The sequence below is a fragment of the Paraburkholderia sp. RAU2J genome, assembly GCF_003634845.1.
Taxonomy (GTDB): Bacteria; Pseudomonadota; Gammaproteobacteria; order Burkholderiales; family Burkholderiaceae; genus Paraburkholderia; species Paraburkholderia fynbosensis.
On record NZ_RBXG01000003.1, the window covers coordinates 1 to 57,671 of the forward strand.

Below are 57,671 nucleotides of genomic sequence, written 5' to 3' on the forward strand. Positions count from 1 at the left end.
TCGACATGGCGCGCGGTGATCGTGCCGTCGAACGGTGCGGTGATCTTCTCGTACGACACAGCTCGGCGAGATGCGCGACATTGGCCTGCGCCGACGCCAGCATCGCGCGACGCGCTTCCATGTCGCTGACTTTCGTATCCGCATCCTGTTGCGCGACCGATTGGGTTTTCAGCATCTCCTGCCAGCGTTGCGCTGTCGTTTTCGCGAAGTCGAAGTTGGCTGGGCGGTGGCTTCGTCGGCGCGGGCCTGGCGCAGTTGGGCGTCCAGATCGGGCGCGTCGATCGTGGCGAGCGTCTGACCGCTTTTCACCTGGGCGCCGATGTCGGTGTTCCAGTGCGCCAGATACCCGCTCGTGCGCGCATAGATCGATGCTTCGGCGAACGGTGTCACCGGCGCCTGGCAGCAGCAATTCGTTGACGGCCGGTGCGGGGCGCGGCGTGACCACGGACACGCTGAGCACGCTTTGCGCTTGCGTCTGTTGTGTCAGCGCGGCGCTTGCGTGTAGACGCGGCAGGATGCCCACGATCAGTAACGCTGCGGCGAGGCCAGCCAATGCGAACGGCCACACGCGGCGACGCGGCTTCGGGGCTTGTGGTCATGTCGGCTGAGCGTTCGGTTCCGGCGGCGGTGGGGTGCGAGTATTCGTTGCCGCTCGCGCGCTGAGCGGACGGAGCCGCTTGAACGGTCTCAGTGGCATGCGCGTATCGGTGGCTCGAGCAGCTTCTGCGCTCGATCAACCTCAACAGCCGGTTCAGACCTGTCGCCGAGGTCCGGCGGAAGTGATGGATTGTTCATGAGCTAGTTCTCGTCGGAGTCAAGTGGTGCGGGCGGGAACGCGGGATTCTTCCGCGGCGGTGCGAGCCGCGCGTCGTTTATCGAGCCACGCATGCACCATCCCGTAGACGACCGGAACAAACAGCAAGGTGGACACCGTGCCAAGCGCAAGGCGCCGATCACCGCGCGGCCAAGCGGCGCGTTCTGTTCGCCACCGTCGCGAGGCCGAGCGCCATCGGCAGCATGCCGATCAGCATGGCGAGCGCGGTCATCAGCACCGGACGGAAACGGCTGAAGCCTGCCTCGAGCGCGGCCTGCAGCGGCGGCTTGCCACCGTGATGGAATTCGCGCGCGGTGTTGATCACGAGGATGCTGTTAGCCGTGGCAATGCCGATACACAGAATGGTGCCGGTCAGTGCCGGCACGCTCACGGTCGTGCCTGTGCTGAACAGCATCCACGCGATGCCCGCGAGCGAACCCGGCAAGCCGCTGATGATGATGAACGGATCGAGCCACGACTGAAAATTGACGACCATCAGCAGATAGACGAGGGCGATCGCGAACACGAGACCGCTTGCGAGGCCACTGAACGAGTCGTGCATCGCCTGCACCTGGCCGCGCACCACAATCGAGGCGCCCGGCGGTAATTGCGGCCGGATCTGATCGACGAGGCGGTTCACATCGGTCGCCACACCGCCGAGATCACGACCTTGCGCCGATGCAAAAAATATCGAGCACCGGCTGCACGTTGTAGTGCGAGACGACAGCTTGCTGGGTGGCGCGTGTCAGCGTGCTCATCGCGCCGAGCAGGTTCTGCGGAGCGGGCCCGTTGCCGCTTACCGCAGCGGATGCCGCCACCGTGCCACGGTTCTGCGCGACTGGAATATTGGCCAGCGCCTGCAGTGAATTGATGTCGTACTGCGGCATCATCGCCATCAGCGGATAGCTGACACCGTTGTGCGGATCGAGCCAGAAATTCGGCGTGGTCTGCGAGCTGCCTGAGAGCGCGATCAGCAGGTTCTGCGACACGTCACGTTGCAACAGGCCGGCCTGAATTGCTCGCGTACGGTCGACATTGACGTTGATCGCGGGTTCGTCGCCCGGTTGCTGGATGCGTGCATCGACGAGGCCGCGTACACCGCGCAGTTGAGCAAGCAAACGGTTCGCCACGACGCGATTGGCATCGAGCTTGTTGCCGACGATCTGGATATCGATTGGCGCAGGCAAGCCAAAGTTGAGAATCTGACTGACGATATCGGCGGGCAGGAAGGCGAACGTAACGCCGGGGAAATCCTTGAAGAGCGTGGTGCGCAGCGTCGCCACATAGGCAGCGGTGGGCTTGTGTCCGGCTGCGAGTGTGATCATCACGTCGGCGTCTTCGGGGCCGATCGGGTCGGAGGAATCGTAGGTCAGGTTGATACCGCTCACCGGCACGCCGATATTGTCGAGCATGGCCGCGAGTTCCGGCTTCGGGATCACGCTGCGCATACGGGCCTCGACTTCATCGGTGATGCGCGCGGTGTCTTCGATACGCGTGCCAGTTGGCGCACGCAGGTGCAGGCGGATTTCCCCTGTATCGACAGCGGGGAAGAAATCGCGGCCGGAGAATGGCACCAGGACGAGCGAGCCGATACACAGCAGCAGAAAGATCGCAATGAAACGGCGCGGGCTAGCGATAGCCGACGCAAGCACGCCGCGATAGCGTTCGCGCAACTTCTCGAAGCGATGTTCGAAGGCTGCCTGGAAGCGGATCAGGCGCGCAATCGGTCCGTTGCCCGTGACAGGCGCGTTACTGCGCGCACGCATCAGATACATCGCGAGGGTCGGCACCAGCGTACGCGAGAAGAAATACGATGCGATCATCGCGAACACCACCGCCTCGGCGAGCGGCACGAACAGATAGCGCGCCACGCCGGAGAGTAGAAACATCGGCACGAACACGATGCAGATGGACAGTGTCGAGACGAACGTCGGTACCGCGATTTCGCCCGAGCCGTTCAGAATCGCGTCGTGCAGTGGCTCGCCGTTCTCCAGATGGTGCGTAATGTTCTCGATCGCGACGGTGGCGTCGTCGACGAGAATACCCACCGCTAGAGCGAGCCCGCCAAGCGTCATGATGTTGATGGTCTGGCCGAGCGCGGAAAGTGCGATCAGTGAGGTCAGCACCGCGAGCGGAATCGACACTACGATGATCAACGTTGCGCGCCAGCTGCCGAGAAACAGCAGGATCATCACCGCGGTCAGGGCCGCGGCGATCACGGCCTCGCGCGCCACACCCACTACGGCAGACTTCACGAACACCGATTGATCGGACAGCGCGGTGATATGCAGCGCGCTCGGCAAACCCGCCGCGATATGCGGCAGCATCGTCTTGACCTGCTGGATGATGGTCAAGGTGGACGTGCTGCCGGATTTTTCGATGGTGAGGAGCGCCGCGCGTTTGCCGTCGCTGCGCACGATGTTGGTTTGCGGCGCATAGCCGTCGCGCACATGGGCAACGTCGCGCACATACACCACGCCGCCGGCTACCGTCTTGATCGGCAGGTCGTTCAGCGCGGCCACCGTGTCAGTGCTGCCATTCATCTGCACGTTGTATTCCTTCGTGCCGATTTTGGCGGTGCCGCCCGGAAGAATCAGGTTCTGCGCGTTGACGGCGTTGACCACGTCGAGTGGTGACAGGCCTTTTGCCTGCAGCGCGCGCGGATCGATATCGACCATGATCTGCCGCACCTTGCCGCCGAACGGCAGCGGCACCGACGCACCTTGCACCGTCGCCAGTTGCGTGCGGATCTGGCTGTTGCCGAGATCATAGAGCTGCTGTTCGGACAGCGTGTCGCTGGAGAGCCCAAGTTGCAGGATTGGCACCGTCGACGCGTTGTACGTGATGATGTTCGGCGGCAACGTGCCGGGCGGCAGCACGCGCAGGATCGAAGCCGAATTGGAGGCCGCCTCGGCAATCGCGCGATTGATGTCAGCGCCCGGGTGAAAAAAGATCTTCACTACCGAGACGCCGTTCAGCGATTGCGACTCGATATGCTCGATATCGTCGACGTCGGAGGTCAGCGCGCGCTCGTAGTTCGACGTGATGCGGTTAGCCATGTCCTGTGCGGAAAAGCCGTTATACGTCCAGACGATGCTGACCACCGGGATGTCGATGTTCGGAAAGATATCGGTGGGTGTACGCAGTATCGCGAGCGGGCCGACGATAAAAATCAACACCGCAAGAACCACGAATGTATATGGGCGGCGCAGCGCGAGCTTGACGATCCACATGACGGTTTCCTGAAAAGAGGCAGAGGGAAGCGCACGGTTTGTTTCAACGCCTGGCGGCGCGGGACGCGGGCTTCTTCGTGAGTCAGGAGTGTGTGGGGGTGGCGCTTACCGGCGGTGGTCGGATAGATTACCGTTCTGTTATCTGGAGTTTGGGTTTTCTGTTCTGATTCAGGCGCGGTGCGTAGATAACAAAACGGTAATCCGAAGGTCAGTGCTCCGACAGCTGAAATGACAAGAATGGGAAGCGTGGTTCAGGCCACTCATTTCTTGCACATATTCGGAGAGACATCATGAAACGTTTTACCGCTTTGGCTGTTGCTGTTGCCGCGCTTGGTTTGTCGATTGGGTCGACTGCTTTTGCTCAGTCTAATTCGCCAGGGTTGACGCGGGCTGAAGTGCTGGCCCAGTTGCAGCAGGCCCAGGCTGAAGGGCTCGTGCCGGCGCCTAAGGATGACTATCCGCCTAGTGAGGCGACGATTGCCCGGAATCGGGAGATTTATGCTATTCAGCATCCGGGGGAAGCAGCGGCTGTGAAGACGGCCGGAGCGGGTGGTGTGGGTGCTGCGGCGGCTTCCAATTGAGGCTGGGTGTAGTGATCAAGTTATTTCGGACAGGCTGATAGGTTCTTTTACTGTCGGTTTTGCCTCGTAGGCAACGGGCGACAGATAGCCCAAAGTCGAATGCAAGCGTACTGCGTTGTAAAAACCGACGATGTACTGGTTGATGTCGCGCCGTGCTTCATCGTGGTTGGCGTACTGACGCTGCCACACGCGCTCCATTTTCAGGTTCAGGAAGAACCGCTCCATTACCGAATTGTCCCAGCAATTTCCTTTGCGGCTCATACTGCAAACCACGTGATGCTGCTTGAGCAAGGCCTGGTATTCATCGCTCGCGTACTGGCTGCCCCGGTCCGAATGCAGGAGCAGGCCTGACGCTGGCCGACGCTGCTGCAGCGCCATGGTCAGTGCCGAAATGACCAGTGCGGCCGGCATGGTCGGCGCCATGGACCAGCCGACCACCTTGCGTGAGTACAGGTCCAGTACGACCGCCAGATACAGCCAGCCTTGCGCCGTGCGGATATACGTGATGTCCGAAACCCACGCGCGGTTGGGCTCGGCGACCTCAAATTTCCGGTCGAGCACGTTCTCCGCGACAGGTAGCGTATGCCTGCTGTCGGTCGTCGAGACGAACTTGCGCTTCCAGCTCGTGCGCAGGCCCGCTTCGCGCATCAGCGTCCGCACCCGGTAGCGACCAATATGCAGCCCATGCTCCCGCAGCGCATGCATCACACGGCGGCTGCCATAGCTCGCGCCACTGGCGACGAATGCTGCCTTGACGTGGGTCCGCTCCTGCAGACTCTTTGCACTCGGCTTAGCGCGCTGGTGCGCATAGTAGCCAGAGCGACTCACCTCCAACACCCGGCAGGCGTGACTGACCGATACGGCCTCCTGTTGCAAGTGAGTTACCACGCGGTAACTCACTTCAGTTCCCGGGCAAAGAAGGCCGACGCTTTTTTTAGCAGCGCATTGTCCTCGCGCAATTGCCGGTTCTCCGCTTCAAGTTGCCGGATGCGCTGCTGTTCCGCCGTCAACGGCTTGCCCTCGCCGGGGCCGCCCGCACGCTCTGCGTCGTACTGGGCCACCCAGCGCCGCACGGCTGTCTCAACAAGGTCCATCGACCGGCAGACTTCGCTGACCGATAACCCCTGGTCCCGTACCATCCGTACCACTTCCAGCTTGAAGCTGGTGTCAAATTGTCGGCGCCTTCTTGTCATCCTGCTCTTTTTCCTCGTCGATTCCGGATTGTCCCCCTATCGACCTGTCCGAGGAAATTAGACCACTACAGTCCGCATACCAGTTGTGGCGCCGAATAAATGTGTGAGTCTTCTTCCAAGCCTGAGCAAGAACGACCTCATCTTGAAGAACCTTCGCTTGCGGGTGCAACTTGTCGTACCGCGAATGCACAACTATCATGTCAAACCTTTAAATGACGCCCTGTCGAAGTTTATACATCTTGTCAACAGATTGATAATCCGCTGACCTCTACGGGCCATGGCCGCCAAGAGTGCCTGCACCGCTTCAAGCTGGGAGCGCACGTCCTTGCGGACGAAAGCAGGTGATCAAAGCGAATTAGGAGTTTTGAGGAGTGGGGGAACTAGGGCCCGCGATATTGGACTTCTCGATTAGTCGCAAGCAAGCATGGATCGTAGCGAGATAGTAATAGAACATCCAGCTTAGCCAAATCGAGGAATCGTAGTCGGTCTTCTGATCCCTGCGATGATGACGGATGCCAAAATTGTTTGCCAGCTGGAACAGATCTGCTTCGTCCTTCGAACTCAATACCGATTTAGCCTCGGCCCTGAGAAATTCAAGCACATCCGCCAAATCACGAATGGCATCCTTTCTTTCAGAAAGCGCGCGACGCCGATACTTTAACTTAGCGGCCTCCACTCGATCTCGAACATTTGCAGCATCGGCATGCGGGACGTCGGCAGAGAGGATCGGCGCGAACTCATCATCGGCCAAGGTCAATATCTCCCCGGCGTTGGAAAGCTCAAACCCAGGGCCATAGTCCGCTAATATCTCGTTCATCTCCTGGCGGAAGATATCGCGCCCGGCTTGCGGATCGAATTTGGAGTAGTGCCAGCCGCAATCGTTGAATTGGTGGTAGCTTCCGTCGATCCCTTTGGATGCGTGATCGTACAGAAATTCGATCATATCGAATAGATCATCCTCCGCGTATGCATCTAGTTTCTCCCAAATCGGCCACAGCCCTAGGGTACGCAGCTTCCGAAAAACGAACAAGTTGTTGTCACCACCTGCTTTGCCATTTACATCTCCAGCGTCGATACATGAGTAGCCAAACCATTCCTGAAAAAAGCCATCTCCCCACAGTCGGTCGAAAGCCGCTCGAAAAAACCGTTTGAAATCTGCCAAACTGAAACCATCACCAGCCGGCCGCTTGCCGCTCCTTACGGAATAGTAATTCCGGCGGGGAGGATTCAGATCGCGCTCGCTCATTCGCATGTCCTTCAACAGTAACGAAAGACTCCATGATAGGCCTTTCCAGACTTAATTTTATCCACATAACCGGTATCTTCATTCATGCCTTAACTGTACGAAATACGTCCATTATTCGTTGCTGACAACTCAACACGCGCCAACGTCCGCCAGAGATACGATCAACGGGCCAGTGCAGTATCGGAGCTGATTGTAGGAAAATTGCAGACCTTACTTCAGTGCGTAAGGCGCGATCCAACAAGGGACTGAAACAATTGAAGGATGTCAAGCTTTGTGCGGCCGCTGCTAATAATGGACAAGAAGGCGTTAAATTTCATCGAGACTTTCTCTCCGCTCCTCGGATTTAGCAGCACGAAGTCCTCCCACTCGGCTTCATGCCCCTCAATGGACGCCGCGTAGCTCAAGAGCCAATAGATGGCTACTTGGCGATAGTCCGCCGACGAGAAGCGCTTAACGCTGCACTTCACCTCTACAAGCGTACCCCCGAGGGCGAAGTCTCCGTAGCCATTGGCAATCCACTCGAGGCCCGGAATTCGCGGCCGGATGACGATCGCACGCCCGCTCACGAGGCTCATCTCTGTCATCGAGTTAGCGAGATTCCTGCCAACTGTTTCGGCCAAGGCCTGATCCCATTGGGTCAGATGGTCAGGCAGCTTCGCATCAAAGTACGCACGCTGCCGCTGGAGCGTTTCAGCGAAGCAAGTTTGCCAATCGATGCTCGCTTCGCCCTTAGAGGGTGTTAGGCACTTTTTGTCGGACCTGGTATCCTGGTGGGATGAAAAAACGCACGCCTTACCCAACGGATGTATCGGATGAAGAGTGGTACTTCGCCGCTCCGTACCTGACCTTGATGAACAAGGACGCACCGCAGCGCCGCTACGAACTGCGCGAGATGTTCAACGCGCTGCGCTGGATCGTACGCGCGGGTGCACCGTGGCGTTTGTTGCCCAATGACTTTCCACCTTGGGAACTGGTCTACCAGCAGACGCAACGCTGGATTCAGGCCGGCTGTTTCGAGGCCATGGTGAATGACCTGCGTTCGATCATCCGGATCGCCCAGAAGCGTCGTGGTCAACCCAGCGCGGTCATTCTCGATGGGCGGACCCTGCAGTCGACCTGCGAGAGTGGACCTCGCGCCGGTTACGACGGCTACAAACGCAAACGTGGCAGCAAGGTCCACATGGCGGTTGATACCTTGGGGCAATTGCTTGCTGTGCGTGTTACGCCGGCCAACGAACAGGAACGTGCGCAGGTCGGAGAACTGGCGCGTCAGGTTCAGCAGGCCACGGGCCAGACGGTGAAGGTGGCGTTCGCCGATCAGGGATATACCGGCGAAGAGCCTGCGCAGGCAGCACTCGACGAAGGGATCGAGCTTCAGGTAATCAAGCTGTCGGAGGCGAAAAAGGGCTTCGTGCTGTTGCCGCGCCGCTGGGTGGTCGAGCGCAGCTTCGGCTGGCTCAACCGCTTCCGCCGGCTGGCCAGAGACTACGAGCGATTGCCCGAAACCTTGGCTGGTTTGCACTTCGTCGTATTCTCCGTGCTTATGCTTGTCCACTTTGCAGCCCTTAACAAAAGTGCCTAACACCCTCTAAGCAGCCTCTCTCCCACCGTGTAGCCGAGTTCGAAGAGCATGGCGCGCTGTAGCGTCGACAGAAGCAAGAGTTTCGGTTGCAGTGGCTGGACCTGGACTATGAGCGCCGAATTGTTTAAGTGCGCGACGATGCTCGGCGTCAACTGTGGAAACACCTCATCAAATATACCCGGGATTTCACGGGCCACGGTTCGTGGATCAAACTGCATCGCTTATCCCTTTGGCCCAGTTCATGAATACAGTCGAGAACCGTGGCTCGGCGCCGCGTGGCATCTGGCTCAGCTTCATCTTGTCCTTAGCTTCGTCGAAAGGGAGCTCTACCCCAAGCGCCCATGATTGGTTAGCAGCCCGCTTTACCTGCTGTCGAGCCTTGTCTCCCTCATCGGCGAATTCGAAGGATGCGAGCCAATAGAGTCGCCGGCATCCGGGACTCATTTGTTGCCAGCGATTGCGCAGGGAGTTGAACGCGACAGCATCGCGCCAGCCACGCCAACAATCAATGCAAGCGCGTCGTACGGTGTCCAATTGCGTAGTATCGAAGAGCTGGCGCACGAGCTGGACTCGAGCCGGCGTACTTTGGAAACGCAAGCAGCGCAGGTAATGGAGCAAACTAGTGTCGGCTTGCAGAAGATGCGCCGAGTGGATAGGGACATCATCAAGCAAACGGTCGAGCTGTTCGTGGGCGGAGGAGAATTTCGCGTCGCTTCGTAGGTTAGCAACACCCCGCATAATAGTGGAGAACGAAGAGCGGAAGGCGTGGAGATTCCGCTGCTTCAGCAGCGTCGCCGCGATTTCGAGTGCGACGGCCGGCTCATGAAGCCGTATTGTCCGACCGATCTGGGTCACCAAGAAGGAGTCCGGCAACGCTTTCTCCAATTCACGGTTCAAAAGCTGGCGTACATGAAGTGTCTCGACGGTCTCCACGAGCGACTCGTAATCCTTCTCAGCGTTGTCGGAGTATGGGTCAAACTTGAGGTCAATGCTTCGTAGTTTCGCGGCCTCGATATCGTCGTTTCCAAGTTGCGACGAGACGTACTCTCTATAGTGCCTCGAGGACAAGAATACGGTCTTTGACTTGTTCAAACTCAGGCCGTAATCCATCAACCCTTGCGCAAGAACGCCAAGCGCCCGGTATGCCCCAGCAGTGTTCTCCGCAATCAGCACATAGTCGTCAACATAGCGGCTCCAGTGCACTCCGCGAGCTGTAAGGGCGGCATCCACCTGATTCAGGAAGAGTTCTGCGAGGATCCGAGCTCCTTGGCCGCCGACCGGCAGACCGAACGAGCGCCCTGCGAAGAGCTTGCTGAGAAGTGCGTTGACTTGCTTCGAAACTGGCGCGGCGTCGCCGACGAGACCATTGATCAGGTTCTCGATGTAATGGTGAGAGACGTGCTCGTAGAAGCTCGAAATGTCCGCTTGAACGACGACAGCCTGATCACCTGCTGCGTTCGCCTGAATAGCGGTAGTCTCCTTGAAGGCTCGCCATAATCGGTTCTCGTCGAAGAGCTGCTCACCACCTGTCGGTAGGAAGCGGTAGGAATGAACGTTGGGGGACCTCTGCGGTTCAAGCGCCTCGGCGATGGCGATGGCCAGTCCGTTCAGGTAGATATTCCAAAACAGGTGAATCTTTGTCACAACCCGGAACCCGGCCGGCCCGGAGGGGGCCAAAAGCCTCTCACTGTGGACGTTTAGCTCCGCAATTCGCTCGTGATTGTCTTTTGACGACTGACTGTCCCTAAGTTCCGAGTAGAAGCCGTAAGCGATAGAAGCGAGCGCTTTAGCCTCGTCGCCACAGAATCGAACGTCGATGTCAAATGGCAGCGTGTCGTTATCGCCGTGCTTCCCAACTTCACGAGCAGCACGTTCGAAGTGACGTAGTTCCGGTTTGGGCAAAAAGGACCTCCCTTTCAACTATTTCGTCTGGTGTGATTGCGTATATCCAGCCTCGCTCAGAATGATACGACACGAGGCTGATCATCGAGCGCCGCCGGCCTGTGCAACGATTGCTCCACAACAGCGAACCCGACATTTGCGGGCGCGATGCATCGAACGACAGGAAAGGAAACCTGAAGCTGCCTCGCAAGTGGCGTTGCCTGAACGTCGGCAATGGCCGAATTGTGCGGGTAGTTCGTCCGTCGGGTTCCGGGGGCTGCAGGCGTTCCAACAACAGGCCTCTCTGCTCACCGAGCGGCAGGTCGTCGCCACACCCGGAAATTGGAGGGCAAACTTTCGACTCACACGGGCGAGTCAGCAATGGCTTTGCGCTGCCGACGCTAAGTTGACTGGCGCAGGACAGCACGTCTTGCAGGGTAAAACCGGAACTTGCTCGACGCAGTGCGCTACTTTTGTGCAATGAATCTGACGCAGATCCGGTGGATGTCGCAAACGATCGGCGACCGGTAGTCGAGCCTCCATCCGTCTGCGAAGAGCGGTGTCAGCGACCGCTCCGTTCTTCGCCACCGTGCGTGTGAACGCACTTCCCGTCGGGAGCATCGCTCGTGCTGACCGTTGCGCCGCCACGACCCCGCCGACGCAGTCTGCTACAGAGGCCCGTTTTCGCATCCTGAGCACAGCGCACAGCGGTGCGAGCCGGAACACTATTGCGCCGCGGTCAGTTTCAGTCCGGGCCTCAATGCCGGCGACGGTTCCTGCAGGCCTTTGCGCTCGTCGGAGACCTGCTCGATGCCTTTACTGGCCACCTCCTCCAGAAAGGTCAGCCGGGCCCGATAGTAATTAACGCGTAGCTGTGCATCGAGCACATGCTGCTCGGCCTGGAACAGTTCCATGCGCAGGTCATTAAGTGCACGTTCCGCCTGTTTCTCGGGAGTGGGCGCGTGATGTGAAGCCCAGTTTGCAAGCCATCGCAGCATGGTGAAGCCCTCCTGTCGTCGGGTGCCCGGCCACGACAAAGGCTATCAAAGTCTGGAACGGCTGTCTGTCAAAAAACGCCAGCGCGTCACATGTTGCATAAACGGCACAGCGACGCCTGAGTGCGACGGAGGTGTGATAGCACCAGTTGGCGCATGCGCCGCACCCTCCCCGCGGGAATGTCAGGCGATCCGCACTGCCTGCACAATGCACGCGTGCCAGTGTTGGACCCCTTTACCGCAGGTGATGGCGGGACCCGACCTACTGGCTGCGGACCGGTCGTCATCCTGCACTGACCGGGGTATAAGCAAGCTTCATCGGCCGTTTTGCATGCCTTGCGCATTCCGATCGCGATGCCATCCGCCCGAGGGTGACCGCGTTACCGGGATATCGCGACTGCAGCCACAACCTCACCACGTCATTGCGCATCCAGCTCCCCACAAAACTGGCAGTCAGCGCGAGCAAGAACAGGTCATCGTAATACCCTGCCGCCAGCTCCTGCGCGACAAGTTGCACCCTGATGAGCCCACGCTCCATGTCCGCCAGACGTCTCACACCGTCGCGATCAGACTGCCGTCCCCGTGGATCATCCACCCGAAGGCCAGCGGGCGTCGCCGCCAGTAGCGCGCGCGCAAAATCGCCGCTGCAGTTGTTTTGCCGCACCATCACGCTGGCCACAGCGACCTGGCGGGATGGCACCATCCGAGCCAGCGCGGTATGGGTCCGTTCAGGTTGAGGTCGCATGCCCGTATCTCCGGGCCGCTGAAGTAACCCCGATCAGCAACAACCTTCAGCTTCGGCTTGCCCATCGCGTCCTTCGCAGACACCGCCATTCTGCTGAGTTGGCCGTGATCGTTTTCCAACGTTCGTCACTTCGTGCTCGACGATCAGGTGATGCTTCGTGTCTACGGCGGCCTGAACGTTGTAGCCCACTATGCCGGAGCCTCTTCCACTTGTTGCCATGGATCGTGCGTCGGGATCCGTCATCGACAGCTGTTTGCCCGGTTGTTTTTCCAACCGCTTCCTGATCTGTGCGAGCTCACGCATCTGCTGGCGCAGGCGGGCGATCTTCTCGTACAGGCGAACGGTCTTCACATCAAAACCTGTTGGACTGGTCCGGTCTGCGGTTTCAATCAGGTCGAGATAGCGCTGCACGCTTTCCTCAATCTGCTGCTGACGCTTGTCGATCTTGCTTGCCGTGTAGTTCCTGTCGCGGCTGTTTGACGCCTTGAACTTGCTACCGTCGATAGCCACCATGTCACTGGATAGCAGCTTCAGCCCCCGGCATAACTGGACGAAGCGCCGGCATACGTTGCGAATGGCTGGGCCATTGTCGCGGCGGAAGTCTGCGATCGTCTTGAAGTCCGGCGCCAGACGTCCTGTCAGCCACATCATCTCGACATTGCGCTGGCATTCGCGCTCAAGACGCCGACTGGACGGTACCCGGTTCAGATACCCATAGATATAGAGCTTGAGCATCACTCCAGGGTGGTAGGACGGGCGACCCGTGAGGGCGGGCGTAGCACCGTCGAAGCCGAGTTCCGCAAGGTTCAGTTCGTCGACGAACACGTCGATGATCCTGACAGGATTGTCCTGCCCGATGTAGTCATCGACGCATTCAGGAAGTAGTGCGACATGCTTGCGGTCATCGCCTTCAACGAATCGCTTCATGAGTCACCCGGTCTGAATGCGTTGATTCAGTCTAGGCGATCAGTGCGTTTTCACACAGGCTCGGCCATCACCCGTCCTTCGTTCGCACGCCAATGGCCTGTGACCCCAAGGGCGGAACCTTACTCGAACCAAGTTCCTGTTGGTACGCAAGAGTGAGGACGTAAACTCTCTGCTCTGGAAGTAAATGGGCTGTTTCCAGGTCCATTCCGATGAACATCAGTAGCCGCAACTGCTCCAACCTATAGATGAGCTCGGACATAAGCGTTTCGGAGAAGATTGTGGCCAACTCCTGCGTTGAACATGCACCTTTCTCCTCGATCACTGACAGGATTGCCCGTTGACGATGGGACAACCGGTTTCTGAGTTCCAATATCGGGATGCCACATTCCGACGGGACGCGATGTACCTTCGGTTGAACGCCCTTCAACAATGCCCGAATCTTGTTGCTTGCCGGTCCGAGAGCAGCACCGAGGTTTTCGTCGGTGCGCATTGCATCAAAGATAGCGAAGTTGACGCCAAGGAGATCCGACGGCAGCCGTGAATCTTCGCCCTTGGGTGCGACGATGAAGCTTCGGTAGAGGCCTAGACGGCCAACGAACAGTCCGAACTCAAAAACCACGTTGTCCCGCACTGCCGCCTGATCGACCCCTCGGCTCCGGATGACGTCATCCGGCGAGAACACAAAGATACCGACGTCGGCAAGATCTAGTTCTTTTAGTAAAGAATCGAGGGTGAATTGGCTTGGATGGAACACATCTTGTGTCCAAACAGTGATCTCGCCGTCGTTTGCGAGGTTGTCCTGAAGTGCATAGGCATACTGCAGACCTTCTCTGGAAGAGCCGATGAACACGTGGGGCTTCATTTGAGCCTCCCTAACTTGATCATAGCGCGGAGTCGAGACACGAACCCAACGCATTCAGTATCTACGGTATGGCGGTGTTTGCAAGGTGAATTGACTATCGACAGTCAGACCTCAAGCGGCTACGTTTAGGACCGTGCCTCTGCATTTTTCGGCTGAACTTCTATTCCTTGGTAGTCGTCGATGATGACGCGAGCGCTTTCCGTTCGTTGTACATTGCCGGCAGTATTTGTGAGTCTTCAAACAGAGGGTGGATGTCGTTTGAGGAAAGTCGCGACGGAGTCGCTTCTAGCTGGCTTGATCTGCGGGGTGTGACGCAACTTTATCGAGTTCCTGTTGCACGGTGATCGAGCCGGCCGTTGGGCGCACGAACCGGTGCCGCACTGCTTGCGAACGCTGGCCAAAGGCATGCCCCTGCGCCAGGAAAGCCAACGAGACGCACAGCAGTGAGCGCCGGCCGATGCCTTTGGTTATTTACCGGACCTCACCTGATTTCCTAAACCTTAAATATTCGTTGTGGTACCGCCGTTGTTAGCAACGGCGTCTGGGGTCAATAGTTACGCCATTGACTTGTGTGAGGGCTGGACGGCAGTCGGGGGGCTGACTCCGCCGGTTTGTGGACTACTCCGATTGTGACAAGAAGATCGATCGCAATGGCAATGCACGCACCAAAAAAGCGCAACGTCTTTCTGTTGTCCTTTTTCTCTAAGCCAGCACCACAGACGCCCCTCTGCGGTGTCACTGCATCCCACACAGCAAATTGCGGATTTCGTCGAATCCACATTCGCATAGCCAGCCCCAGAAGCGATCACGCGATTCTTCAAATATGGATAAGACGACCGTTGATAGCAAAACTGAAGGGCGGGTGCTGTCATAGGGTTTCGGACGCCGACCGCAAATGCCGGGTTCCGACCAGACTGGAGTGAACCGCCAACGAGCATTCGATTGTCTGTCCACAACTAACGACAATTGGCTATCGATGATTGCCGCCGCAAACCCCATTCATTACGTGGAAATGTTGCTTTGTGTGTGCTATAACTCCTACGACAAAACCGACTCTCGATCGTCTCGCACATTGGTTCCCCAGTAGCTCAAGCGGCGCAAGAATTCTTGCTAGGAAAGCCGTACCACGTTGCACCGAGAGCAAGAGTTCGATCGCAGCAAACCGCTGGGCGTGCCTGGTTCATCGATGCTCGATCGTGCTGAGGCACGGATCGTATTTCGAACGAGGTACTCGCAAGCCCGTACCCATCGATTGGTTCCATCAGTGACCGCGGCGCCGACGATTCTCATCCTTGCCGGGGCATGTATGGACGTTGTCCTTCTCACACCCATCAGATTGCTCGCCGATGCGTTGCTCTTGTGCCTCCAGAACCTGAATGACGTCACGATCGTCGCGCAGATCGATGGCATATCCGTGTTGCGTGAAGTGCTGATCGACCGCCGCGCAGATATCGTATTGATCGACATTACACAAGGCGTGGACTTCGGCGAAGTCCGATCGGTAGCGACGGAATGGCCCGAACTCGTTCTGGTTGCGCTCGGACTCGAAGAACAGCGCCAGGAAGTCATTCGGTGCGGCAGGGCGGGATTTTCCGGATACGTACCGCGCCACGCCACCATCGGAAACTTGCACCAGGCCATGATGGATGCGGTCGCCGGGCGCCTCGCGTGTCCTGGCGAAATCTCGGCCGGGCTGATGAAGGCGTTGTTCCGTATGTTGCCGGCAACTGATGAATTTGGCGAGAACGCAGCGCTAACAATTCGCGAAAGCGACGTGCTGAAGCTGATCGGAGACGGACTATCCAACAAGGAAATCGCTCGCGAATTGCAGTTGAGCGTGGCCACGGTGAAGCACCATGTTCACGGCATATTTTCCAAGTTGAATCTCACACGGCGCGCCGATGCGATGCGCCGGGTTCGAGACGCGCCGTGGATTGCGTCATCGCGCGTGCGCCCGCCTTCTGCTTCGTTTGGTGGCGAGCGCGCGGGGGAGCACATACGGCTCGCTCGCCTGATCCGTTCACAAGAGGCCTTCGACGCTGGCCCTGATCGACGTCACGATAACAAGGCGTCATCGAATGTTCCGTAGGGCGCGCCCGCCGTAACAAGCCGCGATGGCGACGAAGGTGCGGCGGCACACGACTCGCCGACCTTCTGTAGCGAATGAGGTCATCTCAAGTCATCTCGAAAGGATCAACGCCATGGACGTCAACTACACGCAGACTCAGAGCACGGTTCCTTCGCCCGCTGTTGTCGCCAGCGCAGCCGCCGCTGCGGTCGTACCCCCGGCAGCCGCGGTACCTGACGTGCCCGTCGTACCTGTCGCGCCGAAGCCGGCGGATGAGCTTCAGGCAAAGCAGGCCCGGCTCAGGGAGACTCAGGACCAGATCGCCGCGCTGAATAAGACAGCCCACGCGCTGCAGGCCGATGTGACACAGATGGAAGCCAAGGCCAAGGAAGTGGCCGATACGGCAGCAGCCTATGACGCAACCCTGCAGCCCTTGAAGAAGCGTCTGGACGCCGTGAAAACCACATTGGTCCAGAAGCTGACTGCCGCACTGGCGGTCATAAAGGACGATCAGGCGCGCATCGACGGCGTCGTCGCCGACTTCGACAAGAGTCTCGCTGCGAAGGCCAAGGACGCCGTCGACGCCACAGCCGCGTCGGTCAAGGCGGCTGCCGACACGAAGGCGGCGCAATCCGCGTTGCAGGCGGCCCAGGTGGCCTACACAGAAGTGAAGGGGTGGGCAAATCAGCTGACCGCGAGCGTGACCGCGGCCGAGAATCTCGTCGCCAGGACGATCATTGCCGAAACACAGGGCGACTACATCGCGCTGTACGTTCTCGTGAGGGAGGCGCAAGCCTTGCTTCCGAAGGATCCGCCGCCGTCGACCGCGGATCACGGCGACGCGGTGCAGAAGGCACAGGACGCGGTCGTTGCCGCTCAGCAGACCGTCGACAAGGCCACGGCAAACGCGGCCCAGGCGGCGGAGAATGCTGCAAGTACGCAGAAGGCAGCTGATGCGGCGAAGGCGTCGCGAATGATAGATTTGCTGGCGGCGGTGGCGAAGGCACCGGCGGCGGAGGGGAAGTCGTAGGCGAAAGCTTGGCGCCATTGCCGTGCGAAGCTATGTGCGCGACAGCAGTGGCGACTGCATGAATGGCGCAGATTGTTGGCAAATGGAGCCCGATGTCGAGCGTCTCCGATCGTGCTTTTTACTTGAATTTGAATATGTCTCGAGCGCGCTCGGGGGCTGGCCCCACGACCGTCTCCCGCCGCGCTTGACCAAGAGTCATGCTTAAGCGCTTTCGGACGTCGAACACATCCTGAGCGATGATCTCATCTCGCCCATCCGCGTTGGTTCGACCAACGGTAATTCGAATTGCGTAAGGAATCGTCCTAAAGGCGCTCTTCGTCGGTGAGACCTGCGCCGGTGGAAGCACTGTTGGGTCGTCGATCAGTGAGCGCAGAGGATTGCCATCATCGTATTCCGCCCTTACATCGACATAGATCGATTCACCGGCCTTTAGTCGGCTTGCGACCCGGGATTCGAATGAGCCAAACCAACTGCGATTGACACGTTCCTCCATCGGTACGAGATTGTAGGCTGCGCCATCACCACCGTACCGGTCGCCGATCAGATGGCCTGCGTCGAATCGCTCAGGGATTGTGATTCCTAGAGTCTGTAGAACGTCCAGCTGCCGATTGACAAGTCCTGACACTGCGTGCTGGGCCGCTTCATTTCGATTTCCTCCGCCAATCGAAAGCCAACCTTCTGCCCGCCGTGCACGGGTTCCGTCCGGATAGTAGCGAATACCGGTCTTTCCTCCAGTCTTCACCGTTATGGGTCCCGTGTCTTTGGTCGGATTGATCGCTCCATGGACATGAACGACTTCCTCTCCCTGACCCTGACGCTCTACTACGACCTCAAGCGCAGTCATCTTGTATTTTGATTTGATGGCGGCGAAAGATGCCTTTAGTTTTTCTGCTGGCAGCTTACTTCGAGCAACAGATTCTGCCTCGCGCAGAGCAAGGTCCAGGTCACGCGTCTTTTCCTCATCTGTGCGGCTGTCGTCCTTCTTCCCAAACACCTTCGCAAACAACTTCTTCGCCGTCTTCACAATCCAGTCGATGACAAAATCTAGCGCCTTGTCGATAGGCGCGCGGACCTTGGTGTTCAGCAGGTTCATGACCTTGTCTGCGACCTTGCCCAAGCCGATGAAACCGGCAAGGAAGCTGATGGCAAGAGTGAGCAGACCGGCGAGGGTGCTCTCGACCTTCTTGGCGGCGTTGCCGAGTGCGCCACTAGCGATCTCCATGATCGAATCGAGGAAGGCCTTTGCGACCTGAATGATCTTGGCCAGCTTGTCGATGAAGACAACGATAGTGTCATAGATGCTGACGATGGCCTGGATAAAGGCGCCGCCGGGGATCAGCAGGCTGACGACCTTCATCACTGCCTTTTTGACGATGGTCTCGACGATGAAGTCGGTGATAGCACCGATCACCATGTCCTTCAGGCTACCGAGCTGCTCTTTGATCTTGTCCCACGCTGCCGCTGGCCCTTCGGTGACAAGCGTGACGACGATGTCGAAGCCGGTTTCCATCGTTTTGACCGCGGGCTCGCCCACAACCTTGACGAGCTTCTGGCGGATGTTCTGCCACGTCAGCCCGAGGACGCTCAGGACAAATTTCAGTATCTCCTTGAGCTCGAGTTTCTGCGGGATATAGACGCCCGGCAGCGAGCCGGTGAGCCATTCGATGATGCTGGTCTTCAGGTGCTGGCCGATGTTGTCGGCGAAGTTCTGGAACCCAAGCTTTCCGGCCTTCACGAGGTTGCCCACGAACGGTATCGGATTTTTCAGGATGGTCTTGAGGGCGCCGGCGGCCTTTTTGAGGTAGGGAATGGCGCTAGGGGCCACGACTTCGAAGATGATCTGCAAAAGCGTCCAGACAGCATTGCCGGCCCATGTAATGAATTGAGCGGCAAAGCCGCCGAAGACCGCGGCCACCTTGGCGAAGGCGCCGGTGATGATAACGAGGTCTGCGATCTCCAGCGACTTCAAGGTGTTGAGAAAGAGCGTGGGAATCTGGGTCACGAAGGCCATCAATTCGCCCAAGGTGGTCTGGAACCAGGTCCAGGCGCGGGGGATCGCGTTGGCTTTTTTCACGTTGTCCCACACGTCCTCCTGGTCGATCAGCTTCATGAAGCCACCGATCAGGGTCTCGGCGTTGCGCGGCACCGGCTCGCCGGTGATCGGGTTCTTGCCGAGGACTGCGGTCAAAAGCGGCCAGCCGCGCGTGCCTTCCGCGAGTTTGGCAAGCGGCATCAGGATCGCGTCCTTTATGAATTTCAGGATGCCGAGGCCGAGACTCTTTGCGAACGCGATGATGCGCTCGATCGGGTCGCTGACAATGGCCTTGGCCCGTTGCCAGACGCCGCCAAGATCGAAGATGTCGCTCCAGCTGAGCGATCCGATGAAGGTGTCGATGGCCTTGCGGATCGAGGCGCCCACGAGTCCGAGCGTGCGCAACTGTTCGTCGATCCATCCGCCCACCGTGTCGAAGACCCCGTAGTTCTGCAGCGCCTGTGTAATGAGGGCTCCACCCGGAATGAACTCGATTATCGCGCGCAGGATGTTGGCCGCGCTGCGCTCCACGCGGCTCATGTTGATCGGGTTCACGCCCAGGACGATCGTGAACATTCGAAATCCCGGGATCAAGTTGGCTTTGTCGGCGAAGTAGTCGAGCGCGTCGCTCGTTCCGAGCCGCTGCACCTGCGGCTCAGTCGTCTGGACGACGCGCGCTTCGCTGCGGTGGATCTCCGGTCCCTGAGTGGCTGCGCCCTGCTGGATGGTGTGTGTGAGTTCGTGCGCTATGAGTTCGCGGCCATCGGCCGTGTCGGGGTTGAATTGGCCGCGCGCGAAATAGACGTCGCGCCCGACGGTGAAGGCCTGAGCATTGAGCTTTGCACTGAGGATGGCGGCGTGGCTGTCGGTATGGATGCGGACCGCGCCGAAGTTGGCGCGAAAGCGAGTTTCCATGAAGCCGCGCACCCGTTCCGGCAAGGGCATGCCGGTCGATCCGCCGCGGGCCAGTTGCGCGTCGACGCCGGCGGGAGCGTCGCCAGCGCCGACGGCCAGGCGCTGCGCCTCCGGTGGCGCCGAGGTCTCGATGCGGCGATACGTCATGGCTGAAGACGACGCGAGGGGCGGCGCGGCCGCCAACGGATCCGGCATGCGCGCGATCATCTTTCCGGTGGCGCTCGCCTCGAGTTCGGCAGGATCACTCGGCGACGAGACGCGCAGCCGCGTCTGGATGGCGGTGGGCGCGGAGGTCTGGATGGCCGGTCCGGCGTTCGTCGAACGGGCGACGAGCACCTGGGTGCCGAGATTTCCGACGCGCCGCTGTAGTAGTTGCGCGGTGGTCGTCGCCGCCCCGTTCGCCGTGGCTCGCGCGGGGGCGGCCTTGCGGCGCTCCACGACGGCTCGGCGCGTGACCAGACGTTCGGCTGTCATCATTCGGAGACCGGCACGGGTGAAAGGGCGTTGCTCGGCTCAAATTTGAGTGAGCGGGTCGCGAATCAGCGCGGGGCGAACAAAACGTCGCACGTCGTAGTCGATCATCACTTCACTCGCCTTGTTGTCATTGCCCTTGTAGTAGCGTAGCCGGGCCAGCAGAACGCAATCGCAATCGCAATCGCAATCGCAGGCGCATTCTCCTTCGTAGTGTTCGCTATAGCACGGATCATCCGGCGCGGCCAGGAAGCCTTGGCGTTGTCCCTCGCGCTCATATTCGACAGGCGCGCGGGAGAGCTGCGTCTCGGGCTCGCCTTCCCGGAGGACCTTGCGTTCGCAGCCGCACACGCATTTGGGCCGTTCCGCGAGAAGCTGGATTTCATAGCCTTCGCGAATGCGGGTTGCGGTGCTGGCCGTATCGCCCTCGGTATCGGAACACAGGACGTCGCGTGGGGCGCAGCTGCGCTCCTTGTAACAGATCGAGATCCAGACTTCGGGCGGAATCGGCAGGCCGCAAGTGGGATCGACCTCAATGGTCTGCGGCTGGCGCAGCTCGATAATATCGCCGTCGCAATCGAGCGCGAGCCCCTGTCCGACGACGATCTTCAATTTACCGCATTCGACTGTGGCGGTGATCTTGAACCCGCACATCACGCCGCATCCGAAGAGTGTTCGATATAAGAGGCGCGACATGTCGCGGACGTAATCGACGATCTGCGTCAGATCGTCATCCTGTAGCAGAAGCCCTGCACTGAAACTCGGACGAATCAGGGAGGCCGTTCCGGAAACGGTCGCAGGCAGTTTTGTGATCGGCGCGGACATGATGGAACTCCTCTCGGGATGCCTTCAGGACGGATTTGCTGTGACTGGATTCATCGGGCGTGATGGCTGCGGGGCTCGACCCGGAATGTGGTCAGGTTCGTCCCCCCGGGCGATCCATTGCCGCTCGGCGCCGGGTGTCGGCCGATGGCTTCGCCGTCCAGGGCCTCCCCGCGACAGTCGAGGATGAAGTCGCAGCGAATTTCGATCTCGACGCGCGTATGCGGATGCCTGAACACGGTAGTGCTGTCCCAAACCTGATCGTCGACCCAGCGCGAATCGAACATCAGCGTGACGGCGCGCGTGGTTCCCTCGGGATCGTCGTCGTGCCGCGCATGCAGTTCGAGCTCGGGAATCCGGACCCGGCGAGCATGCAGCATTCCCGCCAGTTCGTCGGGTGAGAAGATCGTGAAGACGATGCAGTCGGGGGTGAGGGTGTCGCAGAGTACGGGACCGCTGAATTCGATTGTGAAATGGGACCGCAAGTGACGCGGACGCTCCTCGTCGCTTTCATATTCGTGGCGCGGCGGACGAGGGAACTTGTCGCGGAATTCCGTCCAGGGCACGGGTTCGGCGCGCCGGTGCCAGCCTCCCCAGCTCAAATGCTCGATGCAGGTGAGATCGCACCCGCGGATGAGGTCGTAGAGCGCATCGTTGGTCTTGATCCAGCGCCGCGGTTCGCACGCGTCGTCGATGCAGCGGAGTACCGGACAGCCGCAACGGTCGAAGCGGATCGTCACGCAGGCGAGGGCGACCGCGTCGCCGAGCGCCACCATCAGATCCCCGCAATGCGCGAGGGCAGCGTATTCGGTCTGGATGGTGTGCCCGGTCTGCCACTCGCAAAGGCAAGCCGACCGGTCGCGATGCTGCGCCGCGTGATGGTCGGGCGCGTGGTGAGATTCGCCGAGGTGGCAGTGGCATTCGCGGCAGCGCGGCTCGCCGGGAGGGCAGGGGTCCTCTCCGCAGATCGGCTCGAGACCGAAGACCACGGTTTCGCAGACGTGGTTCCATTCCGATTCTCCGCATCCGCAGTCGCCGTTGACGCGTACTTTGTCGATCGGCCGCTCCGCGTAGCGGATCGTCAGGAGACACCTGAATTCGGTTTCGGTGGGTTTCTCGCGAGCGGTTTCGGAGGCCTCCCGCAGGCCATTGTCGAGAATCAGGAGATCGCATTCACGCACTGCGCCGCCATCGACGCGCAGCAACTCGCGGCCAGCCCGGTCGAGCGCAAGGCCCTGACCGCATACAAGCTGCGGCGGATCGTCCGGCTTGAGGCCCGGCTGAAGCGAAAGCTCGAAGCCGCAAGCGATGCCCCAGCCCACGATGCCGCGACTGAGCAGACGGCGTCGTTCGATCAGGTAACGCTGCTCGAGCGCCATGTCGCCCGCGGTCATGGCCTTGCGCCTGTAGTACAGGTTGCGCTTTCCGTAACGACACGATTCATCGACGCAATCGGTCTCTGGGCGGGGAGTCGTGTGCTGGTCCATGGTCGTTTCCCTTCGCACGATGCTTCAATGGAGGCGGAAGCCTGACAGAATTCCGGCCTCGCTCAGTCGGGTGGCGTGGCGGCCGGCGAGGATCAGACTGCCGAGAACTGCGTCGCGGCCGAGCTGACCCGGACCTGGGCCGGTCAAATGGACGGACATCTCGTCCGTCCCTGCGGCCGAGGCGGGCGATACGGGTGGTACGGGCAGCCAGCGGATCACGATGCGCAGGCCGGCCGGGATCATGGCCTTGATCAAGGTCGGCAGGATTGGCTGGAGCGCCTGCCGCTCCGCCGGTGTGGCGTCGATGTCAATGCGCAGCACACCCAGGAAGCGGCCCGTCGGATCGGGATCGCCGGGACAGGGCAGGCGAGCGGCACCGAGAATGGCGCGCCGGGACAGGGCGGTCGCATCGGCAGGCAGGCCTGTCAGGATCGCGGGCAAGGTGGCGCCCTGGACTCTCGGTCCAACCAGCCTTGCGAGGCGCATGTCAGCATTTGCATCAAGGACGCGGATTCGGGCCGTTGGCAGCAATGCACTGAGGAGCGCGACGAGACCGGCCCGCGTGCCGCGCGCGCCCAGGAGCGTCGCCGCGTTGGTGACGATGCGGCGCTTGACGGCTTCCGGCAACACGTCGTCCCAAGGAAGGTTCATCCATTGGGCCACGAAGTCCAGCCAGACACCTTGCGCGTAGCGGGGGTGTATGCGCCGTCCGAGCGTCGAGATGATCTGGTCGAGGTCCTGCGTCGAGGTCTCGAGGACGCCGAGCAATTTGCGAAAGAAGCCGGTTGGGTCACCGACAGGCCGCGTTCCGCCGGGGTCGACGATGGTCTGTTGCTGGCGCGTGGCGTCGCCTCGGAAGATGGCCGGGACGTATCGCTGCAGCGAGATGTTGGGATACAGGACGCGCAATTCTGCAAGCTCCGGCAGGGCAGCGTCAGGCGCGCCGTGCAGTTCGAACAGGAGCCAGATCCAAGGGGCGCCGACGCCGAATAGCGGGAAGCCGTAGTGCTGCGGCTTCGTTGGGTTCTCGGTCGCCGAGGCGCTGTCGGCCGCGACGAGCGGATAGACGATGCTCGCGTCTGCGTCGACGCCAGGTAGCGCCACAACGGCATCGATGCGCGCGCCGGGCGTCAGGGCTTGATTGGCCGTAATGGCGCCCACTTGCGCCACGGCACGCGGATCGGCCGTGTGCAAGATGGTTACCGTCACGGCGGTACCGTTCGGGAGCGTGGCGAGCAGGTCCGCACGCAACCATCCGCGCAAGACGTCAGTCGGCGGAGAGTACAGAACCGGTGTCAGATAGCGCCCCGAGGGCGTTTGCCCACCGCTGAACGACACCGGTTCGAACACCAGAATGCCGCCGGCCGTCGCCACGGTGATGGACGCGGCGCGCAACACGATATCGACGAAGGCTGTGTTCCTGTCGGGCCCGACCGGGGCAGCGCTGGACACCGACGCCAGCAAGGCGCCGAATGCGTCGAACAGAGCCCAGGTGCCCGCGGCAACCTTGGCTCCGTTGGCCGCGACGCTTCCGATGACGGCGACGCGGTCACGCCCGTCGCCAGCGATGTGTTCGGCTGTAAAGCCCGGCAGCGCATCGTCCAGCTTTACCGTGCCGATAAGGCTTGCCTTTTCATCGTCGAGATAGGCCAGGGTGCGGGTCGCCGCGATCAACAACACGACGCGATGGGCATTGCCGAGGTAGGCGAGGCCAAGCGATCCAGCAGCGGTGGCGGGAAGCGCGAGCGGCGCGTCGATGCGCCCGTCGGCGTGCACGTGAACCAGCGCATCGGCGTTCGTAGCGCGGCCGAGCAGCACCCACAAGCCGTCGTGCCCATCGCCGGCCGCATCGCGCACGAGGCCGTTTGTGAAGGACACCGGCGCTGCGCCGTCGAACGTCCCGGCGTCGAAGCGAGAGATCGTGGCTCGATTCGCCGAGACGACCCACAACCAGCGGCGGCCGGCGATCACGCGGGTGGCGTCGCGCACGACCTGGGGCGCCTCGATCCGGCACGGTCGATCCTCGCAATCGTCGATCCATTCGATCCAGCCGTCGCCGGTCAGCCAGGTGAGCGTGATGCCGTGAAACCAGAGCAGGCAGACACCGTGTGGATCGGAAATCTCGCGCGTCACCGGACCGTAGTGCGGCGAAGGCTGCAAGCGGCCATCGACAGTGTCCATACGGTCGAGGACCCCCTTTTCCCACTGCGCAGACTCGGCGAAGCGGTAGGTTCGGATGTCGCGGAATGTGCTCATGACGGGTACTCCGTCGTCGAGCGCACCACGACGATTTCACATTGATCGATGAGAAGCTGTGGTAGCCAGTGGGCTGGCAGTGGCGACGGCTGTGCCCAGGGCGAACGGTTTGCGCCGTAGAGCGCGCAGGAACGAACGCGCGCCACGCCGGGCAGCGCGCGTAGTCGGGCTTGGATGTCGCGCGTGTCGACGGCCCTGCTCAAGGGCCACACGGGGGCGCCGGAAGCATTCGTCACAATCCGGAATCGCGCTGCCAGAAGGGCAGTCGCCGCGCTCGCAAGCGGTGCCGGGTCGTAGTCGCGCCGTGCCTCGATCATTGCGACGACGGCCAGGGGCGTGTAGACGGGCGCGATCACGCGCAGACGTTCCCCGAGCAGGATGCGTGGCAGAAGTTGCCGCTGAATTTCCCCCAGCCATGCAGGGCTCTCAGGTACCACGCCGGCCGATTCCGCGGCACCATGGCGATCGCGCAGGACCACCAGCGTACGGACCACTTGGAGGTCGGCCGGAGGGGTCGGGTTGGCGCCCGGTCCCAGCGCTTCGGCGCGAACCACGTCGAGGTTGGCCACTCCCAGGGCAGCGTCGATGGCGTCGGCGGATGTGACCACGGCATGGGCTTCGCGGCAGCGTTGGCGCGCGAGGCGCTGCAACTCGCTCGAACCGACCGCGTCCACGCCGCCCGCCGTGGGATCCAGATTCTTGCCGTAAATCCCGGCGATGTCGGGCACGCTCCAGGTCAGGCCCGGGGGTGCGTTCCCGGTTGCGCCCGACGAGACCGAATAGTGGATGGTCAGCGGGAGCCACGGGGGCGGTAGTCGCCCGTTGATGCCGTTGCCAAAGCGCAAGCTGCTGTTAGTGGCATCGAAGGCAAACACTTTGTCGTTCGGGCCGCACTCCGAAAGATCGTCCGCGAGACTCCATGGCTCATCCCCCTGCGGTGTAGTGAAAGTCACTGTCGGCGCCGGCGCCTGGGTCGAGAACATGAGTCCGGGCGCGTTTAGGGGCAGTGTCAGGTCGGGGGCGCCGCTGAGGCCGGAGGGGAATGACAGCGTCTTGTCTTCGATCTGCTCGATGGGCAACACGTTGGGCAGAATGGCCGAGATGCGCGGCGCGCCGGGAAAGCCGCCGTCGCGACACTCGAATATGATCGTATAGCTGGTGCCCAGTGTTTCTGGCACGGCACCGGTATCGAGGAGGATGGCACCGGTACGCTGGAATCCGTCGGTGCTGTCGTCGACCACTGTCAACGGATAGCGCACCACGCTGTCGACGAGCCACGCATCGAAGCGCTGCCTTGCCGCCGCGGCTGGCGGCCCATCGGCAACCGGGCCGGCGCCCGCGCTACGGCCCACACCGGCAGGCACGCGCACTCCGAATGCAAGGCAGGCATCGGACGTCGCACCCGCGTCGGGCGCGTGCAGCGCGCCGCTGAAATCGAGAATCAGGCGGTCTCCGGTTGAAGCCCTTACGCCGAATGGCAGAAAGCCTGCGCCGGACCGGCCATTGATGAGGGTGCGCTCGGCAGTCGTTCCGTCGTGCAGTTGCGTCGTGACCGAGACCAGGCGTGCCGCGGTGCATTCGATGCTGTGCGTCAGCCGGAAAACCGGCAGGGGTTGCCCGGCGGTGACCGCGGCATGTGCGCTCAAGATCGCCCCAGCGCCCCAAGGTGCGGCTCCGGGCGGGTTTGGCCACACCAATCCCGTTGCTCCGGCGGGGCCGCGCGGCACGAGACCGAGCAGGGCGGCGTATGCCTCGCGCTCGTCGTGCCGCATTCGTGCCAGCGAATAGATCTGCGCGTCGGCAGTCCATGCTAGCAACTCGATGAGCATGATCCCCGGATCGTGCAGATTGTGATCGGTCCACGATGGTGCGAGCCGCGGCAGTAGCGCGCGCCCCAGCGCCACCAGCTGATCGAAGTCGGTCTTGACGAGATCGGGCAGCAGTTGGTTCACGTCAGCACCGTCATCGACTGGAGTTGAATGTCGACGCCGCCGGCCTCGAGCAGCGGTAGCCCGTCGGCGGGAACCTTCAGCGCGGTGACCGCGTCTTCGCGACCCGTGAGCGTGAACGACACTGCGATCACTTCATCGAAAGGAATCGGTGGCTGGGCCGCGATCAGACACGCGCCCACGTCGTCTTCGCTGGGCCCGACGCCGATCGGCCAGCCGTTCTGATCGAAGCCGCCCGTGGCGGGATCGAATAGATCTTTGACTGCTGCTTGTGCCCGGTCCGCAACGGTACCGGCGATGTCGAGCGTGGCCACGCGCAACAGGATGCTCACCCGAAAGCGCACCAGCGCGGGGCCGCTGACCTGCACGGCAGCGCGACGCGCGAACGCTGGACTAGCACGTTCGAGAAGGTAGTCGGTGACGGCCCGGCGCAAGGCGTTGCCTGGCAGAGGCGGGTCGGCGCGCGTCGCGATGATCACCCGCGCGCCAAGCGGACCGGAGAGGGCCAGCGCCTGTGCCACGTCGGCCGACGCATAACGCGCGAGATCCTGCAGGTCGCGTAGCGTGACCGCGCGATCGCGATGCCGCAGCCTGGCCGGCGCGAATTGGCGAACGCGGTCGGCCGACTCGGGATCGCTGCCGCCTTCGGCCTGATCGGCGGCGATGGCGCTCTCCACACCGTCGATCGGCGTCACCAGATTCAGCATCGTGAAGGGCGCAATGACGTTAGCGGTGGCGCCGCTCACACGCCGGTAGCTAAAGGCCACTATCGAGTCCGTCCCGACCGGTGGAACCAGACCGTGCTGGCCGTCGCCGAAACGGATCTCACCCGAAATGGGGTCGAGCGCATAGACGCGCTCCTCGGCATCCTCGTCGCCTGGATCGACCACCTCGTTCCAGCGCACCCAGTTCCCGGGCATGTCCGGAAGGTTGCTATGCACCGGGTTCTTCACCGGGTCGAGCGCTGCGAGTTCTTCGTCGCCGAGCGGTTCGAGCACGCACAGTTCCAGTGTTCCCGCCAGGACGGGTGGACGCGTCAGGAACAGACTCTGGTTGGGCGAGCCGTCGGACGAACCCACGATCTCGAGCTCCTGGGTTTCCGCGGCCGTGGCCCAGGTGCCGTTGACGAACACATTGCGCAGCGACGGCGTCCAGCCCAAGGACGCGCCTTTCGGCTGCAGGCGGATCCAGTAGCCCGTGATTCCGAACAGTTCGGCGCTGGTCGGCGGCGTGTCGATGACGAGCGTGACGACACCGCTTTCGCCGAGCGCGCGCGTCTCGTCGCTGACCACGATGGGCTCGAAGCGGTTCTCGCGCAGGACTTCCGCCGTCAATGGCGCGAAGGCGTCGAAATCGAACTCCTGGGACACGAGAAAGAGCAGCCGCACTGCGGCGCCTTGCGGCGGCTTGGCAAAGCCGAAATAGAGCGCGCGTCCGGGGGCGGTCGTACCTTGTACTGCTGACATCTCGGCGCCCGTCGCGGCGGCGGACGTTTGCGTCGCCGCCGGCGTCGATGCGCAGCCGCAGTCAAAGCCGGAGCCGCAGCCGGAATCGTCTCCTGAAGCGCCCGCCCCGGCCGCAGCGGTCGTCGCAGACTGCGGTGGACCGGACAGATGCTGCAGGTGTACGGCGATGGGCAGGAAGGCGTCGATGCTCGCGCCCGGCGCCAGGTTGGTGTCGCTTTCGTCGCCCCAGGACAAGCTGTCGAATGTCAGGACCGTTCGCGGTGCGATCGGATTGTTGAGCTGATAGGCGACGTTCAGCGAGACTACGATGGGCGGCCGCACGTTGTCAGTGTCGATGGTTACTTCCTGGCGTTCGGAGATCGCTGGCGGGGGTGGCTTGGGACTGATCGGTGTGGTGATGATGTTGTAGGTCTCGCGGCCATAATCGCCACCTACGAGCCGGGCACGTATCCAGTGGCTTTGCACGCCCAGGATCTGGGTCGGCATCAGATCGCCGGGGACGGTGAAGCCGACGCTGTCGCTGAGCTTGAGGTTGGCGGTCCGATCGTTGACATCGGACAATCCCCACCAGCCGGTGCCGTTCCAGTATTCCCACGACAGGTCGGGATTGGTAGAGACGTCGCCAGTGTAGGCGAGCCAAGGGTCCCCACCGGACTGGGTCGCGATTTCGAGGTGGTTCGCCGCGGTGGGTTGGGGATGGGCCTGCCATGCGACCTCAAGCAGGGCGAGGGACTCGCCCGCTGCCGAGATGATTTCCACTACCCGCTGGGAGGTGGGCTGCGCGTGGCCGTCGAGAAAATGGATGCGTGTGCCGACTCCGATCGTCCATGCCGCGCTCTGCGGCTGCACAGCCGGCAGCCCTTGCAGCGAGAGCACCGGACGCGTCTCAATATCGATGACGCGGCTGTCGGGGCAGCCGGCGGCGTCATAGACGAAGCAGTCGAAGGTTGCGCCGTGGCCGAGTTTGGGCACGTCAGCGTTCAGCTTAACCTGGCGGTTGTTCGAAGTCCCATCGGCGGCGCCGACCTTTTTGACTGCGAACGCGGTCCAGTGTCGCCCAGCGTCCGCATCGACGTAGGAAAGAAGCAGTCGCGCTTCCTTGGTGAGCCCGGCGGGCGGATTGACGAGGACGACCTCCTTGGGCTTGGAAGTGGGCTCCGCCTGGCATGCCGCAGGGGTCTCCGGATTAGGGAAGACACGCGCCGGACCGCTTTTCAACGCGATTGGTGGCCGGTACACCCGGGTGCCGGATGCGAGCGCCGCGGAGATACCGACCGGCCCGGCGCTCGTGTCGTCGAGCGCAAGCACGTCCTCAGGGTCGAACGACAGGCGCGAGAGTAAACCGTCTGCGAGCGCGCTCGCGTGGGGCGAGAAGGACACTTGGTCGAAGATCGACAGCGAATTGACAAGCAGGTCGCGCCGCGTCCCCGGAATCACGATGCGGTTGCCGAAGAACGCTGGCACCTGTCCGAAGGTTCCGACGTCGTCCGGGGGCTCGCCGCGACGCAGGGCGTCGTTGAATTCGGGGTCGAGGGGAGTCCACCATGCCAGACACCGGCTGGCTGCGTCGTGCTCCTGCAGCGTGAAGACCACGTGCAAGGCGGCGAGGGGATCGCCCGTGGTGGCGGCGCCTGACAATAGCTGGGCCGCGATGCGCCACCCGATCACCTTGCCCATGAAGTTCACGGGACCGAGGACTTCGGGTTCGCGCATCCTGGACTGGCCGCCGTCGCCGAAGTGGGCGAAGCGCAGGCCGGACAGCGCTTCGGGCGTCTCGGATTGCGCATCTTCGGAGCTTGTGCCGACTACCACCAGCGCGTTGCCGTGGATCACGGCCAGTGGTGCGATGCTTCGCGTCCATTGCACCGATCCATTTCTGGTTTTCACCGCCCATTCGCCATCGCGATCGCGCTCGAGCAGAGCCAGCTGTCCACGCGTGTCGAGGGCGAGGATCTGGTCGCCGCGCGCCAATTCTTGATCCGCACGGTTCAGGTCGCGGATCGGCACCAGTTGCAGGCAGCGCAGTTCGCGCTCGCCCAGCCGGCGCCACGTCCCAGTCACGGCGAGGCCGCGCGCCTGCAGCCGGCCGTCCCGCGTGCGAACTATGAGGGTGGAATCGTCCGGCGTGCCGCCGAGAAGGACGAGTTGCGCGATGCTGGACGCCGCGTCGGTGTCGGCCGGCATGCCGAAATCCCGCCAGGTGCCGGGAGGCGCAGTCATCGCTGTCGACTCCGTCCATTGCCAGACGCGATGAGTCTCAGCCACGTAGACGCGGACCGTCCCGGCGTGCTGCTGCAATGCCGGGCCAACCGCTGGTTGCGCCGCCGCGAACGGCGCCTCGCCGGCCGCGGCAGTTTCCGGTTTGGGCCGCACCGGCCCCAGATAAGTCAAGCCCGGTGATGCGTTCGGATCGAGCCGGTAGCGATGCAGCGAGCCGTCTTGCCCGACGCCATAGAGCAGGGCGCTAGCGCTTGGGGTCAGTGCAAGCGGTCCGAGGGTGGGATCGGCCATGTTGAATTTGATTTCCGCCATCGCCCCCGGCTTGGAGAAGGCCTCATCGCAGCCGAGATAGAACGCATCGAACTGCCGCGGAATCCTGCCAAACGGATAGAACGGCTGATTCATCACCAGGGCCGTAGTGCTGGCCACCCCGACCACCTGCGGGCTGTCGGCCGACGCCGGCGCAGGCGCCAGCGTCGATGCGTTGATCTTCAGGGCGAGGTTGAACAGCTCTATCGTATCGGCGGGCGCGCTGCCGGCACTCGGCACGAGTCGCGCCCGCAACCAACGGTTGCTCACCCCGTTGAGTTCTAACATTTCGACGCTCGCGTGGGTCGTCTTCTGCAAAACCAGATCGTCGCCCTCGACGCCAAGTATCTTGAGAGGTAGCCAGTCCGGATCGTTGGGATCCAGCTTGCCCCAGTAAGTCCATTCCATGATCGTCAGGGCTGCCGCGCCGCGCACGCTGAACGTGCCCTCGGAGACCATGTTGAGCAGGTTCTCGTCACCCAGGTAGAGCGCATGCTCCTGGACGCCGCGCGCAGTGCCGTCGAAGGGTGCGAAGTCTGTGACAGCCTGGAAGACCGAGTCGGCGGCCACCGCCGTTGTCCCGGCCGCGGCGCTGGCCAGCGCACCGTTGGGAGTGCCCAGCGGCGGTTCGATGGGCACCATGTCGCCGACCGCGTCTCCGGCCACCCGGTATTCGAGATCGCCGCGGCGCAGTACTGTCCCGACGTCCAACCCCAGCGCGGGTGAGAGTTGCAGCTTGCCGTTCCCACCCTGTGCGAGAGACTTCAGGGTCCAAGCCATGGGCGCGGGCGCGGCCGCCTCCAGGCTCAATACTGGGGCCGGCGGCAGATAGATCTGGTCGGTCGCCGGATCGACGGCGACCAAGCTGGCGATCGAGGACGGAACGATGTCGAGATCGGTTTCGGTTTCCAGGATCACGGGAACATCGCCAGTGGTGGCCTGCAGGCGTACCGGCGCGGGTGCAAAGACCGTGGCCACCGCGCTATCGGCGACCTTGAAGGCCACCGGCACGCGCGCAGCCTGACCTGCACGCGGGGCGATCGCCAGCCAGTCGAGAAAGCCGAGGGCCGCCTTGGTCGAGACGAGGTCGAGGCGTTGCGTGACCTCCGAATCGAAACGCGCGGCAATGCGCAGCAGGGCGTCGCCGAAGTCGGACGCGATGCGGCTCGGCTGCCATTCCGGAAGCCAAGCGCTCGCCCGAGTCCGGAGTTCCTCGTACCAGGCCTGAGTCCGGCGCGCATCAATGGTGGGATCGGGGCGTGTCACGGTCGTCCGCCTTCGCCGAAATAGAACGGAAACACCAGATTGCCGATCTGGTTTGTACTGCGAATCAGGTAATTCACCGTGACCTCAAGGCGACCCTCAGAGGCGAATAGCGGGTCGACATCGACACCGGTGAGCGAGATGCGGGGCTCGTAGCGCGTCAGCGCCTCGGTGACGAGGTTGACGACGCGGGTGACCGTGGACGCGTCAATGACCTCGAACACCATGTCGTAGATGCCGCAGCCGAAGTCCGGACGCATCAGGCGTTCGCCCGGCGCCGTCCCTAGGATGATGAAGACGGCCTGACGCACGTCGTCCTCGAATTCGGCGAACTCGACCGCGCCGGTGAGTGGATCCAGACACGGTGGATAGGCCCAGCCGCGCCCGAGAAATTCCTTTTTGACATCCATTGTCGCCGCCTATCCGATGAGAACCGTGCCAAAGCCCACGGAGATCGCGTTGGGCGCACCGGCTTCGATCACCATGTCCCCCTGGCGCGCCGCCGGAGCACCGCCGATGACCACTGTCACGCTCCCCGCCGCGATACTGCCGCCGACATGCGGCTTCGGACCATCCGACAAGGGGCAGATGTGCACATCCACTCCGATGCGCCATGCGGGTTGCCCACCGATGAGAACGGTCGGGCAGCCCGGTCCAGGGCCGAGCGGCGTCCCGTGGCTGGTCAGATCTCCAATGCGCGCGGCGGCTTGTCCCATGGTTGGCTCAATTGAGGCTGATGGGCGTGCCCTGAATCGTCACGGTAGCGCCCTTCAAAGAGAGGGAGCCGCTGGAGTCCACCGAGATCTGCGGCGATCTTAATGTGAGGCTGGTCGACGACTGGACCGTGATTGCCCCTCCCTTGCTGTCGATCTTGAGGCTATTGCCGCTTCCGTCGGTGAGCTCCAGGCCAGCGTCGTCGATGTGCAGCTTCTTGCCGTCCTTGAGCTTCAGCTCGATACGACCGGGCGAGCCGTCGTCAAAGAGCAGCATGTGGCCCTCCCTCGTCTTCAGGAGCCGGATGTTGTTCTTGCCGTCGGCATTCTTTTCCGGCGGTTGCTCCTTTCCGTTCCACAAGCCGCCCAGCACGTAGGGAAAGCGCAGATCCTCGCGCTCGAAGATGACTAGCACCTCGTCGCCCACTTCGGGCAAAAGGACCAGGCCGCGGCCTTTTCCGGCCATGGGTGTTGCGATGCGTGCCCAATAGCTTTCGGCCGACTGGCTGTGCCAGGGATAGCGCACCTTGACGCGTCCCAGGCCGTCGGGGTCCTTGTTTTGCGTGACGAGCGCAAGCGCCGCGCCCTTGACGTAGCCGCCCGCCTCGTGGTCGGTCTCCGCGTGTGCAACTGCATGCATGCTCATAACGTCGTCTCCTTGACTTTGAAGCGGGTGCGATAGCCGCCGGTATCGAACTTGTGCGTGGCCTCGTGCACGTAATAGACTTTGGAGAAATGCGGGCCGAGGTTTTCCAGCGTGACGCTTTCGTCCGGCCGAAGCTCTGGGATGCCAATGCATTCGCCGTCGCCCGTCAGGAACTGCTTGGCGCGCTCGTTGAGCGCCGCCCGAGCGCGGCTGTCGGCTTCCGCCTGCGTGAACACGGGCTGGCGCAGGCGCAGGACCGGCGACTGGTAGCCCGGCCGCTTGAGCAGATCGCCCGCGCTGGATGCGCGCGGCTCGCGGCCGGATTCGTCGCCGGCCGTCGCCACGCCCTTGATGGTCTGCTTGTTCTTCGAGTCCCAGCCATACACTTCCACCGAGGTTACCTGGCCCGCCAGATTGGCCTCCGGCTTGAAACTCAGCAGACCCTCACCCCAACGCATGCGCACCAGGCCCGAACCCTTGTCCTTAGGCTTGCCGAAGCGCAGCGTGTCTTCGCGCACATAGAATTCGAAGTGGTTGCGGTCTGCAAGCTTCTTGATGAACTCCAGGTCAGTCTCCTGGTTCTGCTCGATCTGCGCGTGTTTTTCCTTGGTGGTCTGGAGGTCGAGCTGCAGATTGTGAAAGCGCGCGATCTCGGACACCGCGTCGCTGTCGCTGGCCTGAGTCCAGGTGCGGGAATTCTTGCCCACCGTCAGCGGAAAAGCGCGGTCGTAACCCGCCACGACCAGTTCGGGATATCCGCTCTCTGGAAAGCTCGTGCTGATCTCGGTGATCGTGCCGGTCACCAGTGTCGGCAGTCTTGCGTTGTCGCCGTAGCCCATGCGGATGGTGACCCGAGCGCCAAACTTCAGGATGTCGAGCACGTTTCGGCCGCGGCCCGAGACGAAATCGTGGTCTTCGATGCTGTAGGCATTGACGACCGTGAACGTAAAGCGCGCCGCAGCTTGCAGCACCAGGTCCACTTCGACCTGACTGACGGCGATCAGCTCGTCGCGCAAAAGATCTTGCCGCGCCACAGCGACCGTGCACGCCGGAACGTAGAGCCCGCCGTGCTGACTGGAGAATTCAGAGAGGTCCACTGTCGACCTCCAGGGGCGGAAGAATGAGCCATTGGGCCGGCCGGACCTCGCGCGGGTCGTCGAGGTCGTTCTGGGTGGCGATGAAGCGCCATTGCGCCGGGTCGCCATACTCGCGTGCCGCCATCGCCCACAGGCTGTCCTGACCGACGATCACGCGCCGTTTGCTCTTGTCGGACGATTCTCTGCGTGGCGACTGCAGTTGCTGGTCGATGGTCCGGTACTCCTTGAAGCTCACTGAGAGCCGCACCCGTGCCGGGGTACCGTCGGGCTGGAACAGGCTGACTTTGCGGCCCATCTTGTCGATGATGCCGGTGAACTCCAGCGGTCCCCAGGAAAACCGCACCGGCGGAGGGGCGTGAAGCGAGCGGTCAATGTTGAGTAACCCGCTCAGATCTTTGACCCGGTCTTCCACGGACTTTGGCGCAGTTCCGGAGGCGCCGCCTGGCCTGTCGGTGTAGTCGTCGAGGAAGAGCTCCATGCTCAGCGTGTCCGCCTCGCCATTGACGAACTGGATCAGCGGACTGATGAGTCCCGGAATCGGTGTGCTCTTGAAGGCGTTAGTGCGGTCGAAGCTGTACTCGGTCGGGTTAAACAGGACCTCATAGACCTGTCCTTTGTTCGCCCCATCGAGCACGGTGATCTTCGCTTTTTCGAGTTTGGCCATGGCAACCTCATCCGCCCCGACGTTCGCGCTCGATGCGCGTGTGCTTTTCGATGCGGCGCATGACATGGTCGGCCACGCGATCCATCAGCGAACCGCTCAGGATCTCCAGAGCGACCGCGCGGTGCTGCCCACCCGTCAGTTCGATTTGCCGCGACTGCGCCGGCTGCTGCTCTCGCTGCTCCGCGGCCGCGCAAAACTCGCGCTCGGCGTGCAGCGGTGCGCGCGCATGGTGCAGACGAATTTCGGGCGCTTCGCTCCATCGTTGTGCGCGGCCAAGCTTCGCTGGTGCCGGGTTTGGGTTTGCGGCAGTCAGGTTAGTGGGGGCGTGGCGTCGACGAAGGACCGCCACGGCTGCGTCTGCCATTTGCGGCGCCGGTGCGATGGCTCGCAGCGCCCATGTTCTTGTCCTCCCCGCAATCCGCGTCGCTGGCCAGGGCAAGGGTGGAGCGCTCGTGCGCCGCATCGAGGGGCTGGCGGGGACGGTCATCGCCCATGCCCCGCGCGACGTAGCGGAAAAGACGATGCGCGTGCTCTGTTGCGGCAGCGGCGCAGAACGTGCCGTCTGCGGCGGCTGCGTCAGGTTCCGCGCGGTCGCGATCCCGGAGTGTGTGCGGGCCAGGCGGAGCGATGACACCGGCGAGCCTCGCAGCACCGGCGCTGCGAGCGTAGCGGAGACGGCGGTGGGGGCGGATGCCCGCAGTCCCAGGATAGGTACGACGCTGTCGCGCATGCGCTCCAAGCGCAGCACCATCATGAAAAGTGTACGATGATCTCGTTCCAGCAGGCGACAGTGTTGGAACGAGATCACTGCGGTGCGCGGCGTTTCCAGACGACGGGGACGGCGCGCCCGGGCGAGGCGCCAGCGCAGGGTCGCCGGTACGATGCCATGTGCATAGCGCACGGGTACTGCGGACTTGGCCTCGCTCGCGCGCACGCGCCAAGGCCGGTGGAGCCGCTGACCCGCCGTGCGCAGCCTTGGAGCGGGGGGGGCGACTCTCATGCCTTCCTCATGCCGTGGTGCGCGAATTCAACGCTTTCGACTGTCACCTGAGAGCCGGCCGCGTCGAAATCCGAAATGCTCCATTTCACCGGGAAGGCGCCGTCCACATACCAGCGCCAGACATCGCTGCCGGTTTCATCGCGCAGGGCGATGGTGATCTTGTGCCGTTGCACCGTTCCGCCAACGACGTCGTCGTGCCAGGTCCACAGCGAGTCGGCGAGAAGGCCGCGTTCGAGCACCAGGTTGCCGAAGGTGGTGAGGGTGGCCAGCTTATGCTCGAAGTCGTTCACGCCACCTTCCCGGTAGGTTTCATAGCGGGTTTCGCGCGCAATGCCCTTGACGCGCGAAAAACCGCCCACGGTGATGCCTTCCACCTCAATCTGGAATCGAAAGCCTTGGTAGGGGTCGCGTCGGTTCATGGTGCTTTCGTCAATTCAGGGCGTCCAGCGTGATTTCGGGCGCGGTGTCCATGCGGCGGTTGATCTCCGACAACTCCTTGCACCAGCGTCTGCGTTCGCTATGTTCGAGATGCATGAGTTCGTCCCGTCCCCAATGAAAATAGAATGCGATGAAGGCCATTTCCTCGTAGAGACGGGCGCGAGGATAGACCTTCAGACTTCCCCCACGGCGTCCACCCTTTCGCCGGCCAGACGCGGAAGAAGACTGGCAAGCGAGGTGCCCCCGTCGCTGTCCTCGACGGCGTTGAACTGCTCATAGAGGCGCTGCAGGTAATCGAAGTCGCCGGCGTACAGGCCCTCAATCACCTTGACGTCGACGTCGGTCAGCGAGCCCAGCTTGACGATCACGCGCGACAGCACGATCACAGCGAGATAGGCCGGGTTCTGCTGCACGCGCGGATCGCGCAGGGGCAGGATTTCGTCAGCCGCCGTGGCAAGCCGCATGGCGCCACGCCGGTGCAGAACTCCAGCGGTATCCAGGTAGCCCTTGGGCAGCGTGAATTCGGTCTCCGTGGCAAAGCGCATGCTGGTGGTTGGATTCATGTCGGTGTCCTCGCGGTTGCATCACGCCACACGCTCGATGCCTTCGTTGGCTAGCTCAAGCGTCTCGATCATGACGTCGTTGCCCTTGCCGTTGAGCGCGCCAGGCGTGTACTTAATCGGCCAGGCGTCGCTTATGACGAAGCGCAGCTTGTCGGCGCCGCCTTCGTCGATCACGACGACGACGACCTTCTTGCGATTGGCGATGCTGCCCTGTTGCACGGTGTCGGCGTGCCACTTGTAGAGGTCCATGGAATCGGTCACGCCCCACTTGAGCGTGACGTTCGCGAACTTGGTCAGCCCCGAGAGCTTGCGCAGATGGGGTGGTTCGTTGCCTTCCCGGTAGTCGATTGCATCGGTCGTCGTATCGGCGACGGTCACCTCGCTGAAGCCGGCCTGCTGGATGCCGTCGATCTCAAGGCGAAACCGAAAATTGCGTAGTGGATCCTTGCGTGCCATTTCAATGTCTCCGTCGTGTCAGGTTTGGGCTTCCTGCGTCATCTGGTAGATGCGGAAGATCACGAATTCGGCCGGCCGGACGGGAGCCACGCCGATCTCGCAGATCAGCCGACCGTTCAGGATGTCGTCCTGGGTCATGGTCGAACGATCGCAGGCGATGCGAAACGCCTCGGCCTCGGTCAGACCCATCAGTGCGCCGGCGCGCCATTGGGTACGAAGGAAGAGACGGATCGTGTCCTTGACGCGCGCCCAGAGCTTCTCGTCATTGGGCTCGAACACCACCCACTGGGTGCCGTCATAGATCGAATGCTCGAGAAAGATCAGGAGCCGACGCACCGAAATGTATTTCCACAGCGCATTGGAAGACATCGTTCGCGCGCCCCAGAGTAGGATCCCGCGGCCCGGAAACTGACGTGTCGCATTGACGCCGAGCGGGTTCAGCGTCTCCTGCGTTGCCTGGTCGACGTTGTACTCGAGATCGAGCGCACCTCGGACCGGCTCGTTGGCCGGCGCCTTGAAGACGCCGCGATTGTCGTCGCTGCGGGCGTAGATGCCGAGCACGGCGCCGCAGGGGGGCACCTTGACCGGCGCACCGGTCTTGGGATCCGATACCCAGATCCATGGGTAGTAAAACGCGGCGTAGGTGGTGTCCTGCAGATTGGTGCGCGGATCGAGCTTGGTGGCGTCTCCCTGGCCAGGATCGCAGTCGATGACGGCGAAGCGAAAGCGCTCGTCCTCGCAGTGGCTAATGACTTCCTTGGCCACGTCGGGGGTTACGTTGGGCGCGTAGACGAGGGCCGTGTCGCGGTACTGATCCAAACGCAGCGCCGCCAGACCTACGCGTTTCGTCGGGTCGGGATCGATGCCGCGATACTGGACCACCGTCGGCGGATTGCCGGCCGCTCCGCCCTGGTCGAGTGCACTCGTTCCCGTCTGTATCGGCTGGTTGTTTCCCAAACTGGAAAACAGGATTAGTCCGGAGTTGTTCGTGACGCGCTTCAAAAAGTAGTTGGGCGAACCCGCATCGTCGAGCACTACGTCGTCGAAGTCCTCCGTTTGCGTCGGCGGAACGGCAAGCTTCTGGCCAGAGATGAAAGGATCGGGAAGGGGATTTGGCGGCGTGGGATCGGCGGCCCAATAGGCGATCTGCAGATGGATGCCGACGGGTGCGCCGGGTTGAGCCGGCTGTCCACCCTGCGCCGGCTGGCCTGCCTTCTTGGTGGTGGAATCGCTGATCTTGACGAACACGCGCTTGCCCCAGTCGCCAGGCCCAATCGCCTCCACGTGGTAGCCTCCGAAATCGTGAAAGGCCGCGGTGGCACCAACGTTGGGAATGCGAGCGAGGTAGCAGCGCGTGCCTCCATTCTCGAAGAACGCGTTCACGGCGTGCGGCATGAACTGATTCGGATCGAACACGCTGCCGAACTGCCTCAGATAATCGTTGTAGCTGGTTAGCAGCGCAGGCATGAGCGTTCCGCGTTCGGTCTGACCGAGAAAGGCCGCGGTGTTGGTTGACACGCCTTCGATCGGCACGGGACCGCGTTCAATCTCCTCGACGTATACGCCTGGGGCGAGATATTGAGTCATGGGGCCTCCTCAAGAGAAAGTGCGGCAGTCTATCGGTCGTGGCGTTGGGCTAACGTGGCGATCGCTGGATCGGTCAGTCGTCATTTCATGTCGCTCCAGGCTAGGGGATTCGGCAAGTCGATGAGCGCGCCGTCGACGACGGAACGCTGGATGTCCGAGCGCGCCAGGCCGTCGCGCCTGACCAGGATCTGGATCGAGAGCTTCCCCTGGTTCAAGGTCGGCTTCGAGGAAGTGGGAGGACGCAGCATCAAGGCGAATTCGCCGGCAGCATCGGTGATCGCGGTCATTGGCGACGCGACCTGGACCGCGCCGCCCTTGGCGTCCATTTCCCACGTTAGCGCGACCGTGGCACCCGCGACGGGGGCGGCCCCCGGATCAGCACTCTCGCGCAGCCGGCCGCGGATGACAGTCAATCCGTCCGGAAAGGGATAGGCCGGCGTCGGCGTCAGCACGATGCGCGTCAGTCGCTGAGCCCAGGGGACCTGCGTCACGTCTGCGGGCTTGGGAGGGGCGCCTTGGGACACGGCCTGGTAGGAACCTGTGTCGACGCTTACGTCGTAGCGGTTCGGCCATGCGTCGAGTTCGCGCAGCCAGACATAACGACCGCTCCAACTTATGATTGGTACGCCGGCCAAGCCTTGCGCGAGCACCGACAGACCGCGATTCACGTTGGAGAGAATTACGGGATCGAACAGTTCCACGGCCACTAGAACCTGACGTTTGATGGTCTCGGGCGCGAGCAGCGTGGACGTGGACACAATGGCTCTCCTATGCGCTGAAACCGACCACCAGACGTTCGTCCGTGACCGGCGGCGCCTGGCTGGGGGCGAGGACAGGATCGATCCAGACCGGCGAAGCCAGATACAGCACCGAGGTGCGATAGTTGACGGTGGGAAACAGGGCCCAGATGCGGCTCAGCTCTTCGCTGGTTGCCGTGTCGAGCGTGAGCCTCACCGTTTCGCCTTCGACCGGGCTGCCGCTCAAAACGGCCGCATCATTCAAGGACTGCATGGCGAATCCGAGCACGCGCAGTTCGTCCGGCTCGGCGGCTTGCTGCCGCCCCACCGTGACGAGATAGTGGAGATCCAGGGGCAGGGCGGTGGCGTATACGTGCTCGGTGTCGTTGGCGTTGGCCGGTCCCACCACGTGATCGGTATTGCGCAAGGCCTGGCTGGCGGTCACGCGATAGAGAAACAGGACCAGCGCCGCGTTGTTGGCTTGGGGGTCGTCGAGCGGGCCGACGAAGGGAGACTGGTTGCCCACCACGCCGGCCGCGACGAGCGCGGTCTTTAACTGCGCCGCGATCGCAAGCGTGACGTTCTGGATGGCGAGTGCATCCATGGTTGTCAGGCCGCCAGTTCGCCGAGCTCGCGCTCGAGACGCGGCATGCCGATCTTGAGCGCCTCGGCGCGTGTTGCCGCGAGTACGTGCCGCATGTGGATGGCCGAACCTTCGGCGGCCGCGCTGAAGGCGGCACGCAACGTGATCTGGCGAATGCTTCCGCCGGGAAGCTCGGCCCTGCGGGCAAGGAAATGCAGATCCAGATCTTCGCCCAGCGGTGCGCTCGAAGGTAGGCACTGACGCCAGATGCGTTCGCGCGCGTCGGCGTCGGGCATGGGGAATTCGACGATGAAGCGCAGACGGCGCAGGAAGGCGCTGTCGATGTTACGTCCCAGGTTCGAGGTCAGGATGGCCAGGCCAGAGAACATCTCGACGCGCTGAAGCAGGTAGGCGGTTTCGAAATTCGCGTGTCGATCATGCGAGTCCCTGACCGGTCCGCGCGCGCCGAACAGTGATTCCGCCTCGTCGAACAACAGGATCGCACCGGCTTTCTCAGCTTCGAGAAATACGGCGTCCAGATGTTTCTGGGTCTCGCCCACATATTTGCTCACCACGCGCGACAGGTCCACCGCGAAGACCCAGCGGCGCAACGCGTGCCCGATGGCGCGGGCGGCCATGGTCTTGCCGCAGCCGCTCGGTCCCATGAACAGCGCCGCCACGCCGCGACCATAGGGCAATTTGGCGCCGAATCCCCAGTCGTGCAGCACCTGGTCCGCGTACACCACGTGGGACACGATGTCGTCGAGCTGATTGCGCCGGTCGTCCGGCAGGATGACGTCGTCGAGTTTGAAGGAGGGTGCGAGGCGTGTTGCCAGTCGGGGCAATTCGGGGCTCGCCACCGCTTGCAAGGCCTCGGCAAGCGTTGCGGCCTGTTCCTCTTCGGGCTGGTTGACCTGCGCGCCGTTCGCACAGGCGAGGCGCAACGCGCGATCGAGCGCATCCAGCGGCAAGGGATACGCGGCGGCCAGCCGCTCCAGATCCGGGGCGTGGAGTTGCAGTCCGTGAGCCTCCGTGCCGGTCGTCAGGGCGGTCAGTGTCGTGGCCGCACTGGAAGGCTTGAGCCGAATGACTGCGTGGTCGCGCGCTGGCAGGTATTCCACCACGTCGGCAATCTTCGAAACGATCAATGCACATGGGGACGACAGGTCCTCGAAGACGTCGATGGAGCGGCGTATGACTTCCGTGGCCACCGCGGAGTCACCGCCGTTGCGGATATCGAGGACCGGGATCGCGTCGAGAACGCGCGCCATCCAACCGATGCGGAGCAAGGTGTCGGGTCGACCGGTCGTGTCTTCATCACGGTACGCTCCCAGCACAATGCGCATCAGACGCCGGCGCGTGACGGTTGCCGCCTTTTCCAAGACAGCCCTGGAGATCGAGCCGTCGATACCGGCAAGCACGATCCAATGAGGTGACGACGACGCGTTGCGAAGCAGCGCGGTGATCTGACCCACGGCATCGATGTCCTGAGGTGAGGTGACCCAGTTCGCCCCCACCCAGGGTTCGGTCCGGATGAGACCTCGAATCGCTTCGTCGCTGGTCAAGGCGTCGTCCTTGCCCAGAAGCCAGGCAACGAGTGCTGGATCGAGGAGCAGCAAGTCGTCCGCGTGCGGCGGCGTACTCGATTCGCTCCAGAGATTCCAGCGCGAAAGCCCGCCATCCCTAGCGAGGGACATGCGCGTTTGGAGCGATTCGCCAAGGATCTCGGTGACCAGGCTGAGCGTTGGATGACGGCGTGACAGGTCATCGTTCAGGAAGCCGAAGGCTCGCTGGTACTTGTACGAGAGTTCGGGTGCCAGACACAGCACGAACGCCTGGAGCTCGACCGGTGTGAGTCCGAGGCCGTTCCGGATCGCAGCGAGCCGGTGATTCGGCGCCTGCTCGATATGGCCGACCAATTCATCGGCTGCGGCCTGGGTGGACCGGCTCGCGAACCGGGAATCGTCGCCAGGATGAATGGCGTCGCGGGTGAGAAGCGCCTCGATAGTCGTGCCGCTTAATGCCAGCCCGGCCATGTCACCCGCGGTACTGATGAACCGCCGGACGTAGGCCAGAAGCTGGTCGTCGAGCCAGCGCCCGACATGCTGGAACAATTCGGCTTCGCCTCCATCGTCTGCAAGGGGGGGAATCGTTTCCGACGCTGGCGCGTCTGTGTCGACATGTAGAGTGAACGAGCGCCCTTTGCGGTTGTCTCGACCGATGTAGAGCTGGCGGGCAGTCGTCACCAGTTCGTCAATGCTGCGTAATTCCCAATCGAGGTGCGCCACGTTGCGGCCGATGACGACCCGGATTACCACGCTCGATGGATGGTCGGCTAGCAGCTCGGACGAAACGTTCTCCAAATCAGGCTCGAAGCCCACCAGCACGAAGATGTCTGGGATCACACGGCTTTTGCGCAGCCATTCATTCAGACCGTCGGTCCGCAGGGCAACGTTAGAGACGAGCGTGACGTCGTCACGCCGCTGCACCCCGGCCACGATGGAGTTGGCGAGGATGTCGGTCGAAGCCTGGGCGACGAGAATACGCAACAGCACGGCATGACCTCCGTGGACACGCGATGAATCGCGAGTCCCGATGATCACGCTGCGTTCGGGCGCGGACCATGAGTTGCGATGGGTCAGAAAGGACGGCGAAAGGAGCTGTCCAAAGGATCCAGCCGCTGTTGATCTTGTGGCTCAGGCGAAATGGTTCGGGACGGACCAGCGAATGCTGAGCAGGCCTTTCCGGACACATGCCTTCTTTCGGTCGAGGTGTCGACGTATGATTTCTGTCGCACCGGCAGTTCTGGTCGCGGTTGGAGTACCCCCCGGCAGCTAACAGGACTGCAGCAATCGGGAAATTGCTGGGTTGTGGAAACCTCAACAGGCCCGCGCCGCACGCAAGTTGTCGTCAATTGTTGCGGCGCCTGCGAGAACAGGCAAATGACTGAGACTTCGAACACTCGTCCCGTCGCAGTGGTCGCGGACGCCGGACCCGACAATGGTCTGGCGCTCGCACAACGCTTCGCGGCCGCTGGCTTCGCCGTAGCTCTTCTTGGACGCGATACCGGCAAGATCGAAGCGCCGCGACGCAGGTCTTTGGATTAGGGTGTTTAACACTGCCTGATCGTTGCAATTTCAACGTGTTTCAGCACGCTTGCTGCTTCAGCTAGTAGCAACATCGTAATCACCGAAAAGCTGCCGTAGCGGCTCGCGAACCAGTTAGTTGCCGACGCCGTTGGTATTTGCGAAAGCCGCTGGTATTCCGTGACGGCTAGTCGCAGAGAGCGGTGGGCGTCACACCGAAGTGACGTTTGAACATTGTGGGGAGGAGCTTTGTTGCAGGACACGCGTTGCTTGCCGCTTGCATGACGTGACGGCTTTGAACGCAGGTTTCCGATTGGAGAGTCCGGCAAAATTTCTGACCGGACGGAAGGGAAACAGCCCCAACCATGTTTGGACCGGTGACAAAGACATGTTGACAATTGCAGTTCCACAGACAACGAAGTTGAAACTTTATAGAGAGTGATTTCCGCGATTACACCGTTCCGCGCTGTTCCCAAGTGAGACCCGATGGTTTCCGCGACGGATGCGTGTGAGCTCCTTGCTATTTCGCGCCGTATCACGCTCGACAACGGGCGATTGATTCCGTCTGCGGAGGTCGAGATGGCAGCCGATCGCTGGGTTCGTTACCAGCGACGACATCAGCGAATCCTGACGGGAAGGTTCTCGCGCGAACGGTTTATTCAGACCGCTACGGCCTGGCTTCGCTTCCTGGGACGACTGCAGGAGCAACAACCTGCAACGCCGCCATTCGCCGATCTGGTTCAACGGTTCGACAGCTACTTGCGCGAGGAGCGCGGTCTGTCGTCACACACGATCCACAATCGATGCTGGCACGTTCAGGCGTTTCTGTGCTGGCTCAGCGAGCAAGGAAGCAGCATCGGCGAGATGCGACTCGAACAGGTCGACGCTTTTTTTGCGCTGAGACGATTGCAAGGCTGGTCCCGGGTATCGATGGCCAGCCTTGCCGGCGCGCTGCGAAGTTTCTTTCGCTACGCCGGTGAGCAAACGTGGTGCTCGAAGAACCTGGCCGGCGGTATCCAAGGACCTCGTCTGTTCAGCCACGAGACGCTTCCGGCCGGGCCCAGGTGGGAAGACGTGCAGCGACTCATTCGCAGCACCGATACGGACAATCCCCACGATATCCGGGATCGCGCCATTCTGTTGCTCCTGGCGGTCTACGGGCTGAGAAGAGGTGAAGTCGTTGCCCTGACGCTGGACGACGTGGACTGGGAACATGACATCCTTCACGTCAACCGTCCAAAGCGGCGGAGCAAACAGGACTACCCGCTTACGGCTGAGGTAGGTGAAGCAATTCTTCGGTATCTCGAACAGGTGCGGCCTCACATTGCATTGCGCTCACTGTTTCTCACTATAAGGGCCCCGTTCCGCCCACTCGCGTCCACGAGTCTGCACTACCTGGTCAGTCGACGATTGCGGGTTCTGAACATCAGTTGCCGTCGTGGCGGGCCACATTCACTTCGACACGCGTGCGCGACCCGCCTGATGGCTGAGGGATTCTCACTCAAGGAAATCGGTGACCACCTGGGTCATCGCAGCGCCTATGCAACGCGCACCTACGCCAAGGTCGATCTGGATGGCCTGAGGCAGGTTGCGGACTTTGGCCTGGGAGATTTGCTATGAAACTGCCTGAAGCGGTCGCCGCGTACGTGGCCTACAAACTGTCACTGGGGATGCGCTTTGCGACTGAGGCACGTACCTTGAAGTCCTTTTATCGAACGCTCGGCGACATCGATATGCGCGACGTCGACGCCGATCGTGTCCATGCGTTTCTTGACGGCAACCGGCCGTGGGTTGTGCCTGAGTTGACGACTCCCAGGCAAGGTTTCTTTGGTGGGGGTCGCCAATCCCAGGCTTCCTTCAGATCACCCAAAAAGTTTCAACTTTCGGTTCGCTCACGTGCATCTCCGGCCACGCAATCAGCGTCACAATTGCATGCCGCATAGCGGAAATGTCCGCGAAATTCCGGTCGAATATCGGGTAACCAATTCCTACGCGAATTACGTGGAATATCTGATACAGATTGCGTGGAAGCGTTGTAGCTCGCCGGAGCGATTTCCGGCCGCTTGAGTCGCTATTTGCAAGCGACGTAAAAAACCTACTTGAATATGTGAAGCGCTTCTCGTACCTAATTTACGTACTCAAGGTAAATTTGCACCAAAATCGGGAAATCGGCCATGTTTCAGGAAAAATGGTTAGAAGTTTACGTTCACGGACTGCCAGCCACGGTAAAACACGACATTTGTATCTTGCTAGAACACGACATTCTCATATTGCCGCTACAGTTTATGTCGAGGCCAGATTGAAATGTCGGGGTCTTAGCTAGATACAGATGTCGGGGTTGAGGTCGATTCTGGGTGTTGGGCTAGGGTTGTCTTGCGGTCCTTTTATATCTCTCTGGAGGGGTTTTTAGCACCGAGCCTCCCGGGTTCTGGTGTGTCCCCATGACTGCCGCATTCCAGTCATCGAGCGTCACTTCGCGCTGCTTCTTCGTGCCAGGTAGCCGCGCCTTCGCACGCACGGGTTCACCGCGGTTCGTGCGTGACGGTGAGCCGGAGATCCGGCGGTTGTCGCGCTGCGCCTGGAGCGCCTGAGCGACCTGCAGCGCATGACCAAGACGCTTGTGCTCGACCACCGCGCCCTGGTCGATCTCGGCAAGCTTGTCGTACTGGACACAGGGCAGGGCGACACCATCGGCACGGATCTCGATGCGTCCGTCCGGATACTCCCACACGTCGATATAGCGGTGAATCAGCCTGCGGTTGGCCGGCGTATCGTCAAGCAGCCAGATCACGCGGTCGTTCAGCAGCGTCAGTGAATCCGAGACCTTGCGCAGAACCCGCCAGGTCAGGACCGCGTCGAGATCCTCGTCAGCGCGCACGGGTCGATGCGCATCGAAAGCGCTGCGTGGCGGCTTCGCAAAGCGCGCGTTATAGGCTGCCATGAAGGCGGGCGCATAGGCGTTGGCAGCCTCGATGGTGCTGATGCCGCGCAGCCGGAGCTCCTTGACGAGCCGGTCCTGCAGCGTCAGGTGGGCGCGCTCGACGCGTCCCTTGGCGGGGCTTGAGTTCGCGCAGAACGTGTCGATGTTCAGCTCGTACATCGCCCGGCCGAACTGTGTAACACCTTTACCCGCTGTCTCCGAGCGTCGCTTCACGTAAAAGACGCTGGCCCTGTCACTGTAGAACGCCACCGGCTTGCCATGCTGCTCAAGATACGCGCGCGTCGCCTCAAAGTAGCTGAAGGTCGATTCGGTCGACGTAAAGTGCAGCATCATCAGGCGGCTCGTGGCGTCATCGACGTACACCAGCAGCGTGCAGGCCGGCGCCCGGTCCTCGAACCAGCGATGGTCGCTGCCGTCGATCTGCACCAGCTCACCCAGACAGGCACGCCGCGCACGCGGCTGGTAGATCTTCGGTGGCCGCTGCCGGCGCGGTACCCACAGGCCGGCGTCCATCATCAGGTGCCGCACGGTTTCCTTCGACAGCACCAGCCCATGACATTCGCGCAGCTTCTCGCACGCCAGCGTCGGCCCGAAATCGGCGTAGCGCTCGCGAATGGTGGTCAGGGCCCGCACGGCCAGTCCTTCATCGAGCTTCCGGTTGCCGGGCGACTTGCGCTTGCGTGAAGCCAGTCCCGCCGCGCCCGATTCCCGGTATCGCGTTACCAGCCGCTCGACCTGACGCACGGTCAGACCCAGTCGCCCGGCGGCACGCCCAGGCTTGAGCCCCATGTCCACCACGGCCTGGATCACCTTCAGACGGTCGAGTTCGCGCATGTTCAATGTCACCAGTGCGGCTGGGCTCATGACTGGCTCCTGCGACCACGCTGCAAAATGCCAGCTTGCCAGCCACGGTAAAACACGACATTTGTATCTTGCTAGAACACGACATTCTCATATTGCCGCTACAGTTTAATTGTTGATAAATTATATTATGTCAAATTGATATTCTCCGGCGCGTCGCTCTTTTTCCCGAGCAGCTTGCCGGTGCCGGGGGCCGGTTTCACCGCCTCGACGGTCGCTGTGGCCGACTCAAGCAACTTTAACCCAAACCGCCAAGTATTCTTGGCCGCGTTGCTGCCTTTCTTCGCTCTTTGACTAACTTGCGGCGGAGTTTGCTTCTTCGTGGACAACCTTCGGCGCATCTTACTTGCGGTTTTCATCCATAAGGCTGCCGTGCGCTGACGGGCCAAATTTGCTTCATCGGTGAATTTGGCGGCGGGCAAATTAGTTCGTCGCGAAGGTCATCGCGTTCCCTGCGATGAGCGGTTTCGGCGGCGGCGAGGCGCTCGTTTGTAGAAACCAGGAGTGCATTTACAGAAATTGTTTCCAAAACTTGACAGAAATCGTGCCGAAATGGCGATTGCGCCTTTTCGAAGCGATTCACGTGACGAAAAATAGGCATCGGTGACCACGAGCCGGGTAAGCGCGAACAAAAAGTTGCAGATTATCGAGTGTTGCGCAAGCGGTTTCAGAGCATCCACTCCACCGGCAGTGATAGATTCGACGCGGGAGAACCGGCTGCCGCGCAGGAACGCAATGTTCTCGAGCAGATACTTAGAGTGCCGTTCAAGCGCATCGATGTCATCCAGGTATTTAGCCACGCCCAATGAGCGCAACTACTCGATGAATTCATCAGAGCCGAGCGGCGCTTGTTCGAAAACGGTCCACATCGGCAGCGCTTCGGGCGACGCTGTTTCGAGGAGCGCTTTGACGCAAGCGGTTGCGCTCACGTCCGGTCCGAGGAAGAACAGTTCCGGCTCGGTACGGCACAACAGCTCGAAAGCGCCGGCCCCGCCAACAACCGAGACATCCCACACCGGCAATAACTCTTCGATAGCAACCAGACTTCCACACAGCGGCTTTGCGTTCTAGTACGAGTCCATCGCCAGCATTCCGCCCCAACCGTCATGCGCGCCCCACGACAAAGCGGCCACCGAACGCTCAGCGTTGAGACCGTCCCACGACATAGCGGCAACCGGCCCCTCAGGCGTGGACTGCGAGAATGCTGCTGCACATACCGCATGCAGTACGCCGAGGGCTCGCGAGTCTTCGCGTATCTGGCTGAAAGCGAACGGCCCGACAGGTCATTGGCAAGATCGGATTGCGCTGGCGGCCGCCGCCGAACTGGCGCCGCGCATCCTTCGAGTTTTCCGCCAACTACCGAGCGCTTGCTGGCACCGCTCTTTGCAGACGGATGGAGGCTCGACTACCGGTCGCCGACCGTTTGCGACATCCACCGGATCGGCATCAGCTTCGTTGCATAAAAGTAGCGCACTGAGCCGAGCGAGTTCCGGTTTTACCCCGCAAGACGCGCTGTCCTTCGCCAGTCAACTCACCGTCAGCAGCGGAAAGCTATTGCTGACTCGCCCGCGTAAGTCGAAAGCTCGCTCTCCAATTTCGGGGTGCGGCCACGACCTGCCGTCCGGTGAGCAGAGGGAACGCCTGCAGCCCCCCGGCACCCGACGGACGAACTACGCGCACAAATCGGCCATAGCCGACGCTCACTGTTCAGCCGCCGTGCGGCTGCAGTACACCGCGCTGCTGTCGTTCGCGATGAGATGCTGTCGAACGTCGGCTTCCGGGAACGGTGAACTTGTCTTGACGACCCCGAGCGGTCGACTAGCTTTCTACAAAGCGGTCACTCGATCGTGTCTCGGGCAAGTCCGATCCGCACATACACGTGGCGTTTCCCGAGACTTGCCGCGTTGGGATCTACGTAGTTTGTTTCGATTCGGGCACCGCAGATGTTTTGAATGCCTGGGGATATTCGTGACGAAACCAATCTTTCACCTGATCGTGGTTGAGCGCAAAGAATTCTCGCGATCGCGGTATCAGGACAAAACCGAAAGCGAGCAAACAAGTGGCAAAGCCGAAGCATGTATAGACCTCGCCCACCGCCCAATGCGTGAGCGCAGCACCTGCGATCATTGGCCCAAGAATGCCCGCAATCTGCGTGGTCATCATGCTGGCAGCGAGAATGCGAACGCGGAAGTTCTGCGGGATAGCCAATGAACGGTGCGTAGCGCCGACGAGCCCCATCGATGCATTGGCGAAACCCACACATGCAAACGCCAGTATGAGAACGATGGGTGAGTGCGCCCAGCCCGAAGCAGCAAGCGCCAGCCCTTCGCACATGGCGGCCCCTACCCTGACATTGAATCGGCCGAAACGACTGACCAGCGCATCAGAACCACGAAAGCTGCCCAGAAGCAAACCTAAAGATAAGGCCGCTTCGCTAGCACCTAGCCAGAGACCCGATAGCCCAAGTGATTGAACTTTGAGCGGAATCAGCATGCCGACTGCGGGGCCCTGGAATATCCAAACGAAGAAATTGACAAGCGTCCAGCCGCGCTCCAACGGGACGATCCATTTAGCATGCAGGCCGGCGCGCAGGTCTTCCCACCAACGGGCTAAACCGCGATGGCGTTCGTTAGGCTGAGTATGCGATGGAAGCTGCCTGGTCACGTAGGCAGCGACGCCGAGCAAAATGCCGTTCATCCAAAATGTTGCGGCGATGCCGCCCAACGCCAGAGTCGCGCCAGCCAATGCGGGTCCTAAGGCACGGCCAGCCGCCTGCGTCGATTTACGAAGACGAAGCACTTTGGCCAAACGATCCGCCGGAACAAGTTCAGCCGAAATGGTGGAGCTAGCCGGATCGATGAAAGCTTTCGCGATAACCGTCACCATGCCTATGCAGACGATCAGCATAAGCCGGTAGTCGGACAGAGACGCGAGCGTAGCGAGGGTAAAGGCGACGACCATCAGGGCGCACAGACCCCATGCTATCTGCGGCCTCTTTGCGTAGCGGTCCCCAAGAGGCGAAAGTAGTGGCATTGCAAAAATCGTGGTGACGGCAATGCTTACGCTGTAGATCGCCAAGTCATGTGCGCCACCCAGATGAACGATCCACCAAGGGAGCGTGATGTAGCCAACCATTTCTGCCAAGATCCTCAGCAGATCGCTGAGAAGCAGACGGGCAAGAGGGACGCCAATTGCGTTTATGTGAGATTTGATTCCCCGAAACAACGTCTTCCCCCTGTTGAGTTCGATGATGCTACCTCAACATTTTTTGCCGAAATTAGATGCATGCCTCCAGACGCTTGCGTTTCGCTAGTGGACTACATACATGTCCGATTCGCGACTGGCGACGCTTCGGATAGCGATTGTCAGCAATTCACGGCGGTATGCCGCTTGGCCGTATATGGCCGCAGAGGGATCGACGGGTTCGTCAGTGACCTAGTTCAATGCGGTAGCAAAGAGACTCAGCGAGTCCATAGGCCGCCGTCTTTCGGAAGCGCTCGATCAAGACACCATTGCATGCTGCAATAACCCGCTGCGAAGCTATATTTTGGGGGTCAACCGTTAGCTCGACGTAGGACAAACCCTGTCGCCTCGCTTCGCCGAGCATCAAATTGAGCGCCTGCCTGGCGTAGCCGTTGCCTCTCTTCCACGGCACGACAGAGAAGCCGATATGTCCGAGCACGTTCGGCGGCAATTCGGTAGTCCCGGTCTGCCAACGAAATCCGATTGCGCCGCTAACATCGCCGTCCCAAATCCATCGGACAATGCTTGGCAGACGGGCGACGGTCGAGCCATCGGGCAAAGGAATCGGACCGCCCGATGCGGTTGGATCGTCCAGGCCGTCGACAAATGCCTCCGGGCTCACTTCGATAGCGTGCAATTGTTCGCGCGCAGCGACCTCTTTACGAACATTGTCAGGTGACCATCCCGTCTCAAGAGCCGAAACGTAGCTCGGCAGCAATGCGGTCGTAGGTCTCAACAGTTCAATTGCGCTCATTTTGTTCGGTGCGTGTCAGGGAGCAATGATTGTCAACAGTTTAAGTGTTGCCGTCGAACGTCTCAAATTGGCCGAACCAGGAAGTCCGAGCCGCAGGCGATCGCCGGTCGCATCGCCCGGTCGAACTTCTGTAGTCGACCCTTAAGCGATCCCCAATTCACCAACTAGCGGACATTCATGGCGCCGGTTCTTCAGATCCGGTGGGTATCCAAAAAGCACGACATCGACCTGCGGCTCCGCGTCGTCCGTGCTGAGCGAAACGTTGCCGCCACTATTTTGTCCCGCTCACGCGTCTTCTAGTCGCTCGAACAACTCTTTGTGCTCAGCGTAGACGTTTGTAGTGGTCAAGTTATTTCGGACAGGCTGATAGGTTCTTTTACTGTCGGTTTTGCCTCGTAGGCAACGGGCGACAGATAGCCCAAAGTCGAATGCAAGCGTACTGCGTTGTAAAAACCGACGATGTACTGGTTGATGTCGCGCCGTGCTTCATCGTGGTTGGCGTACTGACGCTGCCACACGCGCTCCATTTTCAGGTTCAGGAAGAACCGCTCCATTACCGAATTGTCCCAGCAATTTCCTTTGCGGCTCATACTGCAAACCACGTGATGCTGCTTGAGCAAGGCCTGGTATTCATCGCTCGCGTACTGGCTGCCCCGGTCCGAATGCAGGAGCAGGCCTGACGCTGGCCGACGCTGCTGCAGCGCCATGGTCAGTGCCGAAATGACCAGTGCGGCCGGCATGGTCGGCGCCATGGACCAGCCGACCACCTTGCGTGAGTACAGGTCCAGTACGACCGCCAGATACAGCCAGCCTTGCGCCGTGCGGATATACGTGATGTCCGAAACCCACGCGCGGTTGGGCTCGGCGACCTCAAATTTCCGGTCGAGCACGTTCTCCGCGACAGGTAGCGTATGCCTGCTGTCGGTCGTCGAGACGAACTTGCGCTTCCAGCTCGTGCGCAGGCCCGCTTCGCGCATCAGCGTCCGCACCCGGTAGCGACCAATATGCAGCCCATGCTCCCGCAGCGCATGCATCACACGGCGGCTGCCATAGCTCGCGCCACTGGCGACGAATGCTGCCTTGACGTGGGTCCGCTCCTGCAGACTCTTTGCACTCGGCTTAGCGCGCTGGTGCGCATAGTAGCCAGAGCGACTCACCTCCAACACCCGGCAGGCGTGACTGACCGATACGGCCTCCTGTTGCAAGTGAGTTACCACGCGGTAACTCACTTCAGTTCCCGGGCAAAGAAGGCCGACGCTTTTTTTAGCAGCGCATTGTCCTCGCGCAATTGCCGGTTCTCCGCTTCAAGTTGCCGGATGCGCTGCTGTTCCGCCGTCAACGGCTTGCCCTCGCCGGGGCCGCCCGCACGCTCTGCGTCGTACTGGGCCACCCAGCGCCGCACGGCTGTCTCAACAAGGTCCATCGACCGGCAGACTTCGCTGACCGATAACCCCTGGTCCCGTACCATCCGTACCACTTCCAGCTTGAAGCTGGTGTCAAATTGTCGGCGCCTTCTTGTCATCCTGCTCTTTTTCCTCGTCGATTCCGGATTGTCCCCCTATCGACCTGTCCGAGGAAATTAGACCACTACAAACCGTCCGCGCCGGCCGCTATCGCGGTAACTAGCTGCTTTCGCGGTATCGTCTCGGAAAGGACTTCCACTAGCTGCTTCCGAGCCGCCTTAGCAGCATTCGACCTAGCTGACGGATGTTGAATCCTATAGCACAGAAACTTTCCATGGAGTTCGAATTCCCAAAGCTGATTCTTCGATATACCTCTTTCTTCCCAATTTCGAAGGCTCACACAAACCTTTCCGTCTCCGTCGATCGGGAAGAATTCGCGCCTGATACCGACTGTGTCCATCCCGTTCGCGAATATAACTACGTCTGGCTTGAAGTGATCGAGCTGCACATCCAGTAGCTGCTTGGAAAGGCGCTTGATGAGTGGAAAGTGTTCCGAGGTGCGGGGAGATTTCCCACCAGAATCCAAGCAGAGCAGGTTGGAGTAGATAAGTCCTCCCTCAGTACCGATGCTCCTCGCCAAAGCGCGCATGAAGTTGAAGAAGGTGTCCCCCCTGTCCCGACCTTCCTTCGCCATGGCTTTGTCGAAGAAATCTCGATGCCGAGTAAGCGCCTTCGTTACGTACGCGTTCGGCCCGTCACCCTGGTGCGCGACGTTCCAGCCGTTCCCACCATACTCCCTTCCAATAACCATGATGCGCCGCGCTTCAGGATCTTTCGGTCCGTTCACGAGAAACGGCGTGGAAAGCCTTCGACCTTTTGCCACATCGTGATCAAGGAAGGTCGGGGCTATCGCCGCCAGAATCTCTGAGTAGCGTTTTTCAGGTATTGCGTCCATCGCTTCGTCGCGTGCCCACCGAGTGATTTGGTTGATTGTCGGTGATCCTTGGTCTCGCGTCGAGCGCCGGGAAATGGCCGAACTGAGCCAAAAGACTCGCCTCGCAGGATACAGAGTCGGCGCAGTCGGCTCGGTCGCAAGTTCGCCACCCTGCGCTATCATGGTGGACTCCACGAGGGCGGACATTTGTACCTCGAAGCCAACCCGAATGACGCCCACTGTTCTCGAATCAGGATGTCATAGCCGACATGCGAGACGTGCCACACATCAAAAGCCAATTGCTGATGGTCGCGGCATTCGCGCTCCCCGCGTTCGTGTTCATCAACGGCTGCAAGTCGACAGCGATGCAGGCCATGACCGTGCCGGGGAATCCTGCCACTGACGACGCTGCGCTCGCCGGCAGTGTGAAGCAGGCGCTCGTCGCAGACCCTGGGCTGAGATTCTTGCCGATAAGCGTGGCCACATATCGAGGCGTCGTGCAGTTGTCAGGATACGTGGATGCAGAGGTACAGATTCAGCAAGCGCTTGCCGTGACGCGTGGCGTGGCGGGGGTGCAATCCGTGAGCAACGATCTACACCTCAGGCCGCGATAACGCGCGCTGGCCGGAAAACAGATGACGGACGAGACCGCGATGCCTGGGGCTGCGCGCGACCAGCGGTTTCGTCAAAGGAACAGTGCATTTGCGCCTTGGCGGGCATCGATTGTCAGCAATCTAGGCCTTAGGTTCGAGTGTCTCAAACTGGCCGCGCCCTGCCTGATGCATGTGGCATAGGACGACCCGAAGCGGTCAGCGGCCGTTCTCATCAGCGGCCATTCGGCACCAGTCAGCAGGGAGTTGTCCAAATGCTCCAACCGACTATTTCGGCGGTTGACGAGACGCTAGCTCGGCTCGCTTTTTCAATGCGTCATTCATCGCATGCATGCTAGTAATCGTGTCCCTTAGGACGCTTCGAGTCAGGGTGCCAGCAAGAATGCCGGTGAGTTCTTCAGCCTGGGATAAAACGCGTTTTACTGCCTACGATTTCGAGAATGAAGCGGTGCTCGCCGTCAAAAATGCCGGGACACCAAACGTACCCTTTCCAACTCAATTCTCGAATAGCCTGCACCGCCAATATCTTGGGATGAAACGCCATTGGGTATGGCCCCGTCCCCTCAACAAACTCGATGACGCTACTGTCACGAAGCTGTCCGCGTAGTCGAAATCTCCGGATTCCACGATGGGTAGTCGTCGGTCGCCGTGAGCATCGTCCACACCGTCTGAGGCGAACTGTCATTCAAGGTCTCTGTTTCGATCGAGCCATTGTGGTGCAGTGCCAGTATTGCCAAGAAGCCCAGAGAAACCGTCCCTCAAAAAACCGAAGCATAACGCGCTTTACTATATTCAAGTTGAATTCCTTGCGGTCGAAGAAGTCGCATATTAACCGCTTTGGCCTGTTCAGCCACCGATTCAATAACGCTTCAAGATTCTTGCCAATTCGAGCGTCTCAAATTGGCCGAACCCCCACTGATCCATGTGCGGTCGTTTGCCGATAGCGGCGTATGCAAGGTGCATGAATCGACTCTGAACGGCCTTTCGAGTTTCATATCGTGGCCTTTCAGTATTCACCGTGGCCAATTTCACGTGCGGCCCCGACCGCGAAGCGCTCAATCACCCTGAATCCTTATTCAGGCGACTTTGTTCGCGATTCCGCCGCTGCTTTATTTTTCTCGCTAAAATCACCAGCCACCAACGCCTCCGTCACGCTGCTCTCGATACATTCGGCTTTTCTTACGATCCACATTTAATTAGAAGGAAGACTCTATGTCGAGCGATTCGAGCAAACTAGATTTAGGCGATTTCGATAGGTATATGGAAACTCTCGTGCGCGACTGGCACGTGCCGGGAGTCGGTGTGAGCATAGTCAGGAACGAGGGGGTCGTGCTGACGCAGGGGTACGGCCATCGAGACGTTGTGAACGCGCGGCCATTTACTTCCTCGACGCTGTTTCCAATCGCGTCGAATACGAAACTATTTACCGCTGTCGCCGCAGGTTTGCTGGTTGAACGTGGCCTGCTGAGCTTCGATGAACCGATTCGTAATGCAGTACCCAGTCTGCGGTTTTACGACCAGTCACTTGATGCGGCAGTCACGTTACGCGACATGCTGGGGCACAAAACCGGTGTGCCGCGTTATGACATGATCTGGTACGAATCAGACTACTCGACGAAAGACCTTTTCGAACGCATCCGCTTCATGAAGCCGATTGCTCCGCTCCGTTCGCGGCTCATCTATAACAACATGATGTACGAAGCGGTTGGTCATATCATCAAGCTGATAAGCGGTAAGCCATGGCAACAATTCATCAGCGACGAGATTCTGGTGCCACTTGGTATGCAACGCACCTTGTTCACGTATGGCGACGCAAAAGCCGATGCTCAGGGAGACTACGCGTTACCTTGCTCCGAACGACGCAGCAGCGATGAATTTTGGCAACCACCGTCGCCCAAAGATGACGAGTGCAGTCCGGCGGGCAGCATCGTCGCTAGCCTCGACGACATCGCGCGCTGGTCGATCATGCTGATGAACGACGGCCTGATCGACGGCAAGCAGGTGATACCAGCGAGCGTGCTAAAGGCGACGCTCGCTCCGGGCTTGCCGTGGCCAAACGAAATGAGCGACGTGTTCGGCTTCAAAACTGACCTTAACGGCATCTATGGCATGGGACGCATGACGGCCGCGTTTCGAGGCCATCTGTTGACGAGTCATGGCGGTACCCTGCGCGCGTTTCATTCACAGGTGTCATATCTCTCGACAGAAAAGGTTGGTGTCTCTGTGTTCGTGATTGGCGACCATTGCGCCCCGCTAAGCAATGCGATTGGCTTCGACATCTATAGTCGCGTGCTTGGTCTCAAAGAGACCGACTGGACGGCGCGCTTGCACGACTTTCGCAGGAAGGCAAAGGCCACAATGCGCGAAGCGCGAGAACGCGCCGTGCCGCGTGCCGTTCCGAACACGCACCCGTCACACGATCTCACGGATTACGTCGGCTCGTATGAGCATCCGGCATACGGGCCGCTGGATATTACAACCGACGGCACCCAACTTCAGTTCCGCTTCCGTCAGATCAATCTGCCTCTGAACCATTTTCATTATGACCGCTTCGATACGGCTGATGACGAGACAAATGGCGCGTGGTCGGTTTCATTCCTTACGAGCATGCTCGGCGATATCGATCGAGCGGCGATATGGCTTGATCAGGCGGAAGCCGTGTTCGTTCGTCTTCCAACGCGACCCGACGCGGACGTGCTCGCGAGACTGGTCGGCACGTACGAAACGCCTCTCGGCAGGAAGGTCGGCGTCAAGCTGAGCCGAGACGGCGATATCTCGTTGTTTCATCCGGGCGAACCCGCCGATGTCCTCAAACCACTCAAAGGCCTGCAATTTCGCAGCAGCGATTTTCCGGACATCACGTTCGAATTCGTTGTCGACGAAGAAGGTCGTGTCAAAGCGCTTCGCCACTGGAATGCACATGTCGAGCTGGAGTGGCCGCGCATCCACGACTCCATCCCCGCTGACGCGCTCGAAGGCGATGGGCTGCCCAAGCGTTAGCGCGGCG

At 61.0% G+C, this 57,671-nt stretch carries 42 protein-coding genes and 3 pseudogenes; 8 read left to right on the forward strand and 37 right to left on the reverse strand.

What is annotated here, in order from left to right; genetic code table 11:
* Nucleotides 1-568: pseudogene (locus B0G69_RS31480) on the reverse strand (efflux RND transporter periplasmic adaptor subunit); the annotation flags it as partial.
* Between the two features lie 246 nt (nucleotides 569-814).
* Nucleotides 815-4,047, reverse strand: a pseudogene (locus tag B0G69_RS31485) (efflux RND transporter permease subunit).
* A 290-nt stretch (nucleotides 4,048-4,337) separates the two neighbouring features.
* On the opposite strand from B0G69_RS31485, the gene B0G69_RS31490 reads away from it, so the two are divergent.
* Complete coding sequence (locus tag B0G69_RS31490; RefSeq protein ID WP_121323990.1) at nucleotides 4,338-4,628, forward strand: DUF4148 domain-containing protein; 291 nt, start codon at nucleotides 4,338-4,340, stop codon at nucleotides 4,626-4,628.
* Between the two features lie 15 nt (nucleotides 4,629-4,643).
* On the opposite strand, the gene B0G69_RS31495 is transcribed toward B0G69_RS31490, so the two are convergent.
* The 3 genes from B0G69_RS31495 to B0G69_RS31505 all read right to left on the reverse strand — a co-directional run bounded on the left by B0G69_RS31495 (nucleotide 4,644) and on the right by B0G69_RS31505 (nucleotide 7,687).
* Nucleotides 4,644-5,821, reverse strand: a protein-coding gene (locus B0G69_RS31495) for an IS3 family transposase (RefSeq protein WP_199731125.1) whose coding sequence is annotated in 2 segments (ribosomal slippage) — nucleotides 4,644-5,554 and nucleotides 5,554-5,821 — 1,179 coding nt in all. Because the reading frame shifts where the segments join, the coding sequence is not laid out codon by codon here.
* Nucleotides 5,822-6,176: 355 nt separating this feature from the next.
* Nucleotides 6,177-7,067 (reverse strand): hypothetical protein, encoded by an 891-nt coding sequence (locus B0G69_RS31500; protein ID WP_241991570.1) that lies wholly within the window; start codon nucleotides 7,065-7,067, stop codon nucleotides 6,177-6,179.
* 215 nt (nucleotides 7,068-7,282) lie between these two features.
* Nucleotides 7,283-7,687 carry a hypothetical protein gene (locus B0G69_RS31505; protein WP_199731440.1) on the reverse strand — a complete coding sequence of 135 codons (405 nt, stop codon included), beginning with the start codon at nucleotides 7,685-7,687 and terminating at the stop codon, nucleotides 7,283-7,285.
* A 155-nt stretch (nucleotides 7,688-7,842) separates the two neighbouring features.
* On the opposite strand from B0G69_RS31505, the gene B0G69_RS31510 reads away from it, so the two are divergent.
* Nucleotides 7,843-8,649 (forward strand): IS5 family transposase, encoded by an 807-nt coding sequence (locus B0G69_RS31510; RefSeq protein ID WP_121315303.1) that lies wholly within the window; start codon nucleotides 7,843-7,845, stop codon nucleotides 8,647-8,649.
* 207 nt (nucleotides 8,650-8,856) lie between these two features.
* Here the strand turns inward: B0G69_RS31510 and B0G69_RS31520 are convergent, their stop codons facing one another.
* From B0G69_RS31520 to B0G69_RS31540, 5 genes and pseudogenes are all read right to left on the reverse strand, one after another.
* Nucleotides 8,857-10,551 carry an RNA-directed DNA polymerase gene (locus tag B0G69_RS31520; RefSeq protein ID WP_121323991.1) on the reverse strand — a complete coding sequence of 565 codons (1,695 nt, stop codon included), beginning with the start codon at nucleotides 10,549-10,551 and terminating at the stop codon, nucleotides 8,857-8,859.
* Between the two features lie 704 nt (nucleotides 10,552-11,255).
* Nucleotides 11,256-11,528 carry a hypothetical protein gene (locus tag B0G69_RS31525; RefSeq protein ID WP_121323992.1) on the reverse strand — a complete coding sequence of 91 codons (273 nt, stop codon included), beginning with the start codon at nucleotides 11,526-11,528 and terminating at the stop codon, nucleotides 11,256-11,258.
* 280 nt (nucleotides 11,529-11,808) lie between these two features.
* Nucleotides 11,809-12,270 carry a hypothetical protein gene (locus B0G69_RS31530; protein ID WP_199731506.1) on the reverse strand — a complete coding sequence of 154 codons (462 nt, stop codon included), beginning with the start codon at nucleotides 12,268-12,270 and terminating at the stop codon, nucleotides 11,809-11,811.
* Nucleotides 12,258-13,197: pseudogene (locus tag B0G69_RS31535) on the reverse strand (IS1182 family transposase); the annotation flags it as partial. The pseudogene B0G69_RS31535 and the gene B0G69_RS31530, both read right to left, overlap by 13 nt.
* 67 nt (nucleotides 13,198-13,264) lie before the next feature.
* Complete coding sequence (locus B0G69_RS31540) at nucleotides 13,265-14,059, reverse strand: nucleotide-binding protein (RefSeq protein ID WP_158609008.1); 795 nt, start codon at nucleotides 14,057-14,059, stop codon at nucleotides 13,265-13,267.
* A gap of 1,264 nt (nucleotides 14,060-15,323) precedes the next feature.
* Here B0G69_RS31540 and B0G69_RS31545 point away from each other — a divergent pair.
* Both B0G69_RS31545 and B0G69_RS31550 read left to right on the forward strand, forming a co-directional pair.
* A complete protein-coding gene (locus tag B0G69_RS31545; protein ID WP_241991571.1) occupies nucleotides 15,324-16,148 on the forward strand; it encodes a response regulator transcription factor in 825 nt (274 codons plus the stop codon).
* Between the two features lie 112 nt (nucleotides 16,149-16,260).
* The gene (locus B0G69_RS31550; protein ID WP_121323996.1) at nucleotides 16,261-17,157 is read left to right on the forward strand and encodes a hypothetical protein; all 897 of its coding nucleotides are present in this window, start codon (nucleotides 16,261-16,263) and stop codon (nucleotides 17,155-17,157) included.
* A 118-nt stretch (nucleotides 17,158-17,275) separates the two neighbouring features.
* On the opposite strand, the gene B0G69_RS31555 is transcribed toward B0G69_RS31550, so the two are convergent.
* The 20 genes from B0G69_RS31555 to B0G69_RS31655 form a co-directional block, all read right to left on the reverse strand.
* Nucleotides 17,276-20,581: a DUF4157 domain-containing protein gene (locus B0G69_RS31555; RefSeq protein WP_121323997.1), complete on the reverse strand. Its 3,306-nt coding sequence runs from the start codon at nucleotides 20,579-20,581 to the stop codon at nucleotides 17,276-17,278.
* Between the two features lie 36 nt (nucleotides 20,582-20,617).
* Nucleotides 20,618-21,400 (reverse strand): hypothetical protein, encoded by a 783-nt coding sequence (locus B0G69_RS31560; RefSeq protein WP_121323998.1) that lies wholly within the window; start codon nucleotides 21,398-21,400, stop codon nucleotides 20,618-20,620.
* Between the two features lie 50 nt (nucleotides 21,401-21,450).
* On the reverse strand, nucleotides 21,451-22,884 hold the full coding sequence (locus tag B0G69_RS31565; RefSeq protein WP_147440793.1) for a hypothetical protein: 1,434 nt from the start codon (nucleotides 22,882-22,884) through the stop codon (nucleotides 21,451-21,453).
* A 24-nt stretch (nucleotides 22,885-22,908) separates the two neighbouring features.
* A complete protein-coding gene (locus B0G69_RS31570; RefSeq protein WP_121324000.1) occupies nucleotides 22,909-25,140 on the reverse strand; it encodes a phage tail protein in 2,232 nt (743 codons plus the stop codon).
* Nucleotides 25,137-27,092, reverse strand: a complete 1,956-nt coding sequence (locus B0G69_RS31575) for a hypothetical protein (protein WP_121324001.1) — start codon at nucleotides 27,090-27,092, stop codon at nucleotides 25,137-25,139. Before B0G69_RS31575 ends, B0G69_RS31570 begins: the two co-directional genes overlap by 4 nt.
* On the reverse strand, nucleotides 27,089-32,350 hold the full coding sequence (locus B0G69_RS31580; protein ID WP_121324002.1) for a hypothetical protein: 5,262 nt from the start codon (nucleotides 32,348-32,350) through the stop codon (nucleotides 27,089-27,091). The genes B0G69_RS31575 and B0G69_RS31580 overlap by 4 nt, the downstream gene beginning before the upstream one ends.
* Complete coding sequence (locus tag B0G69_RS31585; RefSeq protein ID WP_121324003.1) at nucleotides 32,347-32,757, reverse strand: GPW/gp25 family protein; 411 nt, start codon at nucleotides 32,755-32,757, stop codon at nucleotides 32,347-32,349. The genes B0G69_RS31580 and B0G69_RS31585 overlap by 4 nt, the downstream gene beginning before the upstream one ends.
* A gap of 9 nt (nucleotides 32,758-32,766) precedes the next feature.
* Nucleotides 32,767-33,063 (reverse strand): PAAR domain-containing protein, encoded by a 297-nt coding sequence (locus B0G69_RS31590; protein WP_121324004.1) that lies wholly within the window; start codon nucleotides 33,061-33,063, stop codon nucleotides 32,767-32,769.
* 7 nt (nucleotides 33,064-33,070) lie between these two features.
* Nucleotides 33,071-33,706 carry a phage baseplate assembly protein V gene (locus B0G69_RS31595; protein WP_121324005.1) on the reverse strand — a complete coding sequence of 212 codons (636 nt, stop codon included), beginning with the start codon at nucleotides 33,704-33,706 and terminating at the stop codon, nucleotides 33,071-33,073.
* Nucleotides 33,703-34,803, reverse strand: a complete 1,101-nt coding sequence (locus B0G69_RS31600; protein ID WP_121324006.1) for a contractile injection system protein, VgrG/Pvc8 family — start codon at nucleotides 34,801-34,803, stop codon at nucleotides 33,703-33,705. The genes B0G69_RS31595 and B0G69_RS31600 overlap by 4 nt, the downstream gene beginning before the upstream one ends.
* The gene (locus B0G69_RS31605) at nucleotides 34,790-35,467 is read right to left on the reverse strand and encodes a LysM peptidoglycan-binding domain-containing protein (RefSeq protein WP_121324007.1); all 678 of its coding nucleotides are present in this window, start codon (nucleotides 35,465-35,467) and stop codon (nucleotides 34,790-34,792) included. Before B0G69_RS31605 ends, B0G69_RS31600 begins: the two co-directional genes overlap by 14 nt.
* Nucleotides 35,468-35,474: 7 nt before the next feature.
* Entirely contained in the window at nucleotides 35,475-36,368 is an 894-nt protein-coding gene (locus tag B0G69_RS40785) for a hypothetical protein (RefSeq protein ID WP_147440794.1), read from the reverse strand.
* Nucleotides 36,369-36,463: 95 nt separating this feature from the next.
* On the reverse strand, nucleotides 36,464-36,886 hold the full coding sequence (locus tag B0G69_RS31620; RefSeq protein ID WP_121324010.1) for a phage tail protein: 423 nt from the start codon (nucleotides 36,884-36,886) through the stop codon (nucleotides 36,464-36,466).
* A 10-nt stretch (nucleotides 36,887-36,896) separates the two neighbouring features.
* Nucleotides 36,897-37,082 carry a DUF6760 family protein gene (locus tag B0G69_RS31625; RefSeq protein ID WP_121324011.1) on the reverse strand — a complete coding sequence of 62 codons (186 nt, stop codon included), beginning with the start codon at nucleotides 37,080-37,082 and terminating at the stop codon, nucleotides 36,897-36,899.
* Nucleotides 37,079-37,468, reverse strand: coding sequence for a hypothetical protein (locus tag B0G69_RS31630; protein WP_241991573.1), 390 nt, complete (start codon nucleotides 37,466-37,468; stop codon nucleotides 37,079-37,081). The genes B0G69_RS31625 and B0G69_RS31630 overlap by 4 nt, the downstream gene beginning before the upstream one ends.
* Before the next feature lie 21 nt (nucleotides 37,469-37,489).
* Complete coding sequence (locus tag B0G69_RS31635) at nucleotides 37,490-37,924, reverse strand: phage tail protein (protein ID WP_121324012.1); 435 nt, start codon at nucleotides 37,922-37,924, stop codon at nucleotides 37,490-37,492.
* A gap of 18 nt (nucleotides 37,925-37,942) precedes the next feature.
* Nucleotides 37,943-39,511: a phage tail sheath family protein gene (locus tag B0G69_RS31640; protein ID WP_121324013.1), complete on the reverse strand. Its 1,569-nt coding sequence runs from the start codon at nucleotides 39,509-39,511 to the stop codon at nucleotides 37,943-37,945.
* An 80-nt stretch (nucleotides 39,512-39,591) separates the two neighbouring features.
* Entirely contained in the window at nucleotides 39,592-40,269 is a 678-nt protein-coding gene (locus tag B0G69_RS31645; RefSeq protein ID WP_121324014.1) for a carboxypeptidase-like regulatory domain-containing protein, read from the reverse strand.
* Nucleotides 40,270-40,279: 10 nt separating this feature from the next.
* Nucleotides 40,280-40,852: a DUF4255 domain-containing protein gene (locus B0G69_RS31650; protein WP_121324015.1), complete on the reverse strand. Its 573-nt coding sequence runs from the start codon at nucleotides 40,850-40,852 to the stop codon at nucleotides 40,280-40,282.
* A gap of 5 nt (nucleotides 40,853-40,857) precedes the next feature.
* Nucleotides 40,858-43,386, reverse strand: a complete 2,529-nt coding sequence (locus B0G69_RS31655; protein ID WP_121324016.1) for an ATP-binding protein — start codon at nucleotides 43,384-43,386, stop codon at nucleotides 40,858-40,860.
* A 1,017-nt stretch (nucleotides 43,387-44,403) separates the two neighbouring features.
* Between B0G69_RS31655 and B0G69_RS31665 the strand changes: the two genes are divergently transcribed.
* Complete coding sequence (locus B0G69_RS31665; protein ID WP_241991574.1) at nucleotides 44,404-45,537, forward strand: tyrosine-type recombinase/integrase; 1,134 nt, start codon at nucleotides 44,404-44,406, stop codon at nucleotides 45,535-45,537.
* On the forward strand, nucleotides 45,534-45,860 hold the full coding sequence (locus B0G69_RS41530; RefSeq protein WP_199731445.1) for a hypothetical protein: 327 nt from the start codon (nucleotides 45,534-45,536) through the stop codon (nucleotides 45,858-45,860). The genes B0G69_RS31665 and B0G69_RS41530 overlap by 4 nt, the downstream gene beginning before the upstream one ends.
* Before the next feature lie 419 nt (nucleotides 45,861-46,279).
* Here B0G69_RS41530 and B0G69_RS31675 read toward each other — a convergent pair whose 3' ends face one another.
* The 7 genes from B0G69_RS31675 to B0G69_RS31705 all read right to left on the reverse strand — a co-directional run bounded on the left by B0G69_RS31675 (nucleotide 46,280) and on the right by B0G69_RS31705 (nucleotide 54,074).
* Nucleotides 46,280-47,722, reverse strand: a complete 1,443-nt coding sequence (locus B0G69_RS31675; RefSeq protein ID WP_121322156.1) for an ISNCY family transposase — start codon at nucleotides 47,720-47,722, stop codon at nucleotides 46,280-46,282.
* 125 nt (nucleotides 47,723-47,847) lie between these two features.
* Entirely contained in the window at nucleotides 47,848-48,141 is a 294-nt protein-coding gene (locus B0G69_RS31680) for a hypothetical protein (RefSeq protein WP_121324017.1), read from the reverse strand.
* 393 nt (nucleotides 48,142-48,534) lie between these two features.
* Entirely contained in the window at nucleotides 48,535-48,741 is a 207-nt protein-coding gene (locus B0G69_RS31685; RefSeq protein WP_121324018.1) for a hypothetical protein, read from the reverse strand.
* A gap of 889 nt (nucleotides 48,742-49,630) precedes the next feature.
* The gene (locus B0G69_RS31690; protein ID WP_347232541.1) at nucleotides 49,631-50,920 is read right to left on the reverse strand and encodes an MFS transporter; all 1,290 of its coding nucleotides are present in this window, start codon (nucleotides 50,918-50,920) and stop codon (nucleotides 49,631-49,633) included.
* A gap of 226 nt (nucleotides 50,921-51,146) precedes the next feature.
* A complete protein-coding gene (locus tag B0G69_RS31695; protein ID WP_121324019.1) occupies nucleotides 51,147-51,716 on the reverse strand; it encodes a GNAT family N-acetyltransferase in 570 nt (189 codons plus the stop codon).
* A gap of 344 nt (nucleotides 51,717-52,060) precedes the next feature.
* A protein-coding gene (locus B0G69_RS31700) for an IS3 family transposase (RefSeq protein WP_199731125.1) occupies nucleotides 52,061-53,238 on the reverse strand; the annotation gives its coding sequence in 2 pieces (ribosomal slippage) (nucleotides 52,061-52,971 and nucleotides 52,971-53,238; 1,179 coding nt in all).
* Nucleotides 53,239-53,303: 65 nt separating this feature from the next.
* The gene (locus B0G69_RS31705) at nucleotides 53,304-54,074 is read right to left on the reverse strand and encodes a hypothetical protein (RefSeq protein ID WP_147440795.1); all 771 of its coding nucleotides are present in this window, start codon (nucleotides 54,072-54,074) and stop codon (nucleotides 53,304-53,306) included.
* A gap of 248 nt (nucleotides 54,075-54,322) precedes the next feature.
* Between B0G69_RS31705 and B0G69_RS31710 the strand changes: the two genes are divergently transcribed.
* A complete protein-coding gene (locus B0G69_RS31710) occupies nucleotides 54,323-54,667 on the forward strand; it encodes a BON domain-containing protein (RefSeq protein ID WP_121324021.1) in 345 nt (114 codons plus the stop codon).
* A 1,209-nt stretch (nucleotides 54,668-55,876) separates the two neighbouring features.
* Nucleotides 55,877-57,664: a serine hydrolase gene (locus tag B0G69_RS31715; protein WP_121324022.1), complete on the forward strand. Its 1,788-nt coding sequence runs from the start codon at nucleotides 55,877-55,879 to the stop codon at nucleotides 57,662-57,664.
* Nucleotides 57,665-57,671 lie beyond the last annotated feature (7 nt).

What these genes read in the sequence shown, in the direction of transcription:
- B0G69_RS31555 (WP_121323997.1), bottom strand. Translation starts at nt 20,581, where the DNA reads ATGATGACAGCCGAACGTCTGGTCACGCGCCGAGCCGTCGTGGAGCGC.
- B0G69_RS31715 (WP_121324022.1), top strand. Translation starts at nt 55,877, where the DNA reads ATGTCGAGCGATTCGAGCAAACTAGATTTAGGCGATTTCGATAGGTAT.
- B0G69_RS31630 (WP_241991573.1), bottom strand. Translation starts at nt 37,468, where the DNA reads ATGAATCCAACCACCAGCATGCGCTTTGCCACGGAGACCGAATTCACG.
- B0G69_RS31590 (WP_121324004.1), bottom strand. Translation starts at nt 33,063, where the DNA reads ATGGGACAAGCCGCCGCGCGCATTGGAGATCTGACCAGCCACGGGACG.
- B0G69_RS31675 (WP_121322156.1), bottom strand. Translation starts at nt 47,722, where the DNA reads ATGAGCCCAGCCGCACTGGTGACATTGAACATGCGCGAACTCGACCGT.
- B0G69_RS31510 (WP_121315303.1), top strand. Translation starts at nt 7,843, where the DNA reads ATGAAAAAACGCACGCCTTACCCAACGGATGTATCGGATGAAGAGTGG.
- B0G69_RS31530 (WP_199731506.1), bottom strand. Translation starts at nt 12,270, where the DNA reads ATGCGACCTCAACCTGAACGGACCCATACCGCGCTGGCTCGGATGGTG.
- B0G69_RS31560 (WP_121323998.1), bottom strand. Translation starts at nt 21,400, where the DNA reads ATGTCCGCGCCGATCACAAAACTGCCTGCGACCGTTTCCGGAACGGCC.
- B0G69_RS31665 (WP_241991574.1), top strand. Translation starts at nt 44,404, where the DNA reads ATGGTTTCCGCGACGGATGCGTGTGAGCTCCTTGCTATTTCGCGCCGT.
- B0G69_RS31620 (WP_121324010.1), bottom strand. Translation starts at nt 36,886, where the DNA reads ATGAACCGACGCGACCCCTACCAAGGCTTTCGATTCCAGATTGAGGTG.
- B0G69_RS31710 (WP_121324021.1), top strand. Translation starts at nt 54,323, where the DNA reads ATGCGAGACGTGCCACACATCAAAAGCCAATTGCTGATGGTCGCGGCA.
- B0G69_RS31500 (WP_241991570.1), bottom strand. Translation starts at nt 7,067, where the DNA reads ATGAGCGAGCGCGATCTGAATCCTCCCCGCCGGAATTACTATTCCGTA.
- B0G69_RS31595 (WP_121324005.1), bottom strand. Translation starts at nt 33,706, where the DNA reads ATGAGCATGCATGCAGTTGCACACGCGGAGACCGACCACGAGGCGGGC.
- B0G69_RS31550 (WP_121323996.1), top strand. Translation starts at nt 16,261, where the DNA reads ATGGACGTCAACTACACGCAGACTCAGAGCACGGTTCCTTCGCCCGCT.
- B0G69_RS31650 (WP_121324015.1), bottom strand. Translation starts at nt 40,852, where the DNA reads ATGGATGCACTCGCCATCCAGAACGTCACGCTTGCGATCGCGGCGCAG.
- B0G69_RS31525 (WP_121323992.1), bottom strand. Translation starts at nt 11,528, where the DNA reads ATGCTGCGATGGCTTGCAAACTGGGCTTCACATCACGCGCCCACTCCC.
- B0G69_RS41530 (WP_199731445.1), top strand. Translation starts at nt 45,534, where the DNA reads ATGAAACTGCCTGAAGCGGTCGCCGCGTACGTGGCCTACAAACTGTCA.
- B0G69_RS31570 (WP_121324000.1), bottom strand. Translation starts at nt 25,140, where the DNA reads ATGAGCACATTCCGCGACATCCGAACCTACCGCTTCGCCGAGTCTGCG.
- B0G69_RS31695 (WP_121324019.1), bottom strand. Translation starts at nt 51,716, where the DNA reads ATGAGCGCAATTGAACTGTTGAGACCTACGACCGCATTGCTGCCGAGC.
- B0G69_RS31705 (WP_147440795.1), bottom strand. Translation starts at nt 54,074, where the DNA reads ATGGACGCAATACCTGAAAAACGCTACTCAGAGATTCTGGCGGCGATA.
- B0G69_RS31540 (WP_158609008.1), bottom strand. Translation starts at nt 14,059, where the DNA reads ATGAAGCCCCACGTGTTCATCGGCTCTTCCAGAGAAGGTCTGCAGTAT.
- B0G69_RS31565 (WP_147440793.1), bottom strand. Translation starts at nt 22,884, where the DNA reads ATGGACCAGCACACGACTCCCCGCCCAGAGACCGATTGCGTCGATGAA.
- B0G69_RS31640 (WP_121324013.1), bottom strand. Translation starts at nt 39,511, where the DNA reads ATGACTCAATATCTCGCCCCAGGCGTATACGTCGAGGAGATTGAACGC.
- B0G69_RS31490 (WP_121323990.1), top strand. Translation starts at nt 4,338, where the DNA reads ATGAAACGTTTTACCGCTTTGGCTGTTGCTGTTGCCGCGCTTGGTTTG.
- B0G69_RS31635 (WP_121324012.1), bottom strand. Translation starts at nt 37,924, where the DNA reads ATGGCACGCAAGGATCCACTACGCAATTTTCGGTTTCGCCTTGAGATC.
- B0G69_RS31585 (WP_121324003.1), bottom strand. Translation starts at nt 32,757, where the DNA reads ATGGATGTCAAAAAGGAATTTCTCGGGCGCGGCTGGGCCTATCCACCG.
- B0G69_RS31605 (WP_121324007.1), bottom strand. Translation starts at nt 35,467, where the DNA reads ATGGCCAAACTCGAAAAAGCGAAGATCACCGTGCTCGATGGGGCGAAC.